59 protein-coding genes and 2 pseudogenes are annotated in these 51,574 nt (G+C 37.3%); 36 read left to right on the top strand and 25 right to left on the bottom strand.

Annotated elements, in window-relative coordinates; translation table 11 throughout:
- Positions 1–4: 4 nt before the first annotated feature.
- A complete protein-coding gene (locus V514_RS0117080) occupies positions 5–1,711 on the bottom strand; it encodes a coiled-coil domain-containing protein (RefSeq protein WP_029501050.1) in 1,707 nt (568 codons plus the stop codon).
- A gap of 228 nt (positions 1,712–1,939) precedes the next feature.
- On the opposite strand from V514_RS0117080, the gene V514_RS0117075 reads away from it, so the two are divergent.
- Both V514_RS0117075 and V514_RS0117070 read left to right on the top strand, forming a co-directional pair.
- On the top strand, positions 1,940–2,452 hold the full coding sequence (locus V514_RS0117075; RefSeq protein ID WP_029501049.1) for an RNA polymerase sigma factor: 513 nt from the start codon (positions 1,940–1,942) through the stop codon (positions 2,450–2,452).
- Complete coding sequence (locus V514_RS0117070; RefSeq protein ID WP_029501048.1) at positions 2,439–3,362, top strand: hypothetical protein; 924 nt, start codon at positions 2,439–2,441, stop codon at positions 3,360–3,362. The genes V514_RS0117075 and V514_RS0117070 overlap by 14 nt, the downstream gene beginning before the upstream one ends.
- A 42-nt stretch (positions 3,363–3,404) precedes the next feature.
- Here V514_RS0117070 and V514_RS0117065 read toward each other — a convergent pair whose 3' ends face one another.
- Positions 3,405–4,949, bottom strand: a complete 1,545-nt coding sequence (locus tag V514_RS0117065) for a solute symporter family protein (RefSeq protein ID WP_029501047.1) — start codon at positions 4,947–4,949, stop codon at positions 3,405–3,407.
- Between the two features lie 27 nt (positions 4,950–4,976).
- A complete protein-coding gene (locus V514_RS0117060) occupies positions 4,977–5,363 on the bottom strand; it encodes a DUF485 domain-containing protein (protein WP_029501046.1) in 387 nt (128 codons plus the stop codon).
- Between the two features lie 500 nt (positions 5,364–5,863).
- On the opposite strand from V514_RS0117060, the gene V514_RS0117055 reads away from it, so the two are divergent.
- Positions 5,864–6,352 carry a DinB family protein gene (locus V514_RS0117055; RefSeq protein ID WP_029501045.1) on the top strand — a complete coding sequence of 163 codons (489 nt, stop codon included), beginning with the start codon at positions 5,864–5,866 and terminating at the stop codon, positions 6,350–6,352.
- 80 nt (positions 6,353–6,432) lie between these two features.
- Positions 6,433–6,837 (top strand): pentapeptide repeat-containing protein, encoded by a 405-nt coding sequence (locus V514_RS0117050; RefSeq protein ID WP_029501044.1) that lies wholly within the window; start codon positions 6,433–6,435, stop codon positions 6,835–6,837.
- On the opposite strand, the gene V514_RS0117045 is transcribed toward V514_RS0117050, so the two are convergent.
- The 4 genes from V514_RS0117045 to V514_RS0117030 all read right to left on the bottom strand — a co-directional run bounded on the left by V514_RS0117045 (position 6,832) and on the right by V514_RS0117030 (position 11,665).
- On the bottom strand, positions 6,832–8,058 hold the full coding sequence (locus tag V514_RS0117045; RefSeq protein WP_029501043.1) for a S41 family peptidase: 1,227 nt from the start codon (positions 8,056–8,058) through the stop codon (positions 6,832–6,834). The genes V514_RS0117050 and V514_RS0117045 overlap by 6 nt on opposite strands.
- Before the next feature lie 91 nt (positions 8,059–8,149).
- Positions 8,150–8,527, bottom strand: a complete 378-nt coding sequence (locus V514_RS0117040) for a VOC family protein (protein ID WP_029501042.1) — start codon at positions 8,525–8,527, stop codon at positions 8,150–8,152.
- 44 nt (positions 8,528–8,571) lie between these two features.
- A complete protein-coding gene (locus V514_RS0117035; RefSeq protein ID WP_029501041.1) occupies positions 8,572–10,257 on the bottom strand; it encodes a methyl-accepting chemotaxis protein in 1,686 nt (561 codons plus the stop codon).
- Positions 10,258–10,531: 274 nt separating this feature from the next.
- Positions 10,532–11,665: a hypothetical protein gene (locus V514_RS0117030; protein ID WP_029501040.1), complete on the bottom strand. Its 1,134-nt coding sequence runs from the start codon at positions 11,663–11,665 to the stop codon at positions 10,532–10,534.
- Between the two features lie 193 nt (positions 11,666–11,858).
- Here V514_RS0117030 and asnB point away from each other — a divergent pair, with 193 nt between their 5' ends.
- The 5 genes from asnB to V514_RS0117005 all read left to right on the top strand — a co-directional run bounded on the left by asnB (position 11,859) and on the right by V514_RS0117005 (position 17,399).
- The gene (asnB, locus tag V514_RS0117025; RefSeq protein WP_029501039.1) at positions 11,859–13,706 is read left to right on the top strand and encodes an asparagine synthase (glutamine-hydrolyzing); all 1,848 of its coding nucleotides are present in this window, start codon (positions 11,859–11,861) and stop codon (positions 13,704–13,706) included.
- A 161-nt stretch (positions 13,707–13,867) separates the two neighbouring features.
- Entirely contained in the window at positions 13,868–14,548 is a 681-nt protein-coding gene (locus tag V514_RS0117020; RefSeq protein WP_029501038.1) for a response regulator transcription factor, read from the top strand.
- Entirely contained in the window at positions 14,538–15,770 is a 1,233-nt protein-coding gene (locus tag V514_RS0117015) for a sensor histidine kinase (RefSeq protein ID WP_029501037.1), read from the top strand. The genes V514_RS0117020 and V514_RS0117015 overlap by 11 nt, the downstream gene beginning before the upstream one ends.
- Before the next feature lie 177 nt (positions 15,771–15,947).
- On the top strand, positions 15,948–17,054 hold the full coding sequence (locus V514_RS0117010) for a ParA family protein (protein ID WP_029501036.1): 1,107 nt from the start codon (positions 15,948–15,950) through the stop codon (positions 17,052–17,054).
- A gap of 12 nt (positions 17,055–17,066) precedes the next feature.
- Positions 17,067–17,399 (top strand): phage tail tube assembly chaperone, encoded by a 333-nt coding sequence (locus V514_RS0117005; RefSeq protein ID WP_029501035.1) that lies wholly within the window; start codon positions 17,067–17,069, stop codon positions 17,397–17,399.
- 94 nt (positions 17,400–17,493) lie between these two features.
- Here the strand turns inward: V514_RS0117005 and V514_RS0117000 are convergent, their stop codons facing one another.
- A complete protein-coding gene (locus V514_RS0117000; protein ID WP_029501034.1) occupies positions 17,494–18,981 on the bottom strand; it encodes a primase C-terminal domain-containing protein in 1,488 nt (495 codons plus the stop codon).
- 809 nt (positions 18,982–19,790) lie between these two features.
- Here V514_RS0117000 and V514_RS0116990 point away from each other — a divergent pair.
- From V514_RS0116990 to V514_RS0116955, 8 genes and pseudogenes are all read left to right on the top strand, one after another.
- Positions 19,791–21,482 carry a hypothetical protein gene (locus tag V514_RS0116990; protein ID WP_029501033.1) on the top strand — a complete coding sequence of 564 codons (1,692 nt, stop codon included), beginning with the start codon at positions 19,791–19,793 and terminating at the stop codon, positions 21,480–21,482.
- A gap of 123 nt (positions 21,483–21,605) precedes the next feature.
- Complete coding sequence (gene clpX / locus V514_RS0116985) at positions 21,606–22,874, top strand: ATP-dependent Clp protease ATP-binding subunit ClpX (RefSeq protein ID WP_029501032.1); 1,269 nt, start codon at positions 21,606–21,608, stop codon at positions 22,872–22,874.
- A 314-nt stretch (positions 22,875–23,188) separates the two neighbouring features.
- The gene (locus V514_RS20480) at positions 23,189–23,353 is read left to right on the top strand and encodes a hypothetical protein (protein WP_161630218.1); all 165 of its coding nucleotides are present in this window, start codon (positions 23,189–23,191) and stop codon (positions 23,351–23,353) included.
- Between the two features lie 313 nt (positions 23,354–23,666).
- Complete coding sequence (locus V514_RS0116975) at positions 23,667–24,692, top strand: SH3 domain-containing protein (protein WP_029501031.1); 1,026 nt, start codon at positions 23,667–23,669, stop codon at positions 24,690–24,692.
- Positions 24,693–24,751: 59 nt separating this feature from the next.
- Positions 24,752–25,708 carry a bile acid:sodium symporter family protein gene (locus V514_RS0116970; protein ID WP_029501030.1) on the top strand — a complete coding sequence of 319 codons (957 nt, stop codon included), beginning with the start codon at positions 24,752–24,754 and terminating at the stop codon, positions 25,706–25,708.
- Between the two features lie 282 nt (positions 25,709–25,990).
- The gene (gene adhP, locus V514_RS0116965) at positions 25,991–27,007 is read left to right on the top strand and encodes an alcohol dehydrogenase AdhP (protein ID WP_029501029.1); all 1,017 of its coding nucleotides are present in this window, start codon (positions 25,991–25,993) and stop codon (positions 27,005–27,007) included.
- Positions 27,008–27,132: 125 nt separating this feature from the next.
- Positions 27,133–27,249: pseudogene (locus V514_RS20705) on the top strand (GNAT family N-acetyltransferase); the annotation flags it as partial.
- 163 nt (positions 27,250–27,412) lie between these two features.
- Positions 27,413–28,003 (top strand): hypothetical protein, encoded by a 591-nt coding sequence (locus V514_RS0116955; protein WP_029501028.1) that lies wholly within the window; start codon positions 27,413–27,415, stop codon positions 28,001–28,003.
- Positions 28,004–28,140: 137 nt separating this feature from the next.
- On the opposite strand, the gene V514_RS0116950 is transcribed toward V514_RS0116955, so the two are convergent.
- Positions 28,141–29,106 (bottom strand): arsenic resistance protein, encoded by a 966-nt coding sequence (locus V514_RS0116950; protein WP_029501027.1) that lies wholly within the window; start codon positions 29,104–29,106, stop codon positions 28,141–28,143.
- A gap of 72 nt (positions 29,107–29,178) precedes the next feature.
- On the opposite strand from V514_RS0116950, the gene V514_RS20475 reads away from it, so the two are divergent.
- The 4 genes from V514_RS20475 to V514_RS0116930 all read left to right on the top strand — a co-directional run bounded on the left by V514_RS20475 (position 29,179) and on the right by V514_RS0116930 (position 30,833).
- The gene (locus tag V514_RS20475; RefSeq protein WP_161630217.1) at positions 29,179–29,349 is read left to right on the top strand and encodes a hypothetical protein; all 171 of its coding nucleotides are present in this window, start codon (positions 29,179–29,181) and stop codon (positions 29,347–29,349) included.
- 47 nt (positions 29,350–29,396) lie between these two features.
- A complete protein-coding gene (locus V514_RS0116940; protein ID WP_029501026.1) occupies positions 29,397–29,621 on the top strand; it encodes a hypothetical protein in 225 nt (74 codons plus the stop codon).
- Between the two features lie 92 nt (positions 29,622–29,713).
- The gene (locus tag V514_RS0116935) at positions 29,714–30,223 is read left to right on the top strand and encodes an RNA polymerase sigma factor (protein WP_029501025.1); all 510 of its coding nucleotides are present in this window, start codon (positions 29,714–29,716) and stop codon (positions 30,221–30,223) included.
- Positions 30,213–30,833 carry a zf-HC2 domain-containing protein gene (locus tag V514_RS0116930; RefSeq protein WP_029501024.1) on the top strand — a complete coding sequence of 207 codons (621 nt, stop codon included), beginning with the start codon at positions 30,213–30,215 and terminating at the stop codon, positions 30,831–30,833. The genes V514_RS0116935 and V514_RS0116930 overlap by 11 nt, the downstream gene beginning before the upstream one ends.
- A 354-nt stretch (positions 30,834–31,187) precedes the next feature.
- On the opposite strand, the gene V514_RS20945 is transcribed toward V514_RS0116930, so the two are convergent.
- Together V514_RS20945 and V514_RS0116920 are read right to left on the bottom strand one after the other, a co-directional pair.
- Positions 31,188–31,292 carry an IS3 family transposase gene (locus V514_RS20945; RefSeq protein ID WP_081715099.1) on the bottom strand — a complete coding sequence of 35 codons (105 nt, stop codon included), beginning with the start codon at positions 31,290–31,292 and terminating at the stop codon, positions 31,188–31,190.
- A 433-nt stretch (positions 31,293–31,725) separates the two neighbouring features.
- Entirely contained in the window at positions 31,726–32,196 is a 471-nt protein-coding gene (locus V514_RS0116920) for a CarD family transcriptional regulator (protein ID WP_407636659.1), read from the bottom strand.
- Between the two features lie 177 nt (positions 32,197–32,373).
- On the opposite strand from V514_RS0116920, the gene V514_RS0116915 reads away from it, so the two are divergent.
- The 4 genes from V514_RS0116915 to tnpC all read left to right on the top strand — a co-directional run bounded on the left by V514_RS0116915 (position 32,374) and on the right by tnpC (position 34,975).
- Entirely contained in the window at positions 32,374–32,676 is a 303-nt protein-coding gene (locus V514_RS0116915) for an Rgg family transcriptional regulator (RefSeq protein ID WP_152529003.1), read from the top strand.
- Positions 32,677–32,789: 113 nt separating this feature from the next.
- Positions 32,790–32,984, top strand: a complete 195-nt coding sequence (locus V514_RS0116910; protein WP_029497974.1) for a hypothetical protein — start codon at positions 32,790–32,792, stop codon at positions 32,982–32,984.
- Complete coding sequence (gene tnpB / locus V514_RS0116905) at positions 32,981–33,334, top strand: IS66 family insertion sequence element accessory protein TnpB (protein WP_029499882.1); 354 nt, start codon at positions 32,981–32,983, stop codon at positions 33,332–33,334. The genes V514_RS0116910 and tnpB overlap by 4 nt, the downstream gene beginning before the upstream one ends.
- Before the next feature lie 60 nt (positions 33,335–33,394).
- Positions 33,395–34,975: an IS66 family transposase gene (tnpC, locus tag V514_RS0116900; protein WP_029499883.1), complete on the top strand. Its 1,581-nt coding sequence runs from the start codon at positions 33,395–33,397 to the stop codon at positions 34,973–34,975.
- Between the two features lie 139 nt (positions 34,976–35,114).
- Here tnpC and V514_RS0116895 read toward each other — a convergent pair whose 3' ends face one another.
- The 3 genes from V514_RS0116895 to V514_RS20470 form a co-directional block, all read right to left on the bottom strand.
- Positions 35,115–37,085 (bottom strand): LTA synthase family protein, encoded by a 1,971-nt coding sequence (locus tag V514_RS0116895; RefSeq protein ID WP_029501021.1) that lies wholly within the window; start codon positions 37,083–37,085, stop codon positions 35,115–35,117.
- A gap of 121 nt (positions 37,086–37,206) precedes the next feature.
- Positions 37,207–37,854: an HAD hydrolase-like protein gene (locus V514_RS0116890; protein WP_029501020.1), complete on the bottom strand. Its 648-nt coding sequence runs from the start codon at positions 37,852–37,854 to the stop codon at positions 37,207–37,209.
- A 654-nt stretch (positions 37,855–38,508) separates the two neighbouring features.
- The gene (locus tag V514_RS20470) at positions 38,509–38,682 is read right to left on the bottom strand and encodes a hypothetical protein (RefSeq protein ID WP_161630216.1); all 174 of its coding nucleotides are present in this window, start codon (positions 38,680–38,682) and stop codon (positions 38,509–38,511) included.
- 217 nt (positions 38,683–38,899) lie between these two features.
- On the opposite strand from V514_RS20470, the gene V514_RS0116885 reads away from it, so the two are divergent.
- Both V514_RS0116885 and V514_RS0116880 read left to right on the top strand, forming a co-directional pair.
- Complete coding sequence (locus tag V514_RS0116885; protein ID WP_029501019.1) at positions 38,900–39,400, top strand: SH3 domain-containing protein; 501 nt, start codon at positions 38,900–38,902, stop codon at positions 39,398–39,400.
- A gap of 11 nt (positions 39,401–39,411) precedes the next feature.
- Complete coding sequence (locus V514_RS0116880) at positions 39,412–39,648, top strand: hypothetical protein (protein ID WP_029501018.1); 237 nt, start codon at positions 39,412–39,414, stop codon at positions 39,646–39,648.
- A 93-nt stretch (positions 39,649–39,741) separates the two neighbouring features.
- On the opposite strand, the gene V514_RS0116875 is transcribed toward V514_RS0116880, so the two are convergent.
- From V514_RS0116875 to V514_RS0116860, 3 genes are all read right to left on the bottom strand, one after another.
- Positions 39,742–40,326 (bottom strand): hypothetical protein, encoded by a 585-nt coding sequence (locus V514_RS0116875; protein WP_029501017.1) that lies wholly within the window; start codon positions 40,324–40,326, stop codon positions 39,742–39,744.
- Between the two features lie 78 nt (positions 40,327–40,404).
- Complete coding sequence (locus V514_RS19850) at positions 40,405–41,283, bottom strand: HNH endonuclease (RefSeq protein ID WP_051392498.1); 879 nt, start codon at positions 41,281–41,283, stop codon at positions 40,405–40,407.
- Between the two features lie 73 nt (positions 41,284–41,356).
- Positions 41,357–41,770, bottom strand: a complete 414-nt coding sequence (locus V514_RS0116860; protein ID WP_029501016.1) for a PH domain-containing protein — start codon at positions 41,768–41,770, stop codon at positions 41,357–41,359.
- Positions 41,771–41,873: 103 nt separating this feature from the next.
- On the opposite strand from V514_RS0116860, the gene V514_RS0116855 reads away from it, so the two are divergent.
- The 4 genes from V514_RS0116855 to V514_RS0116840 all read left to right on the top strand — a co-directional run bounded on the left by V514_RS0116855 (position 41,874) and on the right by V514_RS0116840 (position 44,070).
- A complete protein-coding gene (locus tag V514_RS0116855) occupies positions 41,874–42,335 on the top strand; it encodes a hypothetical protein (RefSeq protein ID WP_029501015.1) in 462 nt (153 codons plus the stop codon).
- Between the two features lie 90 nt (positions 42,336–42,425).
- Positions 42,426–43,394 carry a M23 family metallopeptidase gene (locus V514_RS0116850; protein ID WP_029501014.1) on the top strand — a complete coding sequence of 323 codons (969 nt, stop codon included), beginning with the start codon at positions 42,426–42,428 and terminating at the stop codon, positions 43,392–43,394.
- An 8-nt stretch (positions 43,395–43,402) separates the two neighbouring features.
- Entirely contained in the window at positions 43,403–43,822 is a 420-nt protein-coding gene (locus tag V514_RS0116845; protein WP_029501013.1) for a DUF4306 domain-containing protein, read from the top strand.
- A 20-nt stretch (positions 43,823–43,842) separates the two neighbouring features.
- Positions 43,843–44,070, top strand: coding sequence for a hypothetical protein (locus tag V514_RS0116840; RefSeq protein ID WP_029501012.1), 228 nt, complete (start codon positions 43,843–43,845; stop codon positions 44,068–44,070).
- A gap of 18 nt (positions 44,071–44,088) precedes the next feature.
- On the opposite strand, the gene V514_RS20940 is transcribed toward V514_RS0116840, so the two are convergent.
- Positions 44,089–44,346: a barstar family protein gene (locus V514_RS20940; protein WP_407636660.1), complete on the bottom strand. Its 258-nt coding sequence runs from the start codon at positions 44,344–44,346 to the stop codon at positions 44,089–44,091.
- A 28-nt stretch (positions 44,347–44,374) separates the two neighbouring features.
- Positions 44,375–44,836 carry a hypothetical protein gene (locus V514_RS0116835; protein WP_029501011.1) on the bottom strand — a complete coding sequence of 154 codons (462 nt, stop codon included), beginning with the start codon at positions 44,834–44,836 and terminating at the stop codon, positions 44,375–44,377.
- 65 nt (positions 44,837–44,901) lie between these two features.
- Between V514_RS0116835 and V514_RS0116830 the strand changes: the two genes are divergently transcribed.
- From V514_RS0116830 to V514_RS0116820, 3 genes are all read left to right on the top strand, one after another.
- The gene (locus tag V514_RS0116830; protein WP_029501010.1) at positions 44,902–45,393 is read left to right on the top strand and encodes a hypothetical protein; all 492 of its coding nucleotides are present in this window, start codon (positions 44,902–44,904) and stop codon (positions 45,391–45,393) included.
- Positions 45,394–45,623: 230 nt separating this feature from the next.
- Positions 45,624–46,091: a hypothetical protein gene (locus V514_RS0116825; protein WP_029501009.1), complete on the top strand. Its 468-nt coding sequence runs from the start codon at positions 45,624–45,626 to the stop codon at positions 46,089–46,091.
- A 49-nt stretch (positions 46,092–46,140) separates the two neighbouring features.
- Complete coding sequence (locus tag V514_RS0116820) at positions 46,141–46,350, top strand: hypothetical protein (protein ID WP_029501008.1); 210 nt, start codon at positions 46,141–46,143, stop codon at positions 46,348–46,350.
- Between the two features lie 77 nt (positions 46,351–46,427).
- Here V514_RS0116820 and V514_RS20115 read toward each other — a convergent pair.
- The 6 genes from V514_RS20115 to V514_RS0116785 form a co-directional block, all read right to left on the bottom strand.
- A protein-coding gene (locus V514_RS20115; RefSeq protein ID WP_152528980.1) for an IS5 family transposase occupies positions 46,428–47,200 on the bottom strand; the annotation gives its coding sequence in 2 pieces (ribosomal slippage) (positions 46,428–46,885 and positions 46,885–47,200; 774 coding nt in all).
- A gap of 66 nt (positions 47,201–47,266) precedes the next feature.
- Positions 47,267–47,890: a PIN domain-containing protein gene (locus V514_RS0116805; protein WP_029501006.1), complete on the bottom strand. Its 624-nt coding sequence runs from the start codon at positions 47,888–47,890 to the stop codon at positions 47,267–47,269.
- Complete coding sequence (locus V514_RS0116800; protein ID WP_029501005.1) at positions 47,883–48,596, bottom strand: ImmA/IrrE family metallo-endopeptidase; 714 nt, start codon at positions 48,594–48,596, stop codon at positions 47,883–47,885. The genes V514_RS0116805 and V514_RS0116800 overlap by 8 nt, the downstream gene beginning before the upstream one ends.
- A complete protein-coding gene (locus tag V514_RS0116795; RefSeq protein WP_029501004.1) occupies positions 48,597–48,926 on the bottom strand; it encodes a helix-turn-helix domain-containing protein in 330 nt (109 codons plus the stop codon).
- A 450-nt stretch (positions 48,927–49,376) separates the two neighbouring features.
- A complete protein-coding gene (locus V514_RS20465) occupies positions 49,377–49,529 on the bottom strand; it encodes a hypothetical protein (RefSeq protein WP_161630215.1) in 153 nt (50 codons plus the stop codon).
- A gap of 307 nt (positions 49,530–49,836) precedes the next feature.
- The gene (locus V514_RS0116785) at positions 49,837–50,106 is read right to left on the bottom strand and encodes a transposase (protein ID WP_029501003.1); all 270 of its coding nucleotides are present in this window, start codon (positions 50,104–50,106) and stop codon (positions 49,837–49,839) included.
- A gap of 440 nt (positions 50,107–50,546) precedes the next feature.
- Here V514_RS0116785 and V514_RS19400 point away from each other — a divergent pair, with 440 nt between their 5' ends.
- Together V514_RS19400 and V514_RS0116770 are read left to right on the top strand one after the other, a co-directional pair.
- Positions 50,547–51,029 (top strand): DUF3879 family protein, encoded by a 483-nt coding sequence (locus tag V514_RS19400; protein WP_029501007.1) that lies wholly within the window; start codon positions 50,547–50,549, stop codon positions 51,027–51,029.
- A 75-nt stretch (positions 51,030–51,104) separates the two neighbouring features.
- Positions 51,105–51,574, top strand: a pseudogene (locus V514_RS0116770) (IS5 family transposase); the annotation flags it as partial.

Genomic DNA, 51,574 nt, shown 5'->3' with positions numbered 1-51,574 from the left:
TATATCATGGGGTGGAAATAGTTTTTAGACAGAACCTAGTATTCGAGCTAGTGTGATTTTTCGCTAAATCTACAACCTCTTTATATTGCCCTTTCCAAAACGCAATATTCCCTTCCATTGACGCAATCTTTTGCTCTAAGTCTGTATTTTTCAACACTTCTTTTTCTAAACTGGCTTGCAATTTATGCAAATGCTCTTCTACTTCGTTAGACATTTGTTGCTGTTGTAAACTTTGAATCAATAATTCTGCACCATGAAGTTTTTGATTTGCTTGTTGCTCTTTTTGTTTATATTCTGCTAATTCATTTTCTAGCCAGTTGCGATGTTCTATTAACAAATCCATAGAACGTTGTTGTTCTTTTTGCTGCTCAGTAAATTGTTGTGTCGAAGATTCTCGAGAGTTAGGAGTCGATTGTTTAAAATCGGTTATTTTTTTTTCAAGTTGTTGTTTCTGCATTAACAATGTCGCATTTTCCTGAGTTCGCATCTCATTAGCAGTCTGCACCCAAGCCACTTTTTCATTTAACTGTTTCATCTCTTCGGTTGCATGTGTCAATTGCTGCTGCAATTTTTCGAATTCTATTTCAGATACACGACTTGCTTGTATAGCGTTCTCTCGCTCTTGTTTTAATGTTTCGAGTTCTTCCCATTGTTTCTTTAATAATTTGCGCATTTTTATACTGTTTTCTTCTTGTATCTCTGTATTATGCTGGAGCTGTTCATTTTCGGTTAATACATTCGACGTTTTTTGCTGTAAATCGCTTAAGCGTTGTTCTAGCATGCTGGCTTGCTGCTGTTGATTTTCCTGTTGCTGAACGAACATTTTTTTCTCTTGCTGCGCACGCTCATATTGCTCACGCAGCACTTGAAGCTCGTTACGATGTTCCATATAAGAAGCTTGTAACTCACTTCTCTCTTGTAAAATAACATCATAATCCTTCGTTAGGCGTTGATATTCCTTTGTATTGATATCAATTGTGTCCGTTAACTCTGCCACAGTGGTTTGCAATGTATGATTTTGTTGTTCAGCATCGGCTAACTTAACATTATTTTCCTCTAAGCTTTGTTGTAGCGCTTGTTCTGTTTGTTTTAACTCATCATAGTCACATTGCAGCTGAGTATATGTGATTTTTTGCTCTGTTAAATTTTTTTCAAATTCAGTGAGTTGTGCTGTTAGTTGTTGTAATTGTGTTATTTTTTCTGTTACAGTCTTCTCAAATTCTGCACGCTCTTCTATTGCTAAGTTTTGTGCATGATCCAATTGTACGCATACTTCACTGTAATTTGTCTCAACTGCTTGTTTCTCACGTTGAATAGATACCAATTGCTGTTGCAATGCTTTTAATTGCGGTTCAACACTCAAAAAATAATTAGGGTATTTTTGCGGGAAATATTGATGCAATAAATCTGTTGCCTCCAATTGAAAATTCGCACAACATTCTGCGATTTCAATATATGCATCGATACTACGTGAAAGAACTTCACCATTCGCTAAATCATTTAGTTGTGTTGGTACATTATATGTAGTAATAATTTCATCAATTGTAGTTAAACTATTCAATTGCAATGTAATATATGCATCTTCAAATCGCGTATCATGCATTTCTTCTATTAGATGTTGATGAACAATAGAAAAGAAGGTTGCAATAAACGATTGGAAAACATTTGATACATGAGGCATCATATATTCTTCTTCAAATTTTGCAATCATCGATATCTTCACCTTTCTTTCTCAATGATGTCTATGACCTTCATCATATTTTTGATATATTATAACCATTCAATTATAAGGTAAATAGAATTAAAAATAAAATAAATTAGTTAATAAGATTTATTAAATACTTATATATATCCTGAAAAATAAAAATTCCCACAAAAACTTGAACCCATTTCTCCCTTTTTTACGACAATACTATAACAATGGAAAGGAGGACGTGCGATGCATTTACGCGACGCCATGACTACATACGGTGAAAGTTGTTTGCGACTAGCATATCTCTATACAAAAGATTGGAACGCTGCAGAAGAAATTGTCCAAGATGTTTTTTTAGCCTATGCGAATCAATATGACGTTTTTCGTGGTGAGAGCTCCATTAAAACGTATTTATTAAAAATCACTGCCAATAAAAGTAAAGATTATTTACGAAAAAAGAAACGCTGGCCGTGGCTACCATTTGGTGAACTTCCAGAGAAATCAACTGCTTCAGCGGAGCGGCTAGTTGAGCGTGAAGAAGAACAAACGCAGCTTCTTGAGGCGCTCCACCGTATTCCTTTAAACTACCGCGAAGTTCTTATTCTTTATTATTACGAGGAGCTAAATACGCGTGAGATTGCAGAATGGCTACAGTGCTCCAAAAACACTGTAAAAACGCGCTTAATTCGTGGGCGTAATCACTTAAAGGCTCAACTAAAAGCGCAAGATTGGGAGGTGTTTATGCATGAACAATTTTAAACAGCAACTAGACCGCGAAATGGGATTAGACAAACGTTTTCAGCCAGCGATGGAGCAGCGAATCATGCAACATATCACTGAACCACAAACAACAAAAATAGCTTGGCCTGTTATTTTTACAAGCATCGCCGCTACTGCTCTAACCATTTTATTTAGTTTGCTACTTATGTTTCCAGAAACAAAGCAATCAACGGCAACACCACCGCTTGCGATCCCGATTGAATCGATGCATGTAAACGCTAATCCTGATGAAAAATTTTATGTGAGTACATCCCCTTTTTCACTTGGCACACCACTTGTCTTAAATGACGATAAATTAAAGTACATGCAAATATTGCTCTCGAACGCACAGCCAGCTGATACGAGTATTGGCGACGAGTATATTGATTTTCCATATGCTGATGTCATCGTAAAGTATGACACTGGGAAAGAACGGGCATTACGCATTTACGCATTCGATGAGCAGCACTATGCACTCTATGATGTAACGACACATGAAACATTTAAAGGAAAACTGCCAAAAAACACACATAACTTAGCACAAATGGTGCCGTCATTTTCATGGACTTTTGTCGTGAAAATCATTATTATTTTAATTATTGCCGAGCTATTACTCACCTTTGTGACGCGAAAAATTTTCGCCGTTCCTAAACGAAAGGAACGTTACGTGGCATCTAAGCAAGGCATTATCATTTTTTTCATTTCTTTTAGTACGATGTTCTATCTCGGATTCAGCGCATCTCAAAATGCCCTGGTGTTACTTGTAGCTATTAGTCTATCAACGCTCGTTAATACGTACTTTGAATATCGCTACGCACCGGAAGATCGTCAATATATTGAAGGAATCGTTAGCACCATTGTAGCTGTAATGATTGCTGCAATATTATTTATATGGTATATCATGCAATAAAAAAAGGAACCGCGCTTTTTGCGCAGTTCCTTTTTTCATTGCTTAGTGCGAGATATCTGATACACCCATACCCGTATTCGCTTTTACTGTAATTTCATCAAAGATATCATCATTCTCTTCTTTCTTAGAAAAGATTGAACCGAGATAACCTGCTAGGAAACCAAGTGGGACCGTAATGATTGCTGGGTTTGTTAATGGGAATAACGCTTCACCAACAAAGATTGCTGTACCTTCTGGGCCCCATACATTCGGGCTTAATGCACCTAATACTAAACAGCTGATTAAACCGGTTACTGTTGCCGCAATTGCACCTGTTGATGTGAATCGCTTCCAGTAAATTGTGTATAAAATAACCGGTAAGTTCGCTGATGCTGCGATACAGAATGCAAATGATACTAAGAATGATACGTTTAATGATTGTGCACCTAATGCTAATAAGATTGAGAATACGGCTAACACAATTGAACCAACACGTGCCGCAAGCATTTGTTGCTTCTCTGTTAATTGACCTTTTTTAAAGATTTCACCGTATAAATCATGTGAAATCGCTGAGGCACCTGTTAATACTAAACCAGATACTACGGCTAAAATTGTCGCAAACGCTACCGCACAAATGAATGATAATAGTACGTTGCCGCCTAAGTATTCAGCTAATAATGGAGCAGCTAAGTTACCAGCCGCGTTCGCTGCCATAATATCTTTAACGCCAACGAATGCCGCAGCACCGAAGCCTAAGAAAATTGTTAATGTGAAGAAAATACTTGTAATCCAAGTTGTCCAAGAAATCGATGTACGTGCAGTACGTGCGTCTTTTACTGTGAAGAAACGCATTAAGATATGTGGAAGACCACCTGTACCAAGTACTAATGCGATTAACATTGAAATTGAATCAAAACCATTTGTATATTTTACACCTGAGTTCAAGAAGTTGTCACCATGTTCCGTTGCGCGTGATACTTCGTCAAACATTGTAATAATGCTGTAATCAAAGTTACGTAGTACAAGGAATGACATTAAACCTGTACCGAATAGTAATAAACATGCTTTAATAATTTGCACCCAACTTGTCGCACCCATACCACCGAATAATACGTAGATTGTCATCATCGTACCAACGATTAGTACAGCAACCCAGTAGTCGATACCAAATAATAATTGAATTAATGCACCGGCACCTACTAGCTGTGCAATCATGTAAAGAATAACAATTGTAATTGTGCTTAGTGCTGCTGCAGCACGTACACGTTTTTCATTAAAACGAGCTGTAATCATATCCGCTAATGTGTAACGCCCTAAGTTACGAAGCGGTTCTGCGATAATATACAGTACAACTAAGTTTGCTACTACATATCCTACAGAGAAGAAGAAACCGTCAAATCCTGATAAAGCAATGGCACCCGATACCCCTAAAAATGCGGCCGCCGATAAATAATCCCCTGAAATTGCTAAACCATTCTGCCAGCCTTTTAAGCCCCCACCAGCAGTATAGAAATCGCTTGCCGAAGATGTTTTCTTCGCTGCGATGTACGTGACAATTAACGTTAAACCAACGATGCCTAAGAAGAAGCTAATCGTTACAATATTCATAAGCCCGATCCCCCTTGATGTATGAAACTACTTGTTGTCTTCATACTCTTTCATAATTTTTTCTACATCTTTGTCAAATTTATTTGCGCGGAATTTGTACACTTCACATAACACGATTGTCATAACGAATAGTGATAATGAATAAATCCAAACCCACGTAATTTTACCAACGACACGATGTTCTAATACAGTTGTGAATGATGTTAAAACAGGTAACATAATATATGCGATTAAAAATAAAATAGTTGTTGAGAATAAGAATTTCTTTTTCTTTTTCACTAACGCCTTAAAAGAATCCATTTGCGCGATTTCTTTATATACTTGGCGTTCTTTCTCTTTTTTATTCGCTAACGCCGGCTCCCCAACCTTTGTTTTTGGCTGTTCTTCAACTGAAATGTCCATTTGATTAGCCATCTATAAAACCCCCTTCAATGCTGAAAATTCTACTTAGATGATAAAATTTTCTGTTTTAGTAATGTTCCGTAAACCTATTGTATGTGGACTGTTATGCAAAAGCAACAAATTTTTTTCTTCGTATTTACCGAAAATGGAAAATAACCCCTTTTGAAAAATATAAAAATAACGAAGCGGAAAAACCTGATTTCACGCCCAACATAAATCGTTTTTACAAAATTGACAGAATATTTCATTATTAAAAAGAAAAAACGAACATAAAGTAGTTAATAAAGTATTTAAAAAGAAAATAAATGATTAAAACAGCATATCCATAAAATATATTAAAATAATAAAATTTTTTTAAAAAAATTAAATTGTGTACTATAACAAAATGTATTTGAATACACATTTGGTTTATAATCTAGGAATCTTTATATCCTTATTGTTATTTTTAATTTAACACTTGATGCTTGTACTATTTAAAAATCGGGAATAGCTTTTGTAAAGGAGCTGATTTTTTGACTATTTTAACGACAGCACGCACAGAACTTGTTGATTACCTTACAACCTTACCAGTGGATTCTTTAAATACTTCGATTGACTCAAACTCTTGGACCGTGCTACAAGTAGCGGAACATTTAGCGTTAATGGAAGAAGACGTGAGTGGTCTTTTAAAGGAGGCTGTCATCAAACGGAAATTTATCGATGATGTGCCGCAAAAACCTGTTCACTTAACAGCAGATCGCACACAAAAATTTAAAGCATTAGATCGCTGGCATCCAACACACGACCGTTATTCACTTGAAGAAGTGCTCGCTCACCTAGGACAAAGCCGGAAAGCACTCACCAACGCACTAGCACATGCCTCTGATGAAGATTTAGAGCATGTTGTTGCAAAAAATCAGGCATTTGGAACACTATCACTCGCCCAATGGCTTGATTTTATCGGCTATCATGAACAACGACATTTAGCACAAATCAAAGAAATCATCGCCGCGACGTCGTAGCCATAGTAAAAAGCCGAAATCTATGTACGATTTCGGCTTTTTTTCATAGCAGTTTATTTTGTTTTGAAAGGATGTTTCGAATGACCTTACATGTAACCGCAATTGACTTTACACAACAAAATTTCCAATATGCGAACTATGAGGACATGCATTTTTCTGATGCAGATTTTTCGTATGCACAGTTTCAGCATGCCACATTAAAAAATATAACATTTGAGCACATTAATTTTTCGTATGCTTCATTTGATAGAGCGACATTTGACAACGTTCAATTTAAAGAGTGTCAATTTGATGATACGACATTTCATCATGCTGTATTACGCGATGTGCAATTCCATGATGCTGCACACAATGAGCTTGCGTTGCACGATGCAACATTACGCCACGTATCATTTTCTAAATCAACCATAAAACGCCTACTGCCGATTATTATTACAGTCGTCATTATTTTAATGCTGTGGCAAATTTTTTTCCAAAGCTTATAATTGTTGGCTAATCAATGCCTGCACGACAGCTAAATCGACATCCTCATGCAAATGCTCTGGCGTCCACGGCACATAAACATGTGGCTGAATACCATCTGTTGAGGCCAATTCACTCTCTTCATTCATTTTTGACATACTATAATTGAGTGCGATATCACCAAAATCAGCCGTCACAACATTACATGTCGCCATAATGCCCATTGTTGCACGACCAACAACGGTCACTTTTGGCGATTTTTTTGCATAGGCAACAAATGTTTCTCCCGAACTTCCACAATGTGTATCCGTCAGCACATAAATTGCTTGTGGTATTGGGCGCCCCTCAATCGTCACATCTAAGTCCTCTGTTACTTCAATCATGCCTTGCCCGCGATGTTGTTCAACTAAAAAGATTTCACGTTCAATCATCTGTTCAATAGCTGCATTCATATCGGGTTCGATATAATGCTCTAATAACCCAATCATCAACTCACAATTACGCACCGTATAATTTGTGAACATCGTCTCATTCCGTTGTAATTCCTTCACAGTATAATCTCGCTCAAATAGCCAATCAAGCAACGGAAAATAAAACGCATCGTTGCCACCATAATTTTCACGCACATCAATAATCACATGTTGAATATTCGCTAACCTATGCTCATATTGGGAGACGAGTTTTCGCACCGCATATTCTTCCGCAAAATCTGTAAACTTCATATACAAGGTTTGTTCATTCATCATCATCGCTTTATGTGTTGGTTTATAGTGCTTACGCGCATATGAACTTAATATAAGTTCTATCGGCACATTGCGCTGTTGTACAGTCACCGATGTTGCGCGCATTAATATTTCTGACCAATTTTGGCGCTCTGCTTTATCATGCCCTAATTGTTTATGAAATTTCTTGCTCGCTTCCTCAATTGACAATCCATCAATAGCGATAATTTGGTCGCCCTTGTGAAGGCGTGTTTCTTGAGAAGCTTCTATTATATAGAGTACGTTCTCATGACGGCGTACACGAAATCCAATATTCGGACGTACGCTATTTTTGACGCTTAAATAAAGATTCCCATCTTTAAAGTCTGCTAAATAATCTTCGATGACACGCACAAATTGCTCATCAGTCATCTGATTTGTTACATGATGCTGTTGAGATTGCTGCAACGCTGCCGAAAAACCCACATAATCATGTTGCATAATATGTTGAATTTCATTAAAAACTTGTTCTTTTGTTTGCATAGCCGTTCCTCCATACAAAAGGCCGCTTGATCTAAGCGGCCTCGTTCTCTATTGTCGCTACTTCAAAACGTAGCATGTTTTTAAACAAGCGTCAAACGTTGTAAAATAGACTAATAATGTTTTGGTCTGCATCACGTACTAATGCATAATATTGTCCCCACGGTGCCTCCCAAGGTTCACGAACAATGTTGTAACCATGCTGTTGAATACGATGAAACAGCTGGTCGACTTCCTCTTTCGAATCAGCGGCAAAGGCCAGCTCGACCTTATCGCCAATAAATTCGGGTTCAAAGCCAAGTACGTCGTTCATCATATCTAAACGATTTAATGAAATACGCACCCCTTCATTGGCAAGTTCCATATAGGCGTCATCTGCTGTTCCAACAAGTGGCTTTAACTCGAGCAGCTGATAAAAATCGAGCGCTTGTTGCATATCCTGTACAATTAATCCGACCATATCTAACTTCATGATTATCACCTCAACCAATTAATACCCTTTTTCCGTCAATTTAACTATATTTTAAAGCTACTAATTTCTTCATGTAAACGCTGCGCACCTAAGCTTAGGCTATATGCCACTTCACTCACCTGTGCCATTGTTGCAACTTGCTCGCTCATCGCATTGACGATAACATCAATGTTGCCAGCAGCTTGTACTGAGCCTGATGAGATTTCATGCACCGATGCGGAAACTTGCTCCGCCCCTGCCGATAACTGTTCTGCCGTCGCCGATACATCTTCAACTTGTGCTGTTATCGTATTAATCGCTTGTGAAATCGTTGAAAATGACGTCCCTGCCTCGACAATAATATGAACGCCATCTGTTACCGACACTAATGAATTTCCAACTGCTTGCTCGACATTTTTTGTATCCATTTTAATTTCTTGTGTTAATGTGGCAATCAAATTAGCAGATTCCTTCGACTGCTCAGCTAATTTTCCAACCTCTTCTGCGACAACGGCAAAACCTTTGCCATGCTCTCCTGCACGCGCTGCCTCAATCGACGCATTAAGTGCTAGTAAATTGGTTTGGTCGGTAATATCAGTAATGACACCAGTAATTTTTTCAATTTCCTCTGTTTGTTTCGCTAACTTATCGACAAGCTGATTGACCATTGCCGTAGAATGGCTAATCACGTCCATTTGAGATTTTGCTTTACCTAAAATTTCTACGCCATTACTAGAAACATTCCTTGCATCCACTGACGCCTGATTTAACGTTTGAACCGCATCTGCAATACGGTTGACCCCTTGTGCTGTTTCGTTCATCGCAAGAGCACTTTCATTGGCAGCCTTTGCCGAACTTTCTGTTACCTTCGATGTATTTGTTACTTGTGATGTAATATCTTCATTCGTTGCAGTCACTTCTTCCGTACTTGCTGATAATTCCTCGGCAGTAGCCGAAAGCTGTTCTGCATTCATTTGCACGTTTTGAATAAGGTGGCGTAAGTTGTCTTTCATAACATTGATGCCATTTGTTAGACTACCAATCTCATCGTTAGCATTATAAGCGATATTTTCGTGCGACAAATCTCCCTTTGATACAATTTCAACAGCTGCTGCAAGTTGTTGAAGTGGTTTTGTAATTGTACGATTGACCATTATTACTAATAAAATGCCTATAATCATACTAACAACTACACTTATAATAGCCGTCATTTTCGTAAATGAAATTGCACGAGCGGTTTCCGCTTTAATTTCCGCTAATTTTTTATTTTGATAGTTTATTATTACTTGTGCTTCATCTAATATTTCTCTATTTGTAATCGACAAATCTTCCTTAATAATACGTTGTGCTTCATCTAACTCTTTATTCGCTACTACTTTTTGTAAACCGTTCAGTTGCCCATTAAAAATAGCATTTTGGTCATTTATCACTTTCCAAGACTCTTTCATACTTTGCGAAAGTAAATACGGTTTTAATGCAATGATATGCTCCTCAGCAGATTTTACACTCTCTGCTAATTGTTGCTGACTTGCTTCATTATTATTAGAAACAATTGCGCGTGCAAATAACTCTTGCTTATAAACATCTGAATGAATTTGTTCTGCTAATTGTAATTGTTGAATGCGATTCCCTAATGCCAATTCTGATTTTGATTGAATGGATGATAAATTAACTAAAGTAATCATAACAGAAACTGCCATCAACCCAATTATCGTATAAAATGCCAAACTTAATTTCTTGCCTACCCCCATCTCTTCTCCCCCTTAAAATTACGTACATATTATACTAAATACCCAATTACCTTAAAAATATGTAACTTTTAAAATATATTTAATTTAGTAATATTGTTTTATTTATTTCCCAAAAAGAGGCTGGGACAAAAAAATGTGAGGCGATTTTCAAAATCGCCTCACATTTTTTTGCTTTCAAGCGCATTAAATGATTCATTTAGACAAGAAAATTACGCCTCAAATTTTATATTTCTCCTAAAAATCGAGTTTTGTCCCAGCCCACTCTCTATCATTATTACTTTTCTAATACTACAATCGCAGCTTCAAACTGTTGCACATACGCATCTAATTCCATACCTGCTCGCTCGGCTACACCAGCACTTAACAAGTGCTTTTCAATACCTGTATAACTTTTTATAACAGTTAAAAATGCTATTGCTTGCTCTTTATTTTCGACGGTTACTTGTTCTGGTTTAGCAAATTTACCGTAACCAACATACTCGGATAAACCTTGTAAATCCGCAATTTTAATTAAGCTTTGTAGCCACATATCTTCTAACACTTGATCATATTGTAGCCCTACTTCTTTACTCGTTAAAATCCATTTCGTCGTATCAGGCAAGTTATTCATTTCAAGATAAGTCTTTGTCATTTCCGTTTGCATTGAGCGAAGGAATGCAATGTGCGCGGCCTTACTCGCTTCATCATTACCCCACGTTTTTTGAAGCTCTTGATATTGTGCAAGCAGTGCTTTTGATTGCTTATCCACTTTCACAATTTCTGTCTCAGCTTTTACTGCTTCTGCAACTACTACTTGGAAAGATGCTACGATGTCGTCCGCACTATCTGTTTTAATAAACGCTGGTAAAATCGCATTTAAATTTTCAACATATTGCAAGTTTTGATAAGCCGTTATATCTTGCCCATTTTTTTCTAAATAATTAACGATGATTGCTGCTACATCACCCTTTGATGTCAGCGCGGTTTTTACATCTGTTACAAACTGCTTTGTAGCCGCATCAATTGTTACTTTACCATTCACATATGTTGTATTTGAAATCGTGCCATTTGCTAACTTCCCTTTATAATAAAATAAACTTTTATGTTCAACTAATGTTGTTGTTAGTTTGCCATTTTTAAATAAATATTGATTGCTTTTCGCTGTCTTATAGCCTTTTTTCAATGCTTCATTATGATAAAGCTTCATATTCAAACCAGAGCCAATAACTGCATAGCCTTTATTTAATTTACCATTTTTATAAAGTTTCCCCTTATATACTTTATAGCCTTTTACTACTTTCTCTGACTTAGCATGCACTAATACGTTCTTTTTGTTTAATTTTACCGATGATGCCGCTTCACTAGCCATTGGTGTAACGACTGTTAACCCGACAGCTACCGCGATTGTCGAAACTGTAATTTTTTTCATTTCATAACCTCCAAAATTTAATTATCTACCTAAATATAATGCCCAAAGTTTAAAAATAAGTTAAATTTTACAAAATTCTTTATTTTCAGTTTCATTTCATTTTTGAAAGGTATAGTAACTTAAACGTACTTTTGTACACAATTATAGGCGAATGCTAATTATTTTATTTATTAAATTTATGAGGTGAACATACATGTGTGGATTTATTGGTTATATTAATGGAACAACTAAAATTGATCACGAGCAAACAATTGAAAATATGATGAATACGATTATTCATCGAGGGCCAGATAGCGGTGGAATTTATACAGATGAAAAAGTCACGCTAGGCTTTCGTCGATTAAGTATTATTGATTTATCAGACGTAGCTAATCAGCCTATGTATAGTGCTGATGGGAATATCGTACTTGTCTTCAACGGTGAAATTTTTAACTTTCAAGAACTACGCTCGGAATTGATTGCAAAAGGTTATACATTTAAAACGCAATCTGATAGCGAAGTAATCATTTATGGCTATGTAGAATATGGTGTGGAATTTGTCAAACAACTTCGAGGAATGTTCGCATTCTGTATTTGGGACAAAAAAAGAGACTTACAATTTATCGCTCGTGATGGCTTTGGTATTAAACCACTTTATTATACGAATCATACATATGATCAAACTTTTCTTTTTGGTTCAGAAATTAAAGCATTTTTGCCGCATCCCGCGTTCATTAAGGAATTAAACAAAGATGCCCTCCGTCCTTATTTAACATTCCAATATAATTCAATGGATGAAACGTTTTTTAAAGGTGTATACAAACTACCACCTGCTCACTATATGATTATTCAGAATGGTGAGATGAATATCGTACAATATTGGGATAAAAAATTTAATGCCAAAGAAGCACCGCTCGAAAATTATGTAGAGGAAATCCGCAAAACAATGAAAGATGCTGTTGCAGCCCATCAAATTAGCGATGTAAAAGTAGGTTCTTTTTTATCAGGTGGTATTGATTCAAGTTATATTACAACATTACTACGTCCACATAAATCATTTTCAGTCGGTTTTTCCGAATATGAAACGATGTTTAATGAAACCAATTTAGCAAAAGAGCTTTCGGATACAATCGATGTGCAAAATGAACGAAAATATATTTCTGCTGAAGAATGCTTTGAAGCGCTCCCTAAAATTCAATGGCATATGGATGAACCGCAATCCAATCTATCCTCGTTACCACTTTATTTCTTATCTGAATTAGCAGCAAAAGACGTAACGGTCGTGCTCTCCGGTGAAGGTGCAGATGAAATATTTGGCGGCTATTCTTGGTATAAAAACTCAAATAAAATGCAACAATATGAAAAAGTTCCATTTGGTGTACGTAAAGCGGTTCGAGGAGTTGCAGAACGTTTACCGAAAAATCAATATACGCATTTCCTCGTAAAAGGTGGGAAAACGGTAGAAGAACGTTTTATTGGTCATGCGATTGTTTGGGATGAAGATGATGCCATAAAGGTGCTAACATCCGATTATCAACATGGTCCCTCTGTTCAGTCAATCACACAACGCATTTATGATGAAATCCCAGGTGATGATGATGTGACAAAAATGCAATACCTCGATTTACATCTTTGGATGCCTGGTGATATTTTATTAAAAGCTGACAAAATGAGTATGGCTCATTCGCTTGAATTGCGTGTCCCCTTTTTAGATAAAGAAGTGATGGAAGTCGCAAAAAAAATCCCATCGAAATATCGTGTAAATAATAATGAGACAAAATATGTTCTACGACAAGCATCTTACGAGGAGCTACCCGAAGAATGGGCACAACGACCAAAACTCGGTTTTCCTGTGCCCCTACGTCACTGGCTACGCGAAGAAAAATATTACAATTTAGTGAAAGAAATGTTTACAGCTGACTTTGCAAAGGAATTCTTTGACACAACGCAATTAGTTCACTATTTGGACGAACATTATGAAGGAAAAGCAAACCGCTGTCGATATGTTTGGACCGTGTATGTATTCCTTGTATGGTACAAGCGCTTTTTCATTACGATTTAGGTAATTTCTACAAGAGGTATTCACGATTGTATCGTTGAATACCTTATTTTTTACACAAACTTAATGAATCAAAATACTGACAATAATTGTTTGTAAAAAAAGTACATGGTATCATTTTTTATGAGATACATTGTATTTCGGCATAAAGTAGGAGGCTTATTTTGAAAATATTACTAGCAGAAGATGATGTACGCTTAAGAAAAAATATCAGTTATATTTTAAAAAAAGAATTTTATCATGTTGTTGAAGTAGATAATGGCCAACACGCACTCGATAATGCGATAGCTGAAAAATATGATTTACTTATTTTAGATTGGATGATGCCCTATTTGAGTGGTATTGAAGTTTGCAGGCAATTACGAAATGATGGATTTAATGGTGGTATTTTAATGTTGACTGCTAAAGACGATACAGCAGATGTCATTCAAGGGTTAGACACTGGAGCAGATGATTATGTCATCAAACCATTTAAAATGGACGAGCTTTTAGCTAGAATTCGAGCAACATTACGGAGAAAAGAAAAAATAATCGAAAAAATTATCCAAGTAGAACAATTACAATTATGTATAGACTCTCGCACTGTTCTACGCGATCACATTGAAGTCGAATTAACAAAAAATGAGTTTTTATTATTAGAATATTTATTCATTAATAAAGGGCAAGTACTAACGAGAGAACAGATTTGTACACATATTTGGGGCTATGATTTTGATGTTTCTAACAATTCGTTAGATGCACTTGTAAGACTCGTGCGAAAGAAGATTGATACTAATCCTGAAAAATCATACATTCAAAACATACGAGGCATCGGCTATAAATTGAGGAATCACTGTGTTTCATAAAACGAGGAAAAAATTATCATTATTATATGCAACACTATTCTTTTTATTTTTCTCTTTTTTCCTTATTATCTTTTATTTTGCACTCGTAAATTTAATGAATACCCAGCAGCTAGATGAACTAGAATCTCATTATGAAAAGCAAAAATACGATTTTTATGCATATATGCATGAGCAACAGCGGTTAAGCTATGACCCTGATCAAAATTATTTTTATTACATCTATACAAAAGATCACAACTTCGTTCATGGTGATGAAACGTATAAAGGAATGCAGCAACAATTAGAGCAATTTTATTCACATAGCCCTATATCAGAAAATTCTTCCGTTCATTTCGAATGGCAAGAACACTATTTCTTACTGCTAAAAAAACCAATTTATGAAAAACATAACGTTGCTGGCTATATTATTTTAGGGAAATCTATCACGCTACAAAAACATTTTTTCCAAAAAACAATTCAACTACTTATTTTATTAACGTGTATCTCAACAATTTTAATTGGGCTACTTAGTTATTATATGGCCAGAAAAGCTATGGTTCCTATTCAATGGTCTTTTGATAAGCAAAAAAAGTTTGTTTCTGATGCTTCTCATGAATTACGAACACCTCTCAGCATTTTTTATAGTTCACTTGAAATTTTGGAGTTAGAAGAGGCACACACACTAAGTCCTTTTAGCAAAGAATTAGTACATGATATGAAAGATGAAGCACAATTAATGGAAGCCCTTTTAGAAAAATTATTATTTTTAGCTCGCCACGATCAACAGCAATGGGCTCAACATCAAGAAGTAATTCCTCTTTCTGATTTACTTAAAAAAATTGCCATTAAATTTCAAAAAATAATGCCTGCTGAAATACAATTTGTTACCGAAATCGAAGAAAATATTGAATTTTTTGGTGACATAACAAAAATACAAGAATTGCTCTATATCTTATTAGACAATGCGAAGTTATATACTAAAAAGGGTCCTATTTCACTTTCGCTAATTAAAGAAAGTAATGCGATAAAAATGACCGTCACTGATAATGGTATTGGGATTCCCGAACATGATTTACCGTTAATTTTTGACCGTTTTTATCGCGGGGATGTTGCTCGCCAACGAAATGGTACAGGCCTAGGTCTTGCTCTAGCAAAAGCAATTGTCGAACAACATTCGGGAAAAATTATTGTTTCAAGTGCTGACTCAAAAGGAGCTTCATTCCAAGTGATTTTTCCAATTTGAATAGTGACGCATCAATTTTACGATTTCCGCGTATAAATTGGTGCTTTTTTATTATATTTTCAAACAATTAATTAGTTAATTTATTAATAGCTTAATCAATTAAAAAACTAATATATTAATTTAGTATTTTTTTTGCTATACTATAGCTATTGTAAGAATTAAGGGAGTGTGGAATTTGTGGCAATTAAAATTACGCTAGGTAACAGTAAAGGTGGCGTTGGTAAAACAACCACGACTTGTCTCCTCGCGATTTCTTTAGCAAAACATTTTAATCAACGAGTACTCGTTGTCGATTTCGATGCACAAGCTGACTCAACTGACTTTTTAGTCCGCACATTTAATGTACAACATGAGTTAGCAAATCATACATCTGTTTTTGAGGCGATTAAGTCACCGAAAACAGCGACTGAAGCCGTTATTAAATTGGACGATCATTTAGATTTAATTCCTTCTGGGGAAGAGTTAAGTGGCTTGGATTTATTATTGTTTAATAAAGGTGTTTTTGGAGAGTTTGAATCAGGTCTTTATTTAGATTTAGTCATTCAACAAGTAGAAGCCAATTATGATTTTATTTTGTATGATGTGCCGCCTACTTCAAATATTCAAAATATTAATGCTATCGTGGCGAGTGACTATTATATCGGCGTTATGATGACGCAGGCGAAAAGTTATCGCCAAATGAGTAGTTTTCTTAAAGAGTCGAACAAAACGGCTGAGAGTGCTCATAACTCGAAATATGGCTATGATGGTGCAAAACTGTTAGGTATTCTCATGTATCTTGAAAATAAGCGTAGTAATGTCGATTACACGGTGATTTCATCTGCACTTCAAACATATGGTGATCATATTTTCTACTCGCGTGTTTATGAACGTGAACGCGTAAAACGTTACGATTTAGTGCCACCCAATCCGAATAAATTTGATCAACATGATAAAAACACATTTGCGATGTATGATTCGCTTGCACAAGAGATTTTAATACGTGTTGGCAAGTTACCTATAAATACGAATAAAATCCGCTTAGAACAACTGTTAGAGCTTGCTAGCGATGATTTAAACCATATCGAATACAATACGCTCATTGAAGCCTTTGATAAAGCTGTCTTTTATCGTGATGATGTACTTGAACGTTTAGAATTTACCGCTAATCAATTAACAACAGCGTTACGTGATGTTTTCAAAGATATTGAAACAGCGAAAAAACGTTATGTTATCCCGCGTATTGTCCAATGGGCAGAAACAAAAGGTTCTCTTGTGCAATTAAAAGAATTAAAGAATTTATAGGAGGTCTCGCATATGGGACGTAAAAACTTATTAGAAAATGATGCACTGAATAGCAAGTTTAGTGCTGAAGGTGAAAATCCTCATCAAGCTGCTTTCTCTGAACCAAAGGCACGTGGCTTAGCTTTAATGCATGAAGATATAGCTTCTGAACCAAAGAAGAAAGAAAAAGTAGAACGTAAAACAACGTTAATGTCTGCAAAAGCGCATCAATTCTTTAAAATTAATGCAGCACAACATGATATGAAATTGTTAGAAGTAATTGATTTCGCAGTAGATAAACTACTAGAGATGGATGAAGATCAATTAATACAACAATTAGAATCTTATAAACAGGCACTTAAATAACATAACTTCTAAAGACTTATCAAATATATTGGTAAGTCTTTTTTTAATCGCACCACAGTAACTAGAAATATGTATTGGCATAGTGGAGTATTAATTAGCCAGAGTTACCGACAAGTTTCGGTAGTTTGTATGGCATGATTTGATAGAGCTGTTCGATAAGCTTTGTGCATGCTATTGATGCGATAAAGTTAGTTTCTGCAATAAATGACCATAGTGAAATACGCAGTGCGCTTTTTTGTTGTGACAGCTTTTGCGCTTGCGTGCGTACATAATTAATATAAATGGCTACCGTTGTCCAGCCGGTTTTTGCACCACGGCCTTTTCCTTTACGAATAAGCACCAATTGCTCTGATTTTTTAATGATTTCATTCAATGAGCTTTGCGGCATATTTAGGGCCTCACATAACTGTTTTTGCGAACGCCAAATAAATGGTCCAGTGGTGCATTTTTGGGCCGTAATGTATGCGATGATGTCCGCTTCCCATTCCGTATAATGACTGCGGCTGCGTTCATGGCGTTCTTTTTTGAATTTGTACCAGCCACCTGTTGGCAATTCAAATTGTTGATGTGGTACATATAATGCTAATAGTTCTTCAATATATTGTTTTGATGCACCGCGGTAGCGTCCCGAATAAGCAGAACGTACGACCGTTGTTAGTTCATGATGCGCTAATGGTTGGTGCAAATTCGCATTAAATTCATCAATAATATCAAACGCTTCATTTGCTGACTTTCCTTCGCTATAACAAATAAGCGCTAGTGTGAATAATGTATTATTACGGCCAATTTGCCCTTTTGCTCCTTTAATATGAGCAGAATTGACAAGTGCGTGGAACCAATCGGTGTGCATTAAATTGTTTGTAGACGGGTTTGGACGAACCGCATAAAATGGTGCATCTTCTTGTTGACGCATCGACCAATCAATCCATTGCTTGATGCTATACGTTTGCTCAAGCTGTACCCAGACAAGGTTTTGTTCAGTTGGTGCACGGAAAAATCCAAAATCATTACAATAAGGATCTGCCTGAACGGCTTGTAAACTCGTTTTTAAATTTGCTGCAATACGTTTTGCTACTTTCAAGCCTTGGAAATCATTTTTATTTGAAATAAATAATGGTTCACTTAAGACGAAATATACTTGATAACCGCGCGGCGAGGCCACAATCGCAGTTGGTGCACCAATGGAGTCATCTAGACATGCTAGTAAAATATCTTGCACCGAAAAAGCTTTCGTATCAATATCAACAACAAACGCATTAATTTGTTGCAAATTCGTTTCGACAAACCCGTGCACAATGGTGCGTTTCGTATCGGTATATGCACCAAAGCGATACACATTAGGTGTAAAGTGGCTTAAACGTGCCACATCTTCTAATAAGCGCTCTTTTGAATTAATAATATAGCCTTTGACGCCATGTTTTGAAAAATCTTCTTTGTTTCGCACCGCAAAAAGAACACCTTGGCGCGTTTGTTGTTCCAAATGTGCCATTTGTAGACGCTTTTGTTCTGGTGCATGTGAATTTTTATAGCGATATGTAGCAATTCCATTATGTAATAGGATGTTATAAAACGTTTTTAGCATGCTGAAATACACCTCCTCCGATTGTTTCCTCTATTATAAAGAATCGGAAAAACGTGAAAGTGCTCTCTCTAGAGGATTATGCACCAATTTGAAAATGCCCTTCAGCCTTACTGCCACAAGGGTTTGAAATTTTTTTGATTTTTTTTTGTTATACAGGTTTGTCCCACTTTTTTTCATATTGCACCACCTCTGAAATTGAAATGCACCAATGGAAAGTGTATAAAACATTGATTTAACAATGTTTGTAAAATTTATCCATCACCGTTTGTACACGGGTTTGTCCCGAAAATACCCCCATGCGTAAAAAAAAATACTACACGGGTTTGGAAATGCACCAAAAAAATATGCACCGAAAATGCACCAAAAAATCAACAATACGATAATAGCAACGTTTCCAACTACACGGGTTTGTCCCAATGGTGCATAATTTGCGAAATACTACACGGGTTTGTCCGAAGTTTGTACACAGGTTTGTCCCAAAATCGTTCATTTTTTGTCTATAAACTCATTTTTTGGAAAAAATAGCTTTGCTGTTTTTATGGCGATTTTTTCGTAGTTTGCATTCGTCGTGGTGCGTTTACTTTTTTCGGGCGAACCCGTCTATAAAGTGGTGCATATTGCTGGTTTTAATGAAAATGGTGCACATTATACTACACAACTTTGTCTGCACTTTTGCACCAAGCGATGTTTTGGTGCAAATGGTTACTGTTTCTGCACCAAGTTTTACAGAATGGTGCCGTTTATTGTATACGGCTTTGTTTGATGGTGCATTTTGTTATAATAATGAGTAAGAAAAGAGGTGGTGCACAATGGATTATACGGCTATTTCGGAAACAATTTTATTGTCGTATGAAGAAACGAAGATTGCGGTGTATGAAGAAACGAAGGAATTATTCGAAGATGCACCAATGTTGTTAGAATTATGGCATCAAGATGCATACCAAACATCTGATGATGAACGTTTGCACCAGCAACCAAAAAATGAAGCTTTCTTAGCGTTGTTTAATTTGATTACAGTAGAGTTAACGAATTTTAAACGCATGACGAAAAAAGTAATTCGCGATACCGTCGAAAGTTATAAAGATACGATTACACAAACGATGTTGCCATTTGTTCAAATGATGAGTGATGTGGAACTAGATTTTACAAAACCGCTTGTCAATCAAAACTATATGATGACGGATTCGAGCACGACATTTTATTTGATGCGTAATATTGTAACGAGTAAAAAAGGATTCGCCGATAATGGACGCGGTCACCTTGAATCAGAACTTGTCGATAATCAAGGTCAGTTGCATGGCTTAGCAGAATTGCGCCCTGCGCCGTTAATGGAAGCTGAACCTGCAGATTATTTAATTGATGCGGTGGAAAATACATTAAGCTCACTCGATGAATTAACAGCCGATATTTTTGATTTAGTATCGTATATGTGGATGACGGGCGAGCATACGAGCGACGGTTTTATTGAGTTTCATAGTGATGATGCATTGTTATTACAACAAGGACATCACGGCGCTTCAACTGATACCGTAAAGTTTAAAGAACGCGACCGCTTCAATATTATGCGCCGTGTTGCTGCATTGACGAGTGTTTGGGTTGCTTTGAATGATGGGCCGGACCGTTTGAAAATTATCAACTCCCGCGACATCAATTCAAAATTGTATAAGTTCCAAGACTTTAAACGCATGTTTGAAGTGGGAAATGTCCGCATTGCATTTGATAAGAAAACGAATAAGCCAAAGGGCATTTATGCGATTGAAATTAAACCATCGTCGTTATTGCAGCCGTATTTAAATGGCAGTAAATCATCATTAGGGGTGCTCGATTTAAAAGTATTTAAATATAGCTATTTTACACAACGTGAACATAAACGACTGACGCGTTATTTGAGCCGTCAATGGAAAATTCGTGTGGTGCGTGGCACATTACATCAGCCGTTTAAAATTGCGACGCTTTTAAAAGAAATGAATTTTCCAGAGCGTTTAAATGGTGTGCAACTACGCGATAAATTTGAAGAAGTGCTCGATGATTTGCAGCGCGATGACATTATTAAAGCATGGACGTATAGCGAATTAATCGATGAAGCGCGCGTTGGTAAGCGTGGCTGGATAAAAAATTATTGGAGTCAGTTAAGCGTCACGATTTTGCCACCAGATATCGTTGTGCGTGAAAATCGTAAACAAATGCCTACGTTAGATGAACCTATTGAAGAAGCCCCTGTTGAAGACGTCTTTGATGCAGTATTTGAAGAAGTAGTAGAGTCGGCACAAGAGGCGTTTGATTTTGAGGAAGAAATGGAAGAAGTGGAAGAAGTGGCCGTGTTAGTATTAACACCTGAAACGATGCGCGCTAAAATTGACGAGCTTGGGTATTCGATTCGCAAGGCCGCCGAAGAAATGGGCATGAGCCATACAACGCTGTCACGCTACATGAACCATAAGATTAAACGTCATAATAAAGACAATGATAAAAAAATGCTTCAATGGATAAAAGATAATTAAGACTTGTTATTGTACGCTAGAAATAGATAGCGGTATAATTTAATTATTCAACAAAGTATATTTAATTGACGAATGAAACATACTAGTTTAAAGTATGTGAACAACAACGCCTAGGGGGATATTATGACGAACGAAAAATTAAAATATTGCAGTATTTGTCATCAGGAATTAGAAGGTACGGTTTTTATTAAAGGTCCAGATGAGAAAGTTGCAATTTGTGAAGACTGTATTCAAACAGCATATGAAATTTTAGGATTAGGTCCTGTTCAATATAACGAAGCTAATGAAGTAGATGACACGATGCTAGATGCCGAAAACTTTGTCCGCCCTTCTGTGATCCGCGACTATTTAAATGATTTTGTCATCGGTCAAGAAGAAGCAAAGCGCGTATTAGCGGTTGCGATTTATAATCATTTAAAACGTATGGCACATAATGCACATCGTGAAGAAGGTCAACCAGAAATTGAAAAATCGAATGTGTTAATGGTTGGTCCTACGGGTTCAGGTAAAACGTATTTATTACGCAAAGTAGCTGAACTGATTGATATTCCGATGATTGTAGCAGATGCTTCAAGTATGACAGCTGCGGGTTATGTCGGTAGTGACCCAGAAATTATGCTACGCCAATTATTACAAGCAGCAGATGGTGACTTAGAACGCGCACAACGCGGTATTATTTATATCGATGAAATCGACAAGCTAGGCCGTAAATCAGAATCTGCTTCGATTACACGCGATGTTTCAGGCGAATCTGTACAACAACAAATTTTAAAAATTTTAGAAGGTACAAAATCACAAGTTCCAATTGATGCAAATCGTTTACACCCAGGTGGCAACAATGTTGAAATGGATACATCGAATATTTTATTCGTTGTAGGTGGTTCATTTGAAGGAATTGAAGAAATCATTAAAAAGCGTTTAGGTGAAGAAGGTCGTCGTATTGGTTTTGACGAAGTTTCAGAAGCTGAACAAAAGAAAAAAGATTTTAACCATTATATTCTTGAAGTAGAAGCCGAAGATTTACGCAAATTTGGCATGATTCCAGAATTGCTTGGTCGTTTGCCAGTCGTTGTGCCACTACAAGAATTAGATGTAGATGCATTAACGCGTATTTTAACAGAGCCACAAAATGCACTGTTAAAACAATACAGCTCGCTATTAAGCTATGACGGTGCGGATATTGAATTTTCAGATGAAGCGGTAAAAGCAATTGCTGAAATCGCTTATGAAAAGAAAACAGGTGCCCGTTCATTGCGCTCTGTCTTAGAAAAAGTATTATTGCCACATATGTTCAATCTGCCAGATGAAGAAGAAGATGTAACGTTCTACTTTGATGAAGAAACAATTCGTGATGGCAAAGCACCAAAGCATATTATCAAAGAATCAAAATAACGCAAAAACCTACAGCATCTGCTGTAGGTTTTTTTAAATTAACTAATTAATGTATTACTTAGTTAATTGGTTAATATGTTAACTAATTAATATAGTTATTTAAACAGTAAACATTTTTTGCGAACGTAAATAAAGGACATTCTTTTGTTTGCGTCGAATATAATACCAACAAGGAAAGTAAATTATGCTTTTATTATTGCATACCTAGCTTCTGCTTCATTTGCGCTTTCTTGGAACATCACAAATATGAAATCTAAAATTAATTAGTTAATCAATTAGTTTGTTAACTAATTAATTTAACTGGAGGTATACATATGAAACAATTTCTATTAACAGCACCATTGTATTTTATGACAGGGATTGGCTTTTATCATGCATTATTCGGTAGTAATAAATTATTTGGGATCATTATTTTAATTGTAGGTTTAGCAGGAATTGCATTGGATATTATTTCGCGTCGTGCGAAAAAGGCATCATAGTTCGGTTCTTTTGCCGTACTAAACAATTACTGACTTGAATCAATGATGACGTTGTCAGAAAGCAAGTAGCTTTTGATGACGTCTTTTTTAGTTAACAGGAAGTAGCAGTTTAGAGCATAGGTACAAGAAATGATTAGGAATGTTCCACGTGAAACAATCATTAAAGTTTAATTTATTAATTAGTTAAATGATTAATTTATTAACTAATTAATTGTGTTTTTTTTGATTCTTTCGTGCCATTTTCAGAAAAAACTCCCTATACTAGCGATTTTCCGTTAGAATAAGAAAGACTAGCAATCTTGGAGGTACACACATGAATAAAACATTTCGCAAAGTAAGCTGCCTAATGATAGCAACGAGCTTGCTAGCTGCTTGTAGTTCAGATAATGCAGAAAGCGAATCGGTTAATAAGACGATAGCAGCAAAAGAGGCAGAAGTTCCAAAAAACTTTACGAAAGAATTAGAAAATCTAGCTGATAATCGCACGTTAGAAATAGCGGATACTATTTTAAATTATGCGAGTCAGTACGAACAAAAATATGGCACACCAATTGTTGATAAAGATCAAGAATTTAAACGTGTGTTAGTGAATATTTTAAAGTCTTCTTATTTAGAAGGTGAACCGGCTGCGAAAGCTTCTCAACTTTTCAAATCGTATTTCTTAAAAGAAGCATTTGAAGAAGGTACGGCTGAACAGTTACTACTAGAAAACTATTATCAAGCGTTGATTAATTCATTACGTTTAGATGTAGCAGATGAGCAAAATAATGAAAATGTTGCAGAAGAATCCGAAGATGAATTGGATTTATTAAACGAAAAAATAGCAGAAAATGCAAAGGCTTTAAATTCGAAAATGGGCACAAAAATCTTTAAAATGCTCAGCAACTCAACGGAAAGTTCTTCTGCGGAAGAGCATAATTTATATGTTAGTACGGGACGTTTAAAAGATGGCTTGAATCTAAGACAAGGTCCGGGTGCGGAATATCCACTTGCGCTACCAAAAGAATTGCCTAATGGTACCGCACTTAAAGTGACAAGCAAGCAAGGAAATTGGTATAAGGTGTTTGTTATTAGCAAGGATGTTGAAGGTTGGGTCAATAGTGCTTTTACTTCGAAAACTGCACCAACATATGACGAGGTTTATACGGCATATGTGGAAGTGTATAATGATACGCTTGTGCTGCGTGAAGGGGCTGAGAAATCTTACCCGAAAATCGCCGAGCTAGAAAATGGTACGGAGCTGCAAGTTTATGATGAAACAGATGGTTGGTATTATGTCCATGTACCAAGCATTGATGAATATGGTTGGGTGCATAGCCATTTTGTCGTTCGTGAATAAATGAAATGAAATCGCGCTTTGTCGCGGTTTTTTGTTATTCGATGAAAGAAGGAATACATATGTTAAATAATTTAAATCGCTTTATACAGCGATGGATGCCTCTTTTAACACCGCTTAGTTTAATTATTGGTGTATTGTTCGAAGAAGTAGGACAGCATTTATTATTTTTAGTAGCATGGTTATTTGCATTTATGACGTTTGTTAGTGGATTGAAAATGAGCTTTCGCGATGTGAAAGTTTTTGTGAACTATCCAAAAACGATTTTATTTACGATTGCATTCTTACATATTATGATGCCACTATGGGCGTACTTTTTATCGCAATGGATTTTTGACGATCATTTATTGACGATTGGTTTCATTTTATCTGTTGCCGTTCCAACAGGTGTGACAAGTGTCATTTGGGTGACGATTGGCCGAGGAAATATTCCACTTTGTTTAGCTATTATTTTAATTGATACGTTATTAGCGCCAATTGTTATGCCAGCCTTATTACATGTATTTGTTGGCGAAACGATTCAAATCGATACCGCGGGACTGATTACCGATTTAATTTGGATGATTGTATTGCCATCGATACTTGGTATGGTGCTCAATGAATTATCAAAAGGCGAAGTACAGCACAGATTTGGTGCAACGTTAGCGCCGTTGTCGAAACTTTGTTTATTCGGGGTCATTATGATTAATAGTAGTGCGATTGCGCCGTATTTAAAAAATATAAATAGTGAGCTTGCTTATGTTATTGCGATGGTATTTGTCCTGGCGGTTTCAGGCTATTTATTTGCGTTTATTATCGGTTACATCGTTTGGAAAGACCGCACGATTGCGACCACTTTCTTATTTACAGCAGGTATGCGTAATATCGCGGTTGGTGTCATTATTGCTACGACGTATTTCCCTGCTAAAGTGGCAATGCCCGTTGTATTTGGCATGTTGTTCCAGCAAGTGTTAGCATCTGTTTTCAATAAGTTAAATGAACGAAAGCTTCATGTAAAGGAGAAATCGCATGTAATGTGATTTCTCTTTTTTTAATTAATGCAGGCTGTAAAATTGTGAATGTGTAGAATAGTTCAATATTCATAATAAATTTTAATATACATACAAAATTCCCTTGTATTCTTTTTTCTCAATGTATCAAAGTAAGCGTTTATCCTTTTTTACCGTAAAAAAATATGAAAAACATATCTTTTGATTGACTAAAATATTACAAATTTAGTATCATGAAGCCATGAATGATAGTAACTATCGTTCTATGTTTCACCAAAAAATATTCCCCACAACGAAAGGAGAAATTTTTAGATGAAAGCAGCAATCGTAACGAGTGATAAATCAGTTAACATTGAGGACAAGCAATTACGTCCGTTAGAACATGGAGAAGCACTTGTAAAAACAGAATATTGTGGCGTTTGCCACACCGATTTACATGTTAAAAATGCAGATTTTGGTGACGTAACAGGTGTCGTACTTGGACACGAAGGCGTTGGTAAAGTAATCGAAGTTGGCGAAGGTGTTGAATCGTTAAAAGTCGGCGACCGTGTATCTGTCGCATGGATGTTCGAAAGTTGTGGACACTGTGAGTATTGTACAACAGGTCGCGAAACATTATGCCGCGATGTAAAAAATGCGGGTTATACGGTAGACGGTGCAATGGCCGAAGAAGTTATTGTAAAAGCCGACTATGCAGTAAAAGTACCAGATAATTTAGATCCTGCGGCAGCGTCATCAGTGACGTGCGCAGGGGTTACAACATATAAAGCAGTAAAAGAATCACAAATTCGCCCTGGTCAATGGATTGGCGTATTTGGTATCGGGGGCTTAGGAAACTTAGCCGTACAATATGCGAAAAACGTGTTTGGCGCTAAAGTTGTTGCATTTGACATTAGCGACGAAAAATTAGCTTTCGCAAAAGAGCTTGGTGCAGACGCGACGGTCAATTCATTAAATGAAGATCCGAGTGAAAAAGCGAAAGAATTAACAGGTGGTAAAGGTTTAGATGCAACGGTTATTACAGCAGTTGCAAAAACACCATTTAACCAAGCTATCGATGTCGTAAAAGCTGGTGCACGCGTTGTAGCAGTTGGCTTACCAGTCGATAAAATGGATTTAGATATTCCACGTCTTGTACTAGATGGTATCCAAGTAGTCGGTTCATTAGTTGGTACACGTCAAGATTTACAAGAAGCATTCCAATTTGCAGCAGAAGGTAAAGTTGTACCGAAAGTTGCGCTTCGTCCACTTGAAGATATTAATGATATTTTTGAGGAAATGGAACAAGGTAAAATCACAGGCCGTATGGTTATTGATTTTACAAAATAATATGTGAATGAAGCCTACAATGCTGAGTGACTCAGTGTTGTAGGCTTTTTTAAATTAATTAGTTAATTTATCATTTTTTCGCAGAAGACACCCTCCTCAACGCGTGGAGCGAGTAGGTGGGGGTAGTTCAATTAAGTGTGTATGATGACAATACATTTGCGATTCATTTATACGAAAAATTGGGATTCCACTTTAATGGAGAGCTTGATATTCATGGAGAGAAGGTTATGGTTCGCGAATAAGCTACTACCGAAATGCCAAATTAATTAGTTAATTAATTAAACGATTAATCAATTAATATGTAAATTAACAGAAGCTATCACGTAATGTATACGATAGCTTCTTTTTTCGTTATAATAATTAATTAGTTAATTTGTAAATTGATTAATTTATGGAGGGATATAGATGAAAACAATTGCATGCTTACATGCACATCATTCTAATATTGATTATATCGAACAAGCTTTTAAACAGCAGTCTGTACAATTACAACATTTTGTCGATCCGGGTGTGATGTTTCATGTGCAACAATCGCAACTAGAGGTAGCGAAAAAACATGTGGCAGCGCAGCTTGAATGGATTGCCTCAACAAAACCCGATGTATTGCTTGTGACATGTACAAATTATATTGCGTTGATCGATGAAGTCGTATCGATTCCTGTTGTGGCAATTGACGTACCATTTTTTGAAGTACTTCAAAAACAGCAATCGCCCATTACATTATTTTTTACGAATCCGCATACTGTTGAAGGCACGATGAAACGCTTAAAGCAATTTGTATCGCAACCTGTTGACATCGTTATTATACGTGAGGCGTTTGAGTTATTGATGGCAGGGAACAAAGAAGCATATGACGATGTAGTAATGGCAGCGTTACACAATGCACCAGCATGTGCGGCAGTTGCGCAGCTATCGATGGTCGATGCTGCAAATGAACGAGGAATTTTACAGCCATTGCAGCCTGTAGTAGCAGCTATTTTAAAAAAATTGGGGTGATGATAGTTGGAGAAATATGATAACGGTAGATTTTACGAGTTAACAATGGAATTTAAGGAGCAACAGTTGGTTACAGCACTACATGAATTACAATTAAAAACAGAGCATATGTCGTAGTAGGCACATGCTCTGTTTTTTTAATAATCGCGCAAAATCATTTCAGGAACGATCCGAATATAGAGGAGTTCCATTATAATTTCGACAATCGTTTGCGTCACAATAATCGCAGCCACCAATGTATTAATCGAGCTTGGAAGTGCAAGTGCTAACGGTAAAACGACGAGCGAATTTCGCGTGAAGCTACTAAAAATTAATGTGCGCCCCGTAGCAACATTTAATCGGAACAACTTGGCGACTATTTTCGCGAGCCAGGGCATGATAAGCATAAATAATACGTAAATCGGGATAACGACTAAAATATCCTCTGTATAATCAATGACTTTTGTTATTTGTGATGCCACAATGATGAACAAGGTTAATGCCATGAGTGGCACAGGTAACCAGGCTGATGCGCCAATGATTTTTTCAGCAGTATGCCTTTTCGTAACGAACAGTTGTAGCACGATTGAAATGGTGAGTGGCAATAAGATAATCGTTAAAAAAGTTTCAACAAATGGTCCAATTTCAACAATTGCCGCCGTATGCTCACCGATAAAAAATGTTAAATAGAACGATAGTAGCAGCATTTGCACGATAAATAAAATCGGCGTTGATAGTAGCATTAACTTTTCATCGCCACGACCAAGTGCCGTAAAAACAATCACATAGTCAATACAAGGTGTGAGTAACACAAGAAAAACGCCTAATAACATCGCTGGATTGTCGGGTAATAATCGCGTTAAGAGCCATACAACAATCGGGACGATAACAAAATTTGTTGTTAACAGTGCCGCGAGAAAGCGTTTATTGGCAAAGGATTGCTGGAGTGACGTGAATGGAATTTGTGAAAACATGCTATACATTAAAAAAGCTAATGTAATCGAAATCATGCTATCGAATGTGGCGCCGATAGTTGGTGAAAATAGGCCAAGTGCTGCACCAAGAAAAAGTGCGATAAAATAATGATAAATTTGCTGTTGTTCAAGTTTTTCTCTAGAAATCAAAATGGTGCTCCCTTCATTAGAATGACTCGCTTATTGTAGCACAAACTATGAAAAGTCACTTCTTGTTTTGAAGTGGCACGAGCTTATTTACCGCAGTCGATGATTCAGCAGGAGCTTGCACAAAAGACCGTATGTATTATTGAAGCGAATCATATTTCTTTACCAACATCTCAGACTATGTTGATTACGAAAATTATGTCTGAAGAGGTGAAAAAGTTTGTCGCATTTATGAAAATTAATTAGTTAATTGATTAACTAATTAATAAGTAAATTTAGGGGGAATGCGTACGATGAACAACACCACAAAATTGCCAGCATTAAAAGCCTTCTTTAACATCCTTTTTCTAATCGGGGCGGTAATGCTCATCGTAAAAATTTTTGCGGCGTTCGGCAACCGCTTTTTAGATTGGCGATTTACATTTTTCGAGGATTCGCTTTTTTGGATGGTTGGACCGTTAGCTGTGACAATTATTGGAGCCATTGGAACAGAATTATTAGCAGCTAACAACAAGTAAGTCGTTTCATTTTTAAAAATGAAACGCTTTTTTTATTAAATGGTGTAACGAAATGAATGTTCATTCTATATATAGAGTGAAGGGGGAATGAAGTGAACGATTTGCAAGAAATTTATCAAAGTTACGCCAATGAAATCAAAGCATTTTTAATGTGTTTAACGAGGAATGAAGATTTAGCAGAAGAGCTAACGCAGGAAACGTTTTACCAAGCTGTAAAATCGATTCGCCGCTACAATGGTCAATGTAAAATGACGGTCTGGCTATGCCAAATTGCGAAACATTGCTACTATGATTATTTGAAAAAAGCAAAATATCGCCAACATGATAGTATCGAGCAATTGACCCAACTTGGTGTGGAATTTGATTCACAGCAGGCGTTACCTGAAACAACTTTTTTGCGTCAACAGACGACAAAGGAAATTCAACTAGAAATAGATAGCTTAGGCGAACCGTATCGAGAAGTTTTTTTACTGCGCATTACACTAGAAATGAGTTTTCGAGAGATTGCGCAGATTTTTGAAAAAAATGAAAATTGGGCGAGGGTAACGTATTATCGTGCCAAATGTAAATTAGCAGAAAGGATGAAGGCGTATGAAGTGTGAAATTATTGAAGATCTTTTACCATTATATATAGATGACGTGTGTCATGAGGAAACAGCGAAAGAAGTGATGCGGCATTTAGAACAGTGTCAACAGTGCCAGCAGCTCGCGCAGTTTATGACAGCAGAGCATTACATAGCGCCCGCACCGATAGATGTGAAGAAAGCGCGCGCGCCATTTAAACGCATTAATAAAAAACGGTATACGCAAGTGATTATCGCAATCCTGACGACGTGTCTTTTAAGTATGATAACTATGCAAGTTATTCGAGATGTTGGCGTGCTCAATGACTTTTTCTTTCCAATGTCAACTGCCATTGCCGCTGGAAATACTGAAACATGGACAGCGGTATCATTTTCTGAAAATGGCATTGCTAGTAAGACGTATTTAGAATATCCATTACTGTTTAGTAAAAAGGAATTAGTCAATGCATCAGAGCAGCCAGTGTGGGTCCGAGTGAAAAATGAGCAAGGGCAAATTATTGTAAAAGCGCAAAAAATTTCTGGCAATCGAGGAATTGACTTACATGAGCTAAAGCGTACAGAAAAATATTATGTTGAAATTAAACAGGTAGTAGATGTCGAGGATCATATTATTTTAAATGCGGTATAATTAATTAGTTAATTTATTAACTAATTAATAAATAAATTAAAGCCGCTTCGACATAGGAAATGGACGACGGCTTTAACGTACTAACAAAATTTATTATTACAACGATTCTAAAACATAGACGAAATATAAAATTAGCGACATTTAATACATTGTTTTTGGGGACATTTTGAAAACCATTTATAAACTAAAACTTCATCGTCGGCAAACAAAGATTAAAAAGGAATTGACCCACAAAAATGGGACAGTGAAAAAGACACTTCTTTTTAGCTAAATTTGACGGACACTTTCCTAGGGCACGGCCGATGCCTCCTCACTCGCAAGCTCTCTGCGGGGTCTTCTGCGCATGCTTTTCCCCTAGGAGTCGCCGTCAAATTCTTGTTTCACCATCTTTTTTCGGTATATAACTGGAGAAAGGTGGTTTAACGTTGCCAAAATTCGAGTATGATTATAGTAGTTGATGTATGCTTAAACGGTTTGAACGACAACGTCATTTGTTGTTCTTAAAAGCCCTTCAATATAAAACGTTTCACACTTTAAGCTGGCGTGGAATGTTCCAATGATGGCGTTATTAGCGGGCGTGCCTTTACGGGACATGCTCATGATAACGCCTTTTTTTTGACCGCTTGCTGCTATTCATGCGAAGTATACACCGATTCTTGGTCGCTATGAAGCAGGCAATCAGGAGATAGCCCTTCATTTCAATCGCTTTTATTTTGGTTTCATACGAATCTACTTGTTTTTTGCCCATCAAAAAACACCTCCAACGTTTTTATACCTTGAAAGTGTCTTTCTCTTTTTATGTTGTCTCAATTCTTTAGGTCAGTTCCCTTGGACATCTCTACTCTTTTTTTAGTTGTAAGCTATTTTCTGCTAATGGATAGAAATGATTAATTTAATAAAAGCTTTCAAGTTGTTCTGGTGTAATCCCTTCAATAAGATTGATTTCACTCATCATAATTTTTTGGGCTTGAGCAAGCATATCTTTTTCACTGGCATTAAGTTTTTTCTTTGCTTTCATACGAGTTAGATCACGTACAACTTCTACACAGGCTTTTAAATCCCCTGTTTTAATTTTATTTGTATTTGTATTATAACGTTCTTTCCAAGAAGTTATGGGATCTGATTGACCATGCGTAAAAGCATCAAGTATACTTCTCAATGCTTTAATGTTTGTAATCGACCTTATAGGTGCATCTACCATTTTATCTACAGGTATAAGTAATTGCATACGATTAACTACCATACCAATAACATAATATCGATGAATTTCACCAGAAAACTCTCGTTCTTCTATTCCTGTAATGATTCCAGCGCCTTGTGTTGCATACATAATATTTTGACCAACTTTAAACAAATCATCCACCCCTATTCAATAACTACTTTCTTAACCTTAACATCCATTAGTTTTTTAATCAAATTTTTAATATTATCACAAAAATAATTATCTTGTCAAATTTTATTTATTTCCAATTATTTCAAATGAACTATCTATTGAATGGTCTTATTATGAATTAGTGCTATTCAATAATTTTTTGTATTTATTTCCAGAAGAAACGGCGATGATATTATCGGAAAACTTAGTAGCGAGAGCATTAAAATAAAAGATTATCAAAAAACCGATATCTTTTTAATGGTGTCGAAAGAGCTATATAGTGAACAAAATCGATTTTTTGAGCAGACAATGATTAAATATTATACAGGGCTACGAATGGTTTTAGACGGCGATAAAGCAGGAATTGAGCTTAGCCGGAAAGCATTGAATATTTTTAAACTACTCGATCATGAAGATTTGTATACGTTTTATGAAGGGCGCCTACAGCAAGTTATTGACGAAAAATATTAACGGAAGATGAGCAAAATGCTACAACTGATGTAAGCCCGTAATCAAATAACGCATATAATCTTGTAGGCATCTCCGATACGATAAATGTATCAATCAATGGAGGTGCTTTTATTATGTCTACGAACAAACCAATTATCGTCCCCGTTCATTTAGATCCTCTCCCTTTAGAACTCCCTCCGGGATCCTCGCCTCAACAAAAAATCGAGCCAACCTGTGTGATTAAAACAGCAGCAGTTGAAATCTCTTTCTTCAATGGCGTAGATGCACACCTTGTCCAAACCGTATTGAAAGGATTGGTGTTGAAATGAAAACAGATTTCACAAAGGTAAAAAATATTTATATTGTCTGTGGCAGAACGGATATGCGGAAAGGAATTGATGGCCTGGCGGCCTTAGTTCAGGATTCATTCGAATTGGATCCATATAGCGATGCTATTTTTTTATTTTCGGGTACAAGCAAAGATCGCTATAAATGTCTTTATTTTGATGGCGATGGTTTTGCTTTACTGTACAAGCGGTTAGATCAAGGTCGTCTGCAATGGCCGAAAAATGAGCAACAAGTCCGTAACCTTTCGCAGCAAGAATTGCGCTGGCTATTAGAGGGGTTATCTATACAACAGCCAAAGGCGATTACAAAATCTTTAAAAGGTGTCTTTTAATTACTTTGTATAAAATGGTATAATTATCCACAACATACCGAACGAAATGTGGTGAATGATTTGGAAAACGCTTCTATGAACAATGAACGGATTATACAACTTTTAGAAACTCAACTAGCGCACTCGAACAGACAGAATGAAGAATTAACACAGAAATTAGATCAATCGTTTAAACAAATTGAAGCGTTGACTGAACAAGTCCGTCAATTAACAAAAGCTTTATACGGTTCCAAATCAGAAAAATCAAAGTACCAAGTGCCCGATGGGCAAGGTTCTTTATTTGAGGATGATCCGTCTTTTAACGAATCTGAGCAGACAGAAGAAAAAAGCACCGAAACAATTAGTTATACGGTTAATCGTAAAAAGACAAATAAAAAACGTAATGATTCATTTGGAGAGCATATAGAAATTGAAGAAGTTCATTATCATCCAAATGATTCATCTTGCGATTGTTGTCATGAACCAATGGTCGAATTTAGCTCTGTCTTAGTTAGAGAAGAAGCAAAATTTATACCAGCTACACTAAAACGTGTACAGTACTTTGAGCATGTCTATGAGTGTCGATTATGTAAAAATGATTCTTTGAAAAAATCTCAAATTAAACGCGGCCAAGCACCAAAAGGTGCAATTCAAAGAAGTATTGCAGGGCCTACTGTTTTGGCAAAGCTTATTTATGATAAGTTTGCGCAATATTTGCCACTTTACCGTCAAGTAAATGAATGGTCAAGACATGGCTTATTAACAAACGATAAAAATTTATCCAATTGGGTAATACGTGTAGCAACAGATTGGCTGCAACCAGTGTACGAATTGATGAAAAAGCGTTTAATAGCAAAATCCGTTTTACATATTGATGAAACCTTTGCGCAAATTCTTAAGCGTTCCGATGGAAGACCAGCACAATCAAATGCTTATAACTGGGTAGCTCGCAGTGTTCAAAGTGAAGGCCCAGTGATTATTTTGTTTAAGAGTGCATTGTCTCGTGGTCGTGCGACCTTAGAAGATTTCATTCAAGGGTTCAAGGGCACCGTCATTTGTGATGGCTATTCAGCTTATAATCATTTGCCTGATGTTCAGTTCGCTAACTGTTGGGCCCATGTCCGCCGCTATTGGTTAAAGGCTGATAGTAACAATGGTCGAAAAGGCGTGCAATATTGCGATCAGTTATTTCATATTGAGCGTAAGATCAAGCATCTTTCACCGGAAGAACGTGTGAAAATTCGTCAGCAAGAATCCAAACCGATTGTAGATGAATTTTTTGAATGGGTGGATCGTTCGCCGTTCTTCGGAAAAAATGCACTTGCTAAAGCTGCTGACTACACATTGAATCGTAAAGTTGCATTAAAACGATTCCTTGATAATGGCTATATAGCCATTGATAATAACGCTGCAGAAAATGCGATTCGTCCAAATGTGATTGGTCGAAAAAATTGGCTGTTTTCTGTCAGTGAAGCAGGCGCTCATTCAAATGCCATTTGTTTAAGTCTTGCTGAAACTGCTAAAGCCAATGGCATTGATTTCTATCAATACTTGGTGAAATTGATGACAGATTTACCGAACCTGCCTTTTCAGCAGCAACCAGAAATTTTAGAGCGTTATCTACCATGGTCCGAAGATATTCAGGCCACTTGTAGAAAATAAATAGCCGACTTAGTCAAAAATCATTCGACTAATCGGCTATTTGCTGTGCGTACCGTTAAGGTGCGCGTTTTTTTATATTTCGGGCTTACCAACTGATAGTGCATAAAAAAAACCGCTCCTTAAAAGGGGCGGTTTTTCGTTATTTTCCAGTCGCGTTTGGATCTGGATTTGTGTAATCAATGTTAATAGGGTCTTCTGCTTTAAAACCTTGTGGTGTGTAGAAGCGTAGTAAGTCACCGTTGACAATTTTATCAGAGATACCTAATTCTTTGCTGACTTCGGCGCTCGTTTCTTTCGCTTTTTCAATACGTGCTAAATCCTTTTCATTTGTTGGATCTAGTTGTTCACCTGTTTTATTATCATAAACTTTTTCATCTACTGAGAAGACAGATGGACTTGCGAAGTCACCATTACGGAATGGGACAACTTCTTCGTGGTCTTTTGATAATAAGTCTGTGCCTAATTGTACATATTTTTGTGTATCAACACCAAGTAGGTGCAGAATTGTTGGTAGCATGTCAATTTGACCACCATACGTGTGTTTTATGCCGCCTTCCATTCCTGGAACATGGATGAATAATGGCACACGTTGTAAGCCCATATTTTCATATGGTGTAATTTCTTTATCGATGATTTGTGACATTGCTTTATTATGGTTACTAGAAATACCATAGTGATCTCCGTAAAGCACGACCATTGTGTTATCAGCAAGACCATCTTCTTCAAGCTGTTTGAAGAATTGTTTTACTGATTCATCTAGGTAACGAGCTGTCTGGAAGTAATCATCGACACTTGCATCACCCGTTGTTTCTTTGTCAATCGATACTAAATCTTGGTCCATTTTATACGGGAAGTGGTTGCCTACTGTAATTAACTTCGTATAGAAAGGCTCAGGTAAGTCATTTAACATCGGACGTGATTGCGTGAAGAATGGTTTATCAAGTAAACCGTATTCTGCCATATCTTTTGATGACGACGTATCATAGTAGCTTGCATCATAGAAATGATCGTAACCAAATTGTTTGTAAATGACGTTACGGTTCCAGAAACTACCGTTGTTGCCGTGGAATACCGCAGATGTGTAGCCATTATCTTTTAAAATATTTGGTGCTGCTTGGTACGTGTTTTGGCCTTTTGTAATAAATGCAGAACCTTGTGGTAAGCCAAATAATGAGTTTTCTAACATAAATTCGGCATCTGACGTTTTACCTTGACCTGTTTGGTGGAAGAAGTTATCGAAAAACAACGTTTCATTATTTTTTGTTAAGTCGTTTAAGAAAGGTGTTACTTCTTCACCGTTAATTTTGTAGTCTAATAAAAACGTTTGGAATGACTCTAAGTGTAAGTATACGACGTTCATATCTTTTGCGGCGCCAAAGTAATCTTCATTTGGTGCTGCGTAATTAGAGCGCGTATAGTTTAGTACTTCCGAAATATCATTACTATCTGCAAGCGCGCGCTGTGACGACGCTTGTGCGGTTTCAAGTGAATCATACAACGTGTAGTTATACATACCTAAGTATTTAACGATATATGAACGGTCGAAACCACGCGATAATAATTGTGGGCGGTCCATTTCTGCTAACGCTAAGTTGAACAGCGAAACAGCTAACGCCGCTGTTACTAATGTACTGCCTTTTCTTGTAGAAATACGTTGGTTACCAATTAATACATCCTTTTTCTTTACACGTAAGTAAATTAAGAATGCTACGTCGACAAAGTATAAAATGTCTGTGACACGTAATAGAGATAAGACACTGCCACCTAAATCACCAAAGTTTTGTGTTTGTGTAACAGTTGGTAGCGTAATAAAATCGCTAAAGAAGCGATAATACACGGCGTTTGCGAACAATAAGATTGTCAGCAATGTGTAAATGACAACCAAAGCAGTCAATTTACGCGTGTCTTTTTTAAATAGGAACGAGATTGCTAACAACAGCATAACCGCGCCTAATGGGTTAATGAATAATAAGAAATGTTGTAGTACGCCTTTTACTTCAAGATTAAATTGTGTAATTTGGACAATATACGTTTTAATCCAAAGCAAGAGTACGGCTACTAAATAAATTCCCGCAAAGTGATTTAGTGAGAATTTTTTGTCTTTCAACATACGGTTTCACCTGCTTTATTTACTATTATGAAAAAACATATTAAAGGACGATTGTACCGCAAAAAAGTTTCGTTGAACAGTAGAAACCTTTATTAAAACAGTTCATGATACCGCCTTTTGTTTATTTTAAAATGATTGACATGATTTTGTCAAAATGTGACACAATATAATGTGCTTTTTCAAGCTCATGCTCCTGTGCAAAGTCAAAACGCACGCCAATCGATATCAATCCATTGTCGCTTGCTGCGTTAATATCCGAGGCACGGTCCCCGACAACAAAGCCGGACGTAATGCGCTGTTCTTTTAGTGCAATCGCGATAAGCTCGGACTTATTGCCAGAGCGAACACAGTCAATACTATATACTTTTTCTATAAAGCGATCCAATGCAAAGTGATCGACAATCGCATTTAAATAGGAAGTTTGTCCATTACTCGCAATATAGAGCGGCCATTTTTTACTTAGTAGCACGAGCGCTTCCTCGACACCATCATAAAGTGTACCGGTGCCACGTTGAATTTCATTAATTAACGCTTGCTGAAAAAAGGTATTGCTTGCTTCGCGCGTTTCTAGTGAATGCATGGGACATAGTTTTTCCCATACAACGGGAAGAGGGACACCCATGATGTCGCGATAAAGCTGCAGGGGTGTGTCACCTTTCCAAAGTCCCTCGCTTCGTAAATGTGTAAACGTTGCCTCGAGTGCAGGCGCTAAAATTGTATTTGTTTGAAACAATGTGCCGTCCATATCAAAAAAAATGGCGTGTTTCATATGTAATTCCCCATTTCCATTAAACTAGTCCTGTATTTTTCACAAACAGTACATATTGAGTAACACCGTTACAATCGCCAATATGATACATCGTTTCGCCGGTATCAGACAGTCGAGTTAAGCCATTGATCTTCACAAAGTTATATTTGGCAGCAAATCGCTACTAAGCATGCTGTCTTTGGTGCTTTGCATGTGAGGTAAACACCGTCAGTGAAGTGGCGATGAGCGCAGAAATAAACGTAATACGTAGTAACATTGAATCAATGCCGTTATGAATAAGACTTATATTGGCCTAAGAAGTTCCGTATTGAAACATGCTGTCAGAAATCGCTCAAAAGCTCTAGCAGCGTGTTTTGGATACAACATAAATTTTAATATGCGCCAGCACTAAGAAAATAGCCTTGCGAAAAAGTTAATCATTTGCTTCTAGCTGTCATTTTGTCAAATAAGTGCTAGATGTGTGGCGATAGTTACGCTATTTTTGTAATGCAACCGTGCAAAAAGCGGACAAAAAATGCCCGTTAGAGCGTCGATTTAGGCGATTTTTTTTTGATTACGGGCCGTTTCCACACACAAATTTTACGAAGTCGCTGATCTTTCGCTGCGACTTGTCGTTTTTTGAATAAATGACAACGGCGGATTTTTGACGAGAAATTACGTGCGGAAAATGCCCCTCAGAGCTTCAAAATCGACCGCTTTTGTCCCATTTTGGGCGAAAAAGGGCAAAATCAAGATATTAAAAATAGTAATGATGTGCTTTTTTCGTCGTAAATAAAAATTTTTGTTGACAGCACCTGCACGATGTTTACTAAATGGTGATTTTTTCATGCGTTCATGGTCCTTGTTTGGCACTTATTCTCAACTATGTTGTATCCAAAACACGCTTCTTGAGGTGATAGCTAAAAGCTGAGAGCTATTTTTTGAGAAGGGCTTGAAAATGACACGAGCGATTGTTGAGCGCCAACGCCATTTTGTGATGTAGCAAATAAGTGATATACAATTTTCCGTGGGTAAATTATTCTTTTGTATGAAAGGGGAGAGGGATATGAAGAAATTATTAACAGTGATCGTCATGGCCTGCATGCTGCTTAGTTTACTACCAAAAGAAGCTTCAGCAGCGGCGTATGACAAGGCCACAACGTTTAAGAAGGTGAAGGTTTATCAGAAAGCAGGGACATCGTATAAAGTGCTATACACGATTCCAAAAGGACAAGCAGTGAAAGTAATTGGTGGCGAGGCGTATGGCTGGGACCAAGAGAATTTATCAAGTGCAGAACAATTTGGATTTTACAAAGTGACGTACAAAAATAAAAAGGGTTATATCAAACAAGGTAATTTGAAATTTAAAAATCCATACAACTGGACACCAGGTATTAAAAAGGAAGCCATTAAATATGCAAAAGACTATGCGGATGGTAATTCATATTATTTTAAAAAATCACATGTGTGGAACAAAGATGGCTATTATGAAGTGTACGGAAAAATGTCTGGAACATGGTATCGAATTGGCAGCTTTAATTGTAAGACTGGCTGGGCGCATGGATAGGGAGTGATTTGATGAAAAAGTGGTTGTTAGCTGTAGCAATGGCAGTAGGGGTGAGTGCGCTATTTGTAGATGTGCCAGGTCACAAGTTGGAAGCATCAGCGAAGTATAAAACGTATATTTCTAAGACGTATCGTGATGGAGATGGTAATAGTAATCCCACAGGCTTTTTTGCGGGAAACTTTAAAAAAACATTACCAAGTGGATTGGTCGTGAAGAATAGTAGCTGCATCACCAAATGGAAAGAATAGTGTATAAAGTCTATTCCTGTTCTAACTAGTAGAATTTTTAAAATGATTTCGCACGAAAAAATAAGAACCTACCACCATAACGGCGGCAGGTTCTTATTTTTTGATTTTATAAAGTACATATGTTGTTTTATATTCACCTTGATAAAGGGTTTGTGTTTTGACTTTTCCGCGATTTTTTACATAGTAGGAAATGGTATTTTCACCGTATCGCTTCTCCCAAATTTTAATCGCATTTTTATACGTGCCATTTTGTGTTTTGACCGTTGCTTTTGTAGAAAGAATTTTGTACGGATTCTCGCTAAAATCGCTCCCTTGTAATTTTCCAGTTTGGTTTTTACGAACAGTAGGCGGAAGTAGGTCCCAAAATTTGAAGCTACCATATTCGAAATTATGTTTGGAGCCACCCGCTGCTGTCAGTCCGTATTTTTTGTCATAAGAATAATCGGTGTAAATATCACCTTGCGTTAAATCTTGCCAAGCGCCCTTCATTGGACCGGTTTTTACTAATTTGTCACGCCAAATATGAAGCTGATTGCCTTTTTTATCATATTCCTTATAAAAATATTGTGAGTAACTTGTTGACGGTTGATAAGCTTTTGTGCTGATTGCTGCAGAAGCAGTAGTTGTTGGTAATAGTAGAGCAGCAGTAGTTGCTGCGATGATACAAAGTTTTTTCATGGATAACCCTCCTTAATTTTTAAGATTTACTAAGATGGCTAATTTAAATAGTGCCTAGTGGAACATTTAATAACTTTCCTATCGATATTCACTACCGCCGCCCCAAAGCTCGCGGCCGCCAGTATGTCCGGTATCGGCATGAATTTGCTCGTCGACAAGTTGCAACTCACCTGGGTGCTGCGCATGATGCCATGTGTAACCATCAGGTGTCTCGCCCATGCGAATTTGCGCAAGCTGGTCGCCTGTAAATTGCTGCGCTAAACTGGAATCTGCTGAAACTTGTTCATTAAGTGCCATGTTTGCCGCTGTAAACTGCGCATTATCACTTTCTAAATACATAGAAGGCTCCAGTTGGAAATTGTAAGTGCTATCAAACTGCGGGAAAACGCCTTCTACAACGTCACCATTTGGTAAGGTCACTGCTTCGGTCTCAAATGGAACGCCGGTCTCTAAATGCGTTTCGCCAGCTAAACCATCATTGCGTGTTTCAATCGTTGCTGCTTGCGCTCCGTCATCACCAATAATGTCGAGCCCGTCTGCAATACCAACTGCGATTGTAGTTACCGCAATCGTTTTGCCGATGCCTTTTAAACCCTTCATCACTTGATTTTTATCTTGTAATGCCGCGCCTTCAAGCACATCTTTCCCATTCACAGCCGTTTGTTTAATTGTATTACCAATGCCTTTAGCCGTTTGCGTAGCGGTGCCTTTTAATTCGCGTAAACCTTCCTCGCGCTTCGCTTCGTCTTTGTTAATTAGGCCAGAAGAAGTGTTCCAAGCCCCCTCTGCCAAACTGCCAGCCAGATGCCCGGTACTATTAGAGGCTTGTTTCACCCCTTCGCCAATTTCTTGTATGTATTCATTTTCAAACTTCTTACCAATAAATTTAATCGGTTCTCCTGTCACAGTGCCAAGTGCTTTTCCGAGAAAACCACCCATTTTTTTAATGTTGCCCATTGTCATCCCTCCATATGTATAGGGATATCATAACACTTAAATAGGTATAAAGTTAATTTTTAATGTAAAATACCTATAAATTAATCGTTCTGATGCCATCCACACGTTTCTCAAGTTCTGCTATAAAGCGCTCCATGTCTTTTGGTGACACTTGTACGGATTCATAAAAACCATAATTAATTTCGACGCGGTGCCGAGAAAGTGCGGGTGCTGTGAAAATGGCCGTTGTTTGACGAATAGAGGTCATAGAGTGTAAGGGTATTTTTTGTTTGATGGGGCCGTAAGAGATGAGAAGTGTGTCTTCAGTGATGGTATACGTTGTATGGAACCAAACGAACAGGCAAAAAATCATCGTAAAAAGTAGTAGCAAGAAGGTGATAAAGCTAAAATCTGTTAGGATGATTTCGTAGATCACGCAACCCGAAAAAAGAATCGTTGCCCAGATGATAAGACCCATCCACCAATCTTTTTTTGATGTAAAACGCATTATGACACCTCCTTGTTACATATGATATCATAAATATAGAAGATAATGGAAAAGGTTGTCGGGGTTTGTTCAAAGACTGCATATGGGGAGAAGGAGTGATGGGATGAAGTATTTTGTTGATGATGATCACTGGGATGTTTTAGGGTATTCGAAACAATTGAGAGAGATATTGCCGCAGTTTAATAAGAAAACGAGGAAGTTTCTACGTAAGCATTCTTTTCATGATGGTGAAGTACGTTCCTTAGAAATTTTAAATTATAGCGACCGTAAGAAAAAAGATCCGACGACTATTCGGATGGTCATTGAGCAATATGAGGGAGGCACTTATCAAATCGAGTGGTTGAATGTGCGAAAATTTTTCATGGATTACGATATTAAACGAAATACATATGGTGGAAAATCTAAAAAGATTGTTTTTGGAGGAAAACGAGGTCTTGCTGATTGGGGATATGATGAAATTTTACCGCTTACTAAAAAGACATGGCAGCATGAAATTTACTTGTTTTCAGAAACAACGATTATCATTCAGTGCCGAGACATACAGATAAAGAAAATAAAGAATTGAGTGGTATTGCTACTAGCATATTCTTTGAAACTTTTTTTGGTTATATTCGTAAAGTATATAGGTACATTGAAATAAATAGGAGGATGTTAGATGCGGACAGTAAATTTGGATGAATTAGGGAGACATTTTGTTGAGGGGGATTTTGCGCTGATTTACAAGGCGACGACCTATGAGTTTCAGCAATTTGTCAGTTTCGAAGATTTTCAGCAAGGGTGTTATACATATCAGCTTGGCATAACGTCAATGAACAAATTATTTGAAAAAGAGTGGTGCGGATTAACCTATGCGATGTGGGTTGATGACCGCGAGGAAAAGTCGATTCAGCTTGCGTATGATGCGCAAAAGCAAATTACGAGTTTTGCGTTGAAACCGTATATTACTGATGATATGGATGAGCAATGGACGCAAAATCGCTACCGTATGCCGATTTGTGACGAATGGCTCGTATTTTGGGGTGGCACAAATGAGCTTGAAAACTACCACTATGCGTATGAAAATCAGCGCTATGCGTATGATTTAGTGTGCACAGAGCAGGATGCCACTTACGACGGAGAGGGTCGTCTGAATGAGGATTATTTCGCATTTGGAAAAGAAATTGTCGCGCCGTTTTACGGGAAAGTTGTGAAAGCGATTGATGGCTTTCAAGATAATGTGCCGGGTGACATGGATGCGCAAAATGCAGCGGGAAATTATGTGATTATCGCCCATGGGCATGAAGAGTATAGTATGATCGCGCATTTGAAGCAGGACTCACTTGTCGTCAAAGAGGGCGATGAAGTACGAGAGGGGCAAGTACTCGCGCAGTGCGGGAACTCTGGAAATTCTTCTGAGCCTCACATTCATTTCCAAGTGATGAATAGCCCGCATTTTGAAACAGCTACGTCAATTCGTATTCAATTTCAGTATCAATTAAAGCCCGTACAAGGCGATATTGTGAAGCCATTTCCGATGGGGAAGGACGACAAATGGGATTTGTTTAGTACCGCTGAAAATTCGCTGACGATTTCACAAATTGTCTTTGGCATTCCAAAAATTATCGGACGGTATTTTACAGGATGAGCCGCTTTGTGACAGTCACTACGTCGGCGGTTATTTTAGTCATCATGCTGTTCATTTCGTGGTATGAAGGGAGTGGCATTATCGAAGATTCCCTGTCTTGGGGGAGCTCGACACCGCTAACGAATCAGCTCGGTATCGATATTCAAACGGGAAAAGAAATTGTCGTTGCCGATTACTTTTACTATTCGCTCAAAACGAATCCACTGTATATGATAGTCGCATTCCTATGCGCTGGTGTTATCGTGTTCATTTGTAGCCGCTCCGCTATGTCAGTAGGCATATGCGCCGTTGTTTTTTTAGCTCTCGCGCTCGCTTTCTTCGCCTCTAGTTCACTAAAAATGATGACAATGGTCTTCGTGTTGTTATTTATTGCCTTTTCAGGTAAGCTTGTATATAGGATGCGATTCCGTGAGTATCATTCCATTTAGGTGAACAAGGGTGGCTAGTTATGAAATTATTTTTATGTATTTTGTGCGCTTCCTTATTAAGTGTACTCGTGTTTTTCGGCCCGTTTGGTATTTATCTTTTATCCGTTGTGATGATTGCCATTATTTTGCGCGCGTGTATGGCTGTTTACGCGATTCATAAACAGGTGATGCCAGCGGTTAAGAAAGATAAAGTAGAACAAGCCTACGAAAATTATTTGAACGAACAGCATGAAGCGATGAAAAAATAGGAGCTGCTACGGCAGCTCCTATTTTTTATGTCGCACGATGACTTGGAAGGAAGTATCCATTTGAAACGTCCACTGATACATTGTCGATTTAAGAATCTCTAAAAAAATGTCGCGCTCGTTGGGCTTTTTTGCTAATAGATGCTCAAAATTCGTGATGATTAAAACATATTCATCGGCCTCTAGCCATTCTAAATCATTTAGACATTCATTGAACGCAGCCCAATTTTTTCCGAAGTAATTTGGGAAAGAGAATTTTTCGGCAAATTCACGAAACAGTTTATTCGTTGTTGAACAATTTTTCCCGTCAATCGAGTGTAATAAACGGCGATGAGATTTCCTGAATACGCACCGTTTTGGGCACCGCTACAACGACAGTGAGCTGTAATACAGGAGAAGGAAAATCATCTTCAAGCATCGTCAGCTCTTCTGAGAAGCCGATTGTGACATTACTTAATTGCATCGTGTTTTCCGTTGTGAAATGGCTATCTGTGCACAGTGCGCCGTCCACCATACGGCCGACAAAATGATAGTCCGCTATATAGAAAGGCTCCGTTGGGTCGTCAAAGTAAGAGAGATTCGCCGGCTTTAAAGGATCAATTCCTAGCTGCTGAAACAGTGGCTGTAGCGGGTTTGACCGATGTTGCATCATCAAGCGGTATCTGTCGCAATCGTCGCAATAACATTGTTCTAAATCGCGGCTGTAAAAAGCTGCAGTTGCTTTTGAATCGATGGCGAGTTGCCAATTGTGAAAGGTGATAAGTTGCATAAGCGCCTCCTTTGAGTTTACATGATACAATATTTTAGAGGTAGTTGTCTAAAGGGAGTGTCGCAATGAATTATAATGAATTTGTGTTTTACGATGAGGACAGGGACATAGTTATTAAAGAAATTAGCATCCATAATGATTTTATCGATTGGGTAGGTGAACAGCTAAACGCCGAAGAGGACCTTTACTATCAGGTGCCAACGATTACACCTGTACCAGTTCCTGAAGATAATATGCGTTGTCGCCATCAAAAGCCTAATTTTAAAGGGATTGATTATTGTGGGATGTCATTAATTAATGAGTATGGGATGCCAATGTTAGAGAAAATGTTTCTTCAATGGATTGCTTGTTTAGAAAATTTAGAGGAAGCGACTTATTATCCTTTTTTAGCTGACCTTACTGAAAAACAATTAGCACAAGTTTCACCGGCTGACTTAGTCTCGCTTAAAGAAGTATTTTTCGAAAAAGAAGATGTGTTAAAACGCTTACGTCTATGTCTAACGTGCACACAATTGCTTACGTTGCCTCATGTAGTCGTGTGTTATTATGGACTTTAACATGAAATGATGACTATAGCAGAAGTATTTAAAAAAGATGCCTCTACGCATCTTTTTTTATATATGATAGATTGTCTACAAACAAGAGCTTATTTTCTGAAACTGTTCGGAGACTTTCGCAAAGGCGAAATGGAAGTCATAAAAACATCCTTAAAAGTAATGAAGTTAGAGACATGTAATGTATGATATGATAAAAATTGAGTATTTTTACCAAAAACAGGAGTGTTGATATGAAAAAGGTATGGGTTTTATTCATGGTAGTGCTGTTTGTCGCAGGATGTTCCAAAACAGCACCTTATGAAGGCAAGGCATTACATATAGCGGTAATTGGCGACGTGCCAGATGTTCGTGAAACAACTATCGAATTTACAACGATCAATTTTGCAGATTTGCAACAGATTGAGGACTACGATGCTGTTTTTATTATGCGCGATCAGATGGAGGAAGCGGGCGAGAAAACGTATAGGCAGCTGTATAAAAAAAGTGACACGCCCTTCGTATTTATTAACCCGCCAAAAGGCTATGTGCCGCCGGTAGCGGGCGTGCCGTTAGCAAATTATAACGGGCCGGATGATAAGATGTATGCGTATTACTATCTTAAAGGCAATCTCAAACAATACGGTCTATACAATGATAATGAAAGTAAGAAAGCGATTCAGGATGTGTATACGACGGTGTTTGAGGAATTAGGGAAATAAGCGAGCAATTGCCGGGTCAAATTTAAGAAATTAGAACGGGGAATTAAATATGGAGAAAAAATTATTCGCGGTCTTTTTTATTATGATTCCGCTCCTCTCACTCCTTCTACTAACGCTACTTAAAACAGCGATGAAAAAAGATTTATGGTGGGACGCACTAGAATCTTCATTGCCAATCATCGTTTTTTATTATGTGAGCGCAAGCATTTTGTGGATGGTTAATTTTGATAAAGTGAAAAGCATATTAAAGAATCGATAGCATGAACAAAGCGAGCTTACCGTTGATTAGGGAGGCTCGCTTTTGGTTGCTATTAGGACGTGTCTAAAAACTCTACCTTATTGCGTCAATTTGAAAATCGCAGCGATATAAACGAATGCCAAAAAAGAAGTGGCTAATTTGTCGTAACGGGTTGCCACTCGGCGAAAGTGTTTGATTTTATTGAAAAAGCATTCGACTACGTGACGCTCTTTGTAGAGATACCAATCGACAGACCACGGTTCTTTGGCGTTCGTACGTGGTGGAATCGTATAATGTGCGCCTTTACTTGTCAGTTTGTCGCGAATCGCCTTTGTACCGTACGCTTTATCACCTAATACGTTACTGCCCGCGATTGGAAGTTGGTCGAACATATCACAAGCAGGTTGGCTATCATGCACGTTTCCAGCTGTTAGTTGAAATAACAATGGGTTGCCTAACGCATCCACAATGGCATGGATTTTCGTTGTTTTTCCGCCACGACTTACACCGATGTGTTGGGCAACTTCGGTATCGATGGCGTTTTTTTTGCCCCCGCACTATGTTGGTGAGCGCGAACGCTTGTTGAATCGATGCTTACGTTTTCAAAATCAGGTTCGATTTGAAGCGCCTGAAAAATCAAAATGAGTGTCCCGTCATTGCGCCATTTACAAAAGCGCGCATATGCCGTTTTCCAAAAGCCATAGCGTTCTGGCAGATCACGCCAAGGTGCGCCACTACGCGCAACCCACAGCATCGCATTGAACATCTCACGGTTACTTCGTTTTGAAGGACGACCGGTTGTGTACGGTGGGAAGAACCCTTCAATTTGTTTCCACTGTTCATCTGTTAATTCGTAACGACTTGGCGCCATTTCATCCACCCCATTTTCTGATTTACACCATTGTATCATGGGGTGGAAATAGTTTTTAGACAGAACCTAGTTAATTGTTTCTAATAAAGCATCTAATTCATGTAATTTTTCTTTTTGAAAAGCTTTCATTAATTTTCGTACTTTTGGACCTGAAGCAATCTCATGTAGACATACATAATAACAAAAGTCCTTTAGTGTGTCTTGCGTCAATTTTATATTGCATTGTTCATCTTCTGAGGAAACTTCAAGTTCATTATCATCAATGACCTCTTGAATATCTGCATCATTACTACAAATAATAGTGGCACTTAATAAAAGTGCTGCCGCTAGACAGTGAATTTCCCCTAAATCATTCGTTCCTTTTAAATGACGTCCTTGTTCCACCTTTTTCTGATCTAACTTGCGAAAGGCCTGTTTAATCTGATGAACATAGCCTTCATAAATAGCATACAAATCATCTGATAAGCAATGTTCATCGTCTGGATTAAACAACTTCCATCGACCATCATCAATATATTGTGAAACTTTTTTTCGTGCACTGGCACTTAAGATTTCATCTAATACCATTTGATGAATATAAACCTCTTCATACAGCGCATCAATCCAGTCGAAAATAGTATCGTGTTGATACATATCTGCATGTAAAAGAATATTCGTGTCTACAAATACTTTCCCTTGGCGTTTATTCATTCGTGATACCCTGTTGTCGAAGTTTTTCGCTAACATTTGGTGCAAAGCTTGCAAGTTTATTACTTGCTGTTAAAGGATTTAAACCATTCTCTACGTGTAGTAACACTTGCTTTTCATAGGCATGAAATTGTGTAGTATGAATCGCTAAATCAAGTGGCGACTCTGGTAAAGCATAGTGTTCTCGTAATTGTTGCCACTTTTCCTCGGGATGAGATACTTTAATTGATTCTCCAACTTCAATAATTCGACGCTCAACTGTCTTATAAGGAGCAGCAGATAAATCTGCAATCGTAAGTACAGCCTGTTCCTCATTCCACTTTGATTTAAAGCGTTTCCATAAAGACTTTACAAGTGGCTTTGGTAACATTAAACATGCTGCAAAACGGTCTGCGGCGCGTTCATGATCAAAATTTTCTTTTTGCATTTGGCTTGCTTCTGAAAGATGCCAAAGCTCATGTGCTGCAGTAAAGTAGCGTGTTCGCAAAGGATGATGTGTATTTAATACTACAAACTTATCGCCTGATTGATGTGTAACAGCTGCACCAAAAAAAGCACCATCTTCGATATTTTTATAGACTAAATGCACTTCTTCACTTAAAATTCGTTCAATTTGAGAACCTAAAAATAGATCATAACCATAAACATCATCTAAAAAAGAAGCAGCAAAGGCTTCAGCAGTTTTTTCAGCTTGTTCACGTGCATTCATTTAGTCCACCTGCTTCATTGTCACATAATCTTCAATCGCAAAAAGGACTGCTTCAAAAGTGCGCTTCGATTGGCGATTTGTTAGTTCACCTCTAAAAACAATTTCTAAGGGTTCATTTGTTTCGTTCACTTGGATTAAATCCTTTACTTCTGTACCCAAAGCTTTTGCAATTGTTATTAAACGCTCTGGCTTCATGACACGTTCACCTGATAACATATGACCAATCAAAGATTTACTAATACCTGTATCATTACTCAAATCTTGATAAGATTTTCCTTGTTCCTGCAATAAACCTTTAATACGGTTTAATACCTGTGCATTTGATTTCATACTATCCCTCCGTCGTCTACATATATTATACAACTTTTTGTAGACGTCTACAATTTTGTATGACTAATACCAATTTCTCTTTTGTATGCGTTATATTAAAATTATTTTGATTTAAGTAATAAGTACTGAAATAAATAAAGGGGAGTGAAAACTATGAATGGACACTATTTAGGATAGGTAATCACAGCCGCAAAGTGGGACAAATTGCGGTTCGAAGCTTGGATGATGCAAAAATAAAAATGAACGCGTGTTAAACGACCTATTAGAAAGAGTCATGGGTCTATGCTATAATGAAGGCATAAGAAAAAGCCGATGCGCTAACATCGACTTTACAACGGTATTCACTGGAAGGTTGCAACTTTCGGTGTCGTACCTCTCCAGTAATAAAGTGTGTGAGAAGTCGTACACTTAAGCTGCTAGTAACAGCTCAAATGGTTTTGGACTCTGACTCTAATCTTTCGGATTGGAGTCTTTTTCTTTTTCCGTTTTATCTCGATTGATACCGAAGTGAACGGACGTTACTTTTAGCTTGCCATCTACACGTTCCATCTGAATACATAGGAATGGCGTAACAATTAGTAGTAACGCAATAAGAAGTACCATAAACCACCTCCCGTCCGAGAGGCCCCGTTGCTTCGTCATTATAACCTATTCATTCGTCCATTTATGAGCTATATGGAGCGAGTAATTCCATTGAGTTTGCGCTGCAAAGTTGGTCGTAACTAGATTTTATTGGTTTAAAATCTACAGATCCATATGATGAACGTGGCTGAAATGCCTTTTAACCCTACTTAATCGACAAATGATGAGTTAATACCCTAAATAAAAAAACAGCCTTTTTGGAACTATTTAATTACAATTTATGTCTAAATTGAGGGAGGTTCATCACCATAAGTCGGGGATGACAAAATCAATGCCCTGTTTCCAATCGTAATCGAAGGAAAAAATGGTCATCGTTTCGATAACCAAATCCACGTCTTTTGATGAGTTTGATTTTATTATTTGTACCTTCCATGATGCCGTTTGAGAAGGGTGAATAGATCGTATGAATCATCGCTTCTTCTCGTATAATCACCGTTTTGGCGATTTTCGCCACGACACCACATGTGTGGAACTGATCGCGTTTTAACCAATCCTTTAATCGCTTTTTCGCTTGTGTACTTGTCGTTGCTTTTAACACATTAGCGCATTTGGGTGCATTAACCGAACAAAGTTGTGCAAGAATAGGGCCAGATTAAAGGTCTATTTTATATATTTGCAAAATCCTATAACCTTAATCATCTATTTATTTAAGAAAGAAAGGAGAAGTTTTATGGGTTTTTGGTAGTTAATATTGCTTTTGATAGGTATTGTTCTTGTTATTGTTGGTCTTACAAAAAAAAGGTGTATCTGTGGCCGTTAAGGCAGTTATTTTGTTATTTGTTATTGGTGTCCTACTCATTGTTGTTTCATTGGTTTTATTGATACCTGGTAGTTCTGAAATTATTGCGGAACTCCTGAAATTGGATTGGTGATTATTTATTTTTTACAATCGGGCCATTTCATTTAAATTAAAGCTGATATGGTCGATATATAGTATATATGTTAAAATTTTCATTCTTTAATGAGAGGAGAATATAAATGAGACTGAATTCGACTTTTCCACAAATTAATTTCGCAACAATAAGTAACCTACAACAAACAGTAAAATTTGCGCAGATGAAGGAAAACGCTAAAGCACAAAGTGAGCCCCGTTATCCTGGCACATATGACAATGATCCAATGAATGTAACTAATAGGTTGGATTGGAAAAGGATTGTACCTGTTTCTGACAAAGTAAAACAAGATTTAATTGAAGTTGCACGAGATAGTATGGAAAACTATGGCGGTATGTTAGATGAAAAAAGCAATTTTAATAAAGTCAAAACGAATTATTTAAATTCACTACCAGCAACTGAACGTCCTTCTGCTAGCTTTACACTTGATCAGATCTTTCATAATGAAGCGCAACGTCTTGTCGACTTTGTCAAAGAAAAGGATCCTTCCTGGAATTTTGGTAAACCTGTAAAAACTGGAATTATAGCAGAAGCTTACAATAGTCCAGGTGTAGATATTAAAGTGTGAGTTTACTAGGTTCTGTCTAAAAACTATTTCCACCCCATGATATAATGGTGTAAATCAGAAAATGGGGTGGATGAAATGGCGCCAAGTCGTTACGAATTAACAGATGAACAGTGGAAACAAATTGAAGGGTTCTTCCCACCGTACACAACCGGTCGTCCTTCAAAACGAAGTAACCGTGAGATGTTCAATGCGATGCTGTGGGTTGCGCGTAGTGGCGCACCTTGGCGTGATCTGCCAGAACGCTATGGCTTTTGGAAAACGGCATATGCGCGCTTTTGTAAATGGCGCAATGACGGGACACTCATTTTGATTTTTCAGGCGCTTCAAATCGAACCTGATTTTGAAAACGTAAGCATCGATTCAACAAGCGTTCGCGCTCACCAACATAGTGCGGGGGCAAAAAAAACGCCATCGATACCGAAGTTGCCCAACACATCGGTGTAAGTCGTGGCGGAAAAACAACGAAAATCCATGCCATTGTGGATGCGTTAGGCAACCCATTGTTATTTCAACTAACAGCTGGAAACGTGCATGATAGCCAACCT

It is taken from the genome of Kurthia huakuii LAM0618 (assembly GCF_000505545.1).
GTDB lineage: Bacteria > Bacillota > Bacilli > Bacillales_A > Planococcaceae > Kurthia > Kurthia huakuii.
This window is presented reverse-complemented; position numbering and strand designations above follow the sequence as displayed.

Bases quoted from the DNA above. Each gene is read 5' to 3' on its own strand.
- V514_RS0117080 (WP_029501050.1), bottom strand. From the start codon at position 1,711: ATGATTGCAAAATTTGAAGAAGAATATATGATGCCTCATGTATCAAAT.
- V514_RS0117075 (WP_029501049.1), top strand. From the start codon at position 1,940: ATGCATTTACGCGACGCCATGACTACATACGGTGAAAGTTGTTTGCGA.
- V514_RS0117070 (WP_029501048.1), top strand. From the start codon at position 2,439: ATGAACAATTTTAAACAGCAACTAGACCGCGAAATGGGATTAGACAAA.
- V514_RS0117065 (WP_029501047.1), bottom strand. From the start codon at position 4,949: ATGAATATTGTAACGATTAGCTTCTTCTTAGGCATCGTTGGTTTAACG.
- V514_RS0117060 (WP_029501046.1), bottom strand. From the start codon at position 5,363: ATGGCTAATCAAATGGACATTTCAGTTGAAGAACAGCCAAAAACAAAG.
- V514_RS0117050 (WP_029501044.1), top strand. From the start codon at position 6,433: ATGACCTTACATGTAACCGCAATTGACTTTACACAACAAAATTTCCAA.
- V514_RS0117045 (WP_029501043.1), bottom strand. From the start codon at position 8,058: ATGCAAACAAAAGAACAAGTTTTTAATGAAATTCAACATATTATGCAA.
- V514_RS0117040 (WP_029501042.1), bottom strand. From the start codon at position 8,527: ATGAAGTTAGATATGGTCGGATTAATTGTACAGGATATGCAACAAGCG.
- V514_RS0117035 (WP_029501041.1), bottom strand. From the start codon at position 10,257: ATGGGGGTAGGCAAGAAATTAAGTTTGGCATTTTATACGATAATTGGG.
- V514_RS0117030 (WP_029501040.1), bottom strand. From the start codon at position 11,665: ATGAAAAAAATTACAGTTTCGACAATCGCGGTAGCTGTCGGGTTAACA.
- asnB (WP_029501039.1), top strand. From the start codon at position 11,859: ATGTGTGGATTTATTGGTTATATTAATGGAACAACTAAAATTGATCAC.
- V514_RS0117005 (WP_029501035.1), top strand. From the start codon at position 17,067: ATGGGACGTAAAAACTTATTAGAAAATGATGCACTGAATAGCAAGTTT.
- V514_RS0117000 (WP_029501034.1), bottom strand. From the start codon at position 18,981: ATGCTAAAAACGTTTTATAACATCCTATTACATAATGGAATTGCTACA.
- V514_RS0116990 (WP_029501033.1), top strand. From the start codon at position 19,791: ATGGATTATACGGCTATTTCGGAAACAATTTTATTGTCGTATGAAGAA.
- clpX (WP_029501032.1), top strand. From the start codon at position 21,606: ATGACGAACGAAAAATTAAAATATTGCAGTATTTGTCATCAGGAATTA.
- V514_RS20480 (WP_161630218.1), top strand. From the start codon at position 23,189: ATGAAACAATTTCTATTAACAGCACCATTGTATTTTATGACAGGGATT.
- V514_RS0116975 (WP_029501031.1), top strand. From the start codon at position 23,667: ATGAATAAAACATTTCGCAAAGTAAGCTGCCTAATGATAGCAACGAGC.
- V514_RS0116970 (WP_029501030.1), top strand. From the start codon at position 24,752: ATGTTAAATAATTTAAATCGCTTTATACAGCGATGGATGCCTCTTTTA.
- adhP (WP_029501029.1), top strand. From the start codon at position 25,991: ATGAAAGCAGCAATCGTAACGAGTGATAAATCAGTTAACATTGAGGAC.
- V514_RS0116955 (WP_029501028.1), top strand. From the start codon at position 27,413: ATGAAAACAATTGCATGCTTACATGCACATCATTCTAATATTGATTAT.
- V514_RS0116940 (WP_029501026.1), top strand. From the start codon at position 29,397: ATGAACAACACCACAAAATTGCCAGCATTAAAAGCCTTCTTTAACATC.
- V514_RS0116930 (WP_029501024.1), top strand. From the start codon at position 30,213: ATGAAGTGTGAAATTATTGAAGATCTTTTACCATTATATATAGATGAC.
- V514_RS0116910 (WP_029497974.1), top strand. From the start codon at position 32,790: ATGTCTACGAACAAACCAATTATCGTCCCCGTTCATTTAGATCCTCTC.
- tnpB (WP_029499882.1), top strand. From the start codon at position 32,981: ATGAAAACAGATTTCACAAAGGTAAAAAATATTTATATTGTCTGTGGC.
- V514_RS0116895 (WP_029501021.1), bottom strand. From the start codon at position 37,085: ATGTTGAAAGACAAAAAATTCTCACTAAATCACTTTGCGGGAATTTAT.
- V514_RS0116890 (WP_029501020.1), bottom strand. From the start codon at position 37,854: ATGAAACACGCCATTTTTTTTGATATGGACGGCACATTGTTTCAAACA.
- V514_RS20470 (WP_161630216.1), bottom strand. From the start codon at position 38,682: ATGAAAAAATCACCATTTAGTAAACATCGTGCAGGTGCTGTCAACAAA.
- V514_RS0116885 (WP_029501019.1), top strand. From the start codon at position 38,900: ATGAAGAAATTATTAACAGTGATCGTCATGGCCTGCATGCTGCTTAGT.
- V514_RS0116880 (WP_029501018.1), top strand. From the start codon at position 39,412: ATGAAAAAGTGGTTGTTAGCTGTAGCAATGGCAGTAGGGGTGAGTGCG.
- V514_RS0116875 (WP_029501017.1), bottom strand. From the start codon at position 40,326: ATGAAAAAACTTTGTATCATCGCAGCAACTACTGCTGCTCTACTATTA.
- V514_RS19850 (WP_051392498.1), bottom strand. From the start codon at position 41,283: ATGGGCAACATTAAAAAAATGGGTGGTTTTCTCGGAAAAGCACTTGGC.
- V514_RS0116860 (WP_029501016.1), bottom strand. From the start codon at position 41,770: ATGCGTTTTACATCAAAAAAAGATTGGTGGATGGGTCTTATCATCTGG.
- V514_RS0116855 (WP_029501015.1), top strand. From the start codon at position 41,874: ATGAAGTATTTTGTTGATGATGATCACTGGGATGTTTTAGGGTATTCG.
- V514_RS0116850 (WP_029501014.1), top strand. From the start codon at position 42,426: ATGCGGACAGTAAATTTGGATGAATTAGGGAGACATTTTGTTGAGGGG.
- V514_RS0116840 (WP_029501012.1), top strand. From the start codon at position 43,843: ATGAAATTATTTTTATGTATTTTGTGCGCTTCCTTATTAAGTGTACTC.
- V514_RS0116835 (WP_029501011.1), bottom strand. From the start codon at position 44,836: ATGCAACTTATCACCTTTCACAATTGGCAACTCGCCATCGATTCAAAA.
- V514_RS0116830 (WP_029501010.1), top strand. From the start codon at position 44,902: ATGAATTATAATGAATTTGTGTTTTACGATGAGGACAGGGACATAGTT.
- V514_RS0116825 (WP_029501009.1), top strand. From the start codon at position 45,624: ATGAAAAAGGTATGGGTTTTATTCATGGTAGTGCTGTTTGTCGCAGGA.
- V514_RS0116820 (WP_029501008.1), top strand. From the start codon at position 46,141: ATGGAGAAAAAATTATTCGCGGTCTTTTTTATTATGATTCCGCTCCTC.
- V514_RS0116805 (WP_029501006.1), bottom strand. From the start codon at position 47,890: ATGAATAAACGCCAAGGGAAAGTATTTGTAGACACGAATATTCTTTTA.
- V514_RS0116800 (WP_029501005.1), bottom strand. From the start codon at position 48,596: ATGAATGCACGTGAACAAGCTGAAAAAACTGCTGAAGCCTTTGCTGCT.
- V514_RS0116795 (WP_029501004.1), bottom strand. From the start codon at position 48,926: ATGAAATCAAATGCACAGGTATTAAACCGTATTAAAGGTTTATTGCAG.
- V514_RS20465 (WP_161630215.1), bottom strand. From the start codon at position 49,529: ATGGTACTTCTTATTGCGTTACTACTAATTGTTACGCCATTCCTATGT.
- V514_RS19400 (WP_029501007.1), top strand. From the start codon at position 50,547: ATGAGACTGAATTCGACTTTTCCACAAATTAATTTCGCAACAATAAGT.